Origin of the sequence: Streptomyces sp. BE303 (assembly GCF_036290945.1) — a bacterium.
Classification (GTDB): Bacteria; Actinomycetota; Actinomycetes; order Streptomycetales; family Streptomycetaceae; genus Kitasatospora.
Window position 1 is genome coordinate 1 of record NZ_JAQYWZ010000327.1, and the last position, 54,772, is coordinate 54,772.

The following is a 54,772-nucleotide window of genomic DNA, read 5'->3' on the forward strand; positions in this document are numbered from 1 at the left end:
CCGTCCTTCAACCGTGACCGTGACGACCGCGGTGGCCGCTCCGGTGGCTTCAACCGTGACCGTGACGACCGTGGCGGCTTCAACCGCGACCGTGGGGACCGTCCGTCCTTCAACCGTGACCGTGACGACCGCGGTGGCCGCCCCGGCGGTTTCAACCGTGACCGTGACGACCGCGGCGGCTTCAACCGCGACCGTGGGGACCGTCCGTCCTTCAACCGTGACCGTGACGACCGCGGTGGCCGCCCCGGCGGTTTCAACCGTGACCGTGACGACCGCGGCGGCTTCAACCGCGACCGTGACGACCGCGGCGCCCGCTCCTTCGGCGACCGCCCGGCCCGCTCCTTCGGTGACCGTCCGGCCTTCGGCCGTGACGAGCGCGGTGGCAGCGCCGGCGGCGGCAGCAGCCGTCCGTTCTCCCGCCGTGACGACCACCGCTCCGGTGGCCGCCCGCAGGCCGGTGGCGGTTTCAACCGTGACCGTGACGACCGCGGTGGCCGCCCCGGTGGCCCCAGCTCGGGCGGTTTCAACCGCGACGACCGCAAGCCGCGCTGGAAGAACTGACGCCGCAGGCGTCCCGGCCCTCCGGCGAGGCCGCGGGGCGCGGTGACTGAGCGTTGACGACGGGCCCGTTCCACCTCGGTGGAGCGGGCCCGTCGGCGTTCCCGCCCGCAGGAAGGGGGCGGGCGGCGTCCGGGCGGGCCGGGTGCGTTGTTCTGGTGCTGAGAATAACCAGTGGCGCCGGCCGGCCGGCGTCCCCTACCGTCGCGGACATGAGCAGCAGAATGCGCAACGTGGCGGCGGAGAACGAGGGGATCGTCGAGCGGGGGAGCTACCGGGCGCCCGGGGGCGAGCTCGTGGACCTGGCCGGGTCGTTGGCGGCGGCCCGCGCCGGGACGGTGTCGTACGCCCCGGCGGAGCTGGACGGGCTGGTGTCGGCGGGCGGCCCGGGGCCGGTGGTGCGGCCCGAGGCCGTCGAGGTCACCGCCGAGGGCAGCATCGGGGCGGCCCGGCGGCTGGTCGAGGCGGGCGCGGGCCCCGTCGGGGTGCTCAACTTCGCCTCCGCGCGGAACCCGGGTGGCGGTTACCTGCGGGGCGCCCGCGCCCAGGAGGAGGACCTCTGCCGCAGCGCCCTGCTGTACACCTGCCTGTTGGAGGCGCCGGACTACTACGAGGCGCACCGGGCCTCCCGCGACCTCAGGTACAGCCACCGGGTGATCGTCTCGCCCGAGGTGCCGGTGATCCGCGGCGGGGGCGGCGAGCTGCTGGCCCGGCCGTACCCGGTCACCTTCCTCACCTCGCCGGCACCGAACGCCGGTCAGCTGGCGCTGCGTTCGGACGCCGGGGACACCGGGACGGAGACGGCCGGCCCGGCCGTGGACGCGGGTGCGACCGTGGACGTCCGGGGCGTGCTCGCCGAGCGGGCCGAGCGGGTGCTCGCCGCGGCGGCGCGGCACGGGATACGCGGGCTGGTGCTGGGGGCGTGGGGCTGCGGGGTGTTCCGCAACGACCCGGCCCAGGTGGCGGAGGCCTTCGAGGGGGCGCTGTCCCGGTACGGGGCCGCCTTCGACCGGGTGGTGTTCGCGGTCTGGGACCGGACGCCGGTCTCGCCGAACCGGGACGCCTTCGAGGCGCGGTTCGGGGGCTGACAGCCCCCGCGCGGGCTCAGCCCCTGGGGGCCGACGGCCTGGTGACGACCGCCGACGCGACGGCCGAGGCGGCGGCGACCACGCCGGTGACGGCGAGGACGGACGGCCAGGCGCCGATCCGCTTCGCCAGCGGGTGCGAGCCGCCGAACGCGACCACGTACAGCCCGGTCAGCGCGGCAGCGGTGGCCGCACCCGAACGCCGGTGCCACTGCGCGGCCGCGCCGGCGCCCGCCACCGCCAGGACGGCCCCGCCGAGTTGGCGGTTGCCGGTCCACCGGGCGACGCCGTAGCCGCCGACCAGACCGCTCGCCGCGGTCAGCGCGGCGGGCACGGTGGCCGTGAGCGCGTTCGGGATCCTCGCCATGGTCGACTCCACTCCTCAGCAGACTCCTCGGACCTCCGACCATAGCCCGCCCGCGGCGCGCGTCCTCGTGCGGGCCGCTCCGCCGCCCGTCCGGCGAAATCCCCCGCGCGGCCCGGTCGCCGTGCCCCGTACTCACCCGGGTGACCGCGGTGCCGCTCGGTACCTCCGCCTCCGCGCCGGTGCAGGTGGGCACCGTCGTCCTCGTCCTGGCCCGCCGCGTCCACCTGGGAACACCGGGCTGTCGTAGCCCGGTGAGAGACTCCCCCCGTGACTGACCACGTGATCACCGACGGCCTCTACCGGATCCGGAACGTCGCCGCCGGCCTGCTGCTGGAGATCGCCGACGGCAGCCGCCGCAGCGGCGCCAAGGCGGTGCTCGGTGCGGAGGACGGCTCGGACGCGCAGCTCTGGCGGCTGAGCGCCGTCCACCCCGGTGGTGCGCTGTTCCACGTCGAGAACGTCGCCGGCGGCAAGCGGCTCGACGTCACCGGAGCCTCTCCGGAGAACGGCGTCCCGGTCCAGCAGTGGTCCGCCAACGCCTTCGGCGCCCAGGAATGGCTGGTCGAGCACCACCTCGACGACCCCGGCACGTACACGCTCACCAGCTTCGTCAGCGGCAAGGCCCTCACCGCCCCGGACGGTCCGGTCACCGAGCCGCCCGCCCCCGTCCACCAGTGGGAGGACACCGACTCGCCGGCCCAGTGGTGGCGGCTGGAACGGCAGTAGCGGCCCGTCGCAGGTCAGCCCAGGACGAACCCCGCGTGCTTGAACACCGACCGGTCGTGCCAGCCCAGGAAGTCGTGCGCGCGCGCCGAGAGCGGTCGGTCGGGGCGCGCCACCGGGAGGTCGCCCAGGGCCAGGACGGCCCGGCCCGCGGGTGAGTCCGTCCGGTAGTGGGGGGAGACACGGACGGTGCGGTCCTCCGTCACCCCGAGCACGCCGAAGTCGAACAGCGCGTGGTGCAGGGAGCAGAGCGCGAGCGCGTTGTCGACGACGTCGGGGCCGCCCTGGCTGTGCCACTGGACGTGCGCCGCCTCGATGCCCACGGCGGCGCGGCCGAGCCGGCCGTCGTACCCGCAGATCGCACAGGCGTGGTCGAACGCCCGCAGCACGTCGGCGGCGAAGCCGGCGGCCCGGACCCGGCGCCGGGTGATCCGGTACGCCGTCCCGCCCCCCGTCCCGCCCGCCGCGGGGAGCTCCAGGTCGGCGACGTCCAGCTCGGGCAGGGCGACGTCGGCCTGTTCGCAGATCGCCGCCTCCAGGGTGGGTGTGAAGTGCCGGTCCAGCAGCAGCCGGACGGCGACCGCGAGGGCCGACGGGTCCTCGGTGAGCAGCCGTTCGACCTCCGGCCGCAGCCGGCCCACCGCGTCGACCCGGCGCAGCGCGGCACCGCTGTCCCGGACGTCCTTGGCGTCGAGCGGCCGCCCGGCGCCGTCCCGCAGGGTCCAGAGGCTCCGCTCCAGGTGGACGAACGGCATCGCCGCCCGCTGGGCTGCCGTGTTGCGGCCCACGGCGGGCCCGTAGTCGTTGATCAGCCGGCTGACCGGCTGCTCGGCCTCCGCGTACGGCACCTCGCTGGTGCCGAGACGGGCGTGGCGGCCGAGCAGCCAGAGCAGCAGCAGCGGCTTGTGCGGCGCGCGGACGCCGTTGCTCTGCGCCTGCCGGATCCCGGCCAGCCCGGCGAGCAGTTCGCCACGCCTCATGCCCCGTTCTCCCCCCGCTCCGCCGCCTCCCGCGTTCCCGTCACTCCGACAGGTTGGCCCGGAGGGCGTCGAGGTCCTCGTCCGTCGCGCCGTGGGCGTGCAGGTAGGCGGTGACGGAGCCGTGGTGGGCACGGATCCAGTCGAAGGAGGAGGTGAGGAGTTCCTCGGAGATGGGCCGGGAGATGCGCTCGGTACCGGTCTCGTCGATGTAGGGCGTGGGCCCGTCGAGGAGGCCGAGTCCGGTGTTGGAGCGCAGGAAGTCGGCGAGGATCTCGGCCTCGGAGGCGCCCAGCAGCTCCTGGACGACGGCGATGGTGAGTCCGGTGCGGTCCTTGCCGACGGCGCAGTGGACGACGGCCGCCAGGGTGCCGGGGGTGCCGAGCCGGCGGATCGCGGCGACCAGCGAGGGACCGGCGGTCGCGGCCATGAACGGGTAGAGCTCCGCCTGGCCCTCCGGCCAGGGCCGGTCGGTGTCCTCGCGGTTGGCGGGCAGGGTGGGGAGGCTGAGCGTCTCGTGGTCGAGACCGTGCCGCAGGTCCGGCCAGACGTCCAGCTCGAACGGGCTGCGCAGGTCGATCACGGTCCGCAGCCCGAGCGCCTTGAGCCGCTGGGCTCCCTCGGGCGCGAGGGTGTGGAACGAACCGGAGCGGAAGAGCACGCCGCGCCGGAGCGAGCCGACGCCTCCGGCGTCGCGGAAGTTGCGCACCCCGGGGATGTCGATGAAGGCGGACGGCAGGTCGGGTTCACGGTCCGGCAGGTCGTCGGTCATGGCCCTTACCGTACGGGCGCGGGCGCCGCCGGGGGAAGGAATCGGGACACTGCGATCACGCTTGACTTGAAGTCGGCTTCAATTCCTAGGGTCGGTGTCGAGGAACCGGCCCGGCGCGGAGTCGTCGCAGCCGGGCGGAACAGAGGACAGGGAGCCGGCCGTGGAGTACTCGCACAGCGACGCCGAGTTGATCAAGCAGCCCATCGGGTACTGGAGCTGGGCGGCCTACAAGGCCGTCGTCACCCGCACCCGTGGCGCGCTGGAGGAGATCGGCACCACCCAGCCGCAGTGGTGGGTGCTGGCCCAGGTGGCCCGCGCCGGTGCGCCCTTGACGCGGGAGGACGTCTCCCGGGTCCTGCGCGAGTACCTGGACACCGGGCCGGAGGCCCTGGCCGCGGAGATCGACACCACCGTCACGCAGGGCTGGATCGTGGAGGAGGCGGGGGGCCGCCTCACGCTCACCTCCGACGGCCGGGCGTTCTTCGACAAGGCGGCCGGCCTCCAGGACGACCTCTGGGCGGAGCGCCACGCGGACATCACCGACGAGGAGTACCTGACCACCCTCAAGGTCCTCCAGCGCTTCATCCACAACACCGGTGGCCGGGCCTGGCACCACTGAGCCGCCGGGGCCCCGCCGGGAGGGATCCCCGCCGGGGCCCCGGCCACTGCCCTCGTCACCGCCCGCCGGACACGTCCAGGAACGCCCCCGTGGTGTACGAGGAGGCCGGCGACAGCAGGAACAGGATCGCCTCGGCGACCTCCTCCACCTCCCCGCCCCGACGCATCGGCAGGCCCGGCGCGACCCGGTCGACCCGGCCGGGCTCGCCGCCCAGCGCGTGGATCCCGGTGCGGATCAGCCCCGGGCGGACGGCGTTGACCCGGATGCCCTCGGCCGCGACCTCCAGGGACAGGCCGCGGGTCATCGTGTCGACGGCGGCCTTCGCGGCCGCGTAGTCCACGTACTCGTTGGGCGAGCCGAGCCGGGCGGCGGCGGAGGAGACGTTGACGATCGCGCCGCCCCGCCCGCCGTGCCGGGTGGACATCCGGCGGACCGCCTGCGCGGCGCAGAGGAACGGACCGGTGATGTTGGCGGCCCAGATCCGGTTGAGACGCTCCTCGTCGATGTCCTCCAGCCGGCCCTGCTTCTCCAGCGTCCCGGCGTTGTTCACCAGCGCGGTGAGCGGACCGAGTTCGGCGTCGACGGTGGCGAACAGCCGCTCCACCTCGGCGCTGCGGGTGACGTCGGCCCGGACGGCGAGCGCGGTGCCGCCCCCGGCCCGGATCTCCTCCACCACGGCGGCGGCGGAGCCCTCGTCGGTCCGGTAGTTGACGCAGACGCGGTAGCCGCGGCGGCCGGCCAGCCGAGCGGTGGCGGCTCCGATGCCGCGCCCGGCACCCGTGATCAGGACCACGTCGGGGCGGTCGGTCTGCTCGGAAGCGGCAGCGGAATCGGTGGCGGTCGACATGCTCCGCACCCTACTCTTCTCCGCTTCGCCGCCGGCGTCGCCACCGCCGCCCTCGTGGTCCTCGGCGCACCGAACTCGGCTGCGGAGCAGCGGGCTTGAGCGGCAGTCCCGGGGCCCACCCGCGACCTCGCAGGAGGTCAGGTCCGCGGCGGGTCCACCGCCCGCGGCCCGTCGCGGTGGACGCCGCCGCCCGGAAATCGCTCGCCCGGCGCGGCCCCGCCGGGTGACACTGCCAACCGAGATCCGACGAAGGGAAGCCCATGCCCGCCACCGCCCCCGGCGCCGTCCTGCTGTCCGGCATCGTCGGCTCGACCGCGTACGGGCTGGCCCACGCCGGCTCCGACATCGACCGCCTCGGCCTCTTCGCCGCCCCGACCGAGGGCTTCCACGGCCTGCACCACCCCGCCGAGTCACAGGTCACCACCGCGCCCGACCGCACCCTGCACGAGGCCGCCAAGTGGTGCCGCCTCGCGCTGAGCTGCAACCCCACCGCCACCGAACTCGTCTGGCTGCCCGAGGACCTGTACGAGGTCCGCACCCCGCTCGGCGACGAGCTGATGGCGATACGCCGGTCGTTCCTGAGCGCCCGCGCCGTCCGCAACGCCTACCTCGGCTACGCCACCCAGCAGTTCAGGAAGCTCCTGACCCGTGACACCACCGAGGCGACGACCAGGGCCCGGGCCGCCAAGCACGCCCGCCACCTGGTCCGCCTGCTGGAACAGGCCGTCCACCTCCACGAGACCGGCCACAACCTGGTCCGCCTCCCCGACCCGGGCCGCGTCCGTGAGCTCGGCGAACGCATCGCCGACGAGCCCGCCGTCGCCGAACGCCTCCTCGCCGCCGCCAACGAGCGCCTCGACCGGCCCGGCGCCCTCCCCGACCGCCCCGACGAGCGCCCCGCCGAGGCCTGGCTCCACCGCGTCCGCGCCGCCCACTACACCCCGGCGGCCACCCCCGCCCCCTGAACCCGGCGCGCCCGCGCAATCCACTGGCGAAGCCCCTCCCCGTACCGGGTAGGATCGCCGTGGTTCGCTCCACCCGGCGCGGACCACGGGGCGCTAGCTCAATTGGCAGAGCTGCGGACTTTTAATCCGTAGGTTCAGGGTTCGAGCCCCTGGCGCCCCACCGCAGGAGGCCCGGGCCGGACGATGTCCGGCCCGGGCCTCCTCACGTCCGCCGCCCGTGCGCCACGGCTCCGGCCGCGCCGTCCGCGCGGGGGAGGTGGCGCCGGATCACGTGGGGAACTCGCCGTACCAGAAGCGTTCGAGGATGTACTTGGGGAGGTACCCGGACTCGACGCCGACGGGGAACTTGCCGTCGTAGGCGAGGCAGGCCATGGCGAACGGGCCGAGGGGGAGGGCGCCGTCGACGTCGGTGGCACGGTCCTCGTCCAGGGTCCAGTAGGCCTTGTGGAGGTTGAGGGCCTCGGCGAGGGCGGGGCCGAACTCCTCCTTGCGCCCGCGCACGAAGTGGTAGAAGAGGTTGAGCGGGGGATACATGATCCCCTGCAGCGCGTCGACCGGGGTGTTCGGCGAGGCCTCGGGGGTCGCGGTCGCGAACGCCGCCGTGAGCTTCTCGACCAGTTCGGGCCGGCGGAGCCAGTAGGTCTGCTGGACGTCGACCCAGTGGAAGACGAACTCGTCGTAGGCGCCCTCGGCCGCGCGCAGCCGCTCCAGCGGGATCTCGGCGAGCCGGGTCATCCGCTGCCGGTCACGGCAGATGACGGCCAGCCAGAACGCGCTGAACCAGTTCCCGGCGTTGGCGAACTTCCGCAGGCCGATCGCCTGGACGGTCCGCTGCTTGTCCTCGATGAAGCACTCGACCGTCCCCTCGTCCGTCCCGGTCACGGCGAACAGGGCGTCGCCCAGCTGCATCGCGACGACCGCGGCCTGCCAGGTCTCCAGCCGGCTGCCTTCCGGGTCGGCCGCGATGTGGGACTGGAACGCGAGGACGGCGGTGCTGAAGGCGAAGTCGATCGATTCGGCGGACCGTTCGAGCCGGTCGACCCGACCGGAGACCGCCTGGCTCTGCCGGTCGGCGAACGCCTCCGCATCGGGGCGGGGCACCAGATGGCGTTCGACGGTCACGGTCACGGAAGAGTCCCCTTGCTGATGTCGAACCTCTGGTACAGAAGGCCATTGTAGCTACCGGTGTTGTAGTCGCCCTTGACGACGACATAGTCGAGCTTGCCGGGGGTGTCGAGCGCCTTTTCGATTTTCTCGACGAGGTCCGTTTCACCGCGCTTGGTCATTTCCCGCAGGATGTCGAGGAAGTATTCCCGGCTTCCCTGGGAAACGGCCTGGCCCTTGACGCCGGGCATGCCGGAGGGCGAGGGGAGGTCGCGCTTGCCGAGCTCCGTCTTGGGGCCGCTCTTGGCCTCGATGACCAGGACGCGGCCGTCCTCGTGCACCCACACCTGGTCGAACTGGTCGCTGCCGCTCTTCGGACCGAGGAGGGTCTCGCTCTCGAACCCCTTGTAGTGCTCGGCGACGAAGTGGTACTTGGCGGCGCCTTCGCCGAAGGCCTCGGCGGCGGTCCCCATCTCGGTGTGGGACGCCCGGTAGACGCCCTGGGCGTCCGGATGACCGGTGCGGTTCATCCAGTCCGTGACGAGGTTGTCCCACTTGATGGCGTTCTGCTGCTTCAGCGCGAGGTCGTCGAGGATCTTGAGGCGGACGGGATCCGTGACCTTGTCCGCGCCCAGCGGGACCTCGTCGATGTCGAGGTAGTGCGGGTCCGGCGCCTCGGGGGAGTCCTTGGCGCGGATCCACGGACCGTCCTCCGACAGCTTGGTGAGCTGCGGCGGGGGGAATCCGCTCTCGTCGATCGGCTTCCCGCTCAGGCGGCGGCCGAGGATGTTGTAGTGGTCCTCGAAGTAGCCGGGCTCCTCGTTGGCCCGGTAGACCTGGATCTCCTCGATCTGGCCCTTGTCGAGCCGGCCGCGCTCCCCGTACGGGTTCGGGCCGTCGAGCATGGTCGCGGGACGGGGCACGGGCTGGCGCGGGGTCGCGGCGTTGTCGCCGGCGCCGGCCGCGTTGTCGGCCGTGCCGGCCGGGCCGGTGCCCGGGGTGTTGTTGCCGTGGGTGCCGCCGCCGCCCGGGGTGTCGTTGCCGTGGGTGCCGCCGCCGCCCGGACCGTCGTTGCCGTGGGAGCCGCCCGTGGTCGGGCCGTCCCCGCCGTGGGTGCCGTGGGTGCCGGGGGTGACCGGGCCGTCGCCGCTTCCGCCGCGCGGGGCGTTGAGGTCGTTGCTGGGGCCGTGGCCCGCGTGGCCGCCGGGGAGGTTGTCGCCCGCGTTGACGCGTCCCGTGGGGAAGTTGTCCGCCGGGTTGACCCGCCCCGTGGGGAAGTTGTCGGGGTTGACGCGTCCGGTGGGGACGTGGTCGGCGACGTTGACGGGGCCGGACACGTCGGAGGTGAGGCGGATGCCGTCGTTCCCGCCGCGGGCGCCGGCGCCGACCAGTTCGCGGGTGTCGACCTTGACGGGGGTCTCCGTCTTGAGGGGCGCGTGGTCCTTGGCGGGCCTGTCGACGATGTCGGGCTTGGCCTCGTCGACGTGTTGGGTGATGTTGCCGCCGGCGTCGTAGATGTTGCCCTTGGGGTCCATGAACCGCGGTGGGCCGTCGACGGGGAGTTTGACGGTGCCGGTGGGCAGGGTGGTGGTGTTCTTGGGGAATTTGACGGTGTCGTCGCCGACCTTGAACGCACCGTCGGGGACGGCGACGTTCTTGGGGATGCGGATGGTGCCGTCGGGGAGTTTGAGGGCGCCTTCGGGGAGGGCGACGGCCTTGTCGATGTTGATGGTGGGGACTTCGAATTTCCCGAGGCCCTTGAGGCTGGTCATCACGTCGCCGATTTTGGTGAAACCGGCGCCGGCGCCCTTGAAGAGGTAGGTCATCGGGTCGATGACCCTGCCGGCCTTGCCCGCGAGGGAGATGGCCTTGGCGGCGGCGCCTGCCTTGCCTGCGCCGGCGGCGGCGCCGCCCGCGCCGCCGGTGAAGACGGTGGTGAGGACGTTGAAGGTGACGGCTCCGGCGGCACGGGAGGGGTTGGAGCCCCATTGGTCCCAGGCGAGGAGGGCCTTGCCGGTCTCCTTCATGGCGGTGCGGGAGTCGCGGAGCCAGGAGGGGAGCTTGTCGTCGGGGACGGCGAGGAAGAGCGGTCCGACGCCGGGGATCGCGGTGATGGCGAGGCCGGTGGCGAGTTTGGCGAGGCCGGTCCAGGCCTGGCCGGCGGCGTCCCAGCCCTGGAATCCGACGAGGGTGCCGAGGCCGACGAGGGTGCCCCAGACGCCGTCGACGATGACGCCCTTGCCGAACTCCCAGGCGTGTTCCCAGACCTGCCACCAGGGGATGGACTCCTCGACGGCCTCGCCCCAGGGGAGGGTCTTGGACTGCTTCAACGCCTCGGCGTCGTAGCCGTACATGTCCTTGCCGTTGGAGCCGTCGTTGACCTTGAGCGGGGAGCCGCCGACGAGCGCGACGATCTTGGCGTGGGCGGCGCGTTCGACGGCCTGGAACTGGGTCCAGACCTCGGCGATCTCGTTGCGGCGGTCGTTGTTCTCGTCGACGAGGTCGCCGTCCTCGCGCCACTTGTCGTCGCTGTTGGCCTTGTTGCGGAAGGTCTCGGCCTCGTGCTTGAGGTCCTGCAGCTTCTTGACGATGGGGGCGGCGTCGCGGCTGTAGGTGCCGAGTGCGCCGGCGATGGTGCACAGGTCGGTGCTGAGTTTGAGGCCGAGGTCCTGGACGGGTTTGGTGGTCGCGAAGAGTTGCTCGGCCTCGGGCGCCTGGTAGAAGGCGCGCAGGCCGCCGAAGCTGGTGTGGACGTTGCCGGTGGCGGTGGAGATGGCGGGGCCACTGGTGGAGATGGCCTTGACGTTGGCGTCGAGGAGCGCGAGGTTCCCGGTGAACACCGGGACCTCGGACGGGTTGACCGGCTTGTTGTCGGTCACTTCTTGCCCCCCGGCTGGTCGCGCAGGGCTTCCAGGTTGATGGCCCGCGCCGCGTCCTGGGCCTGCTTCGCCGCCGTCAGGTCACCTTCGAGGTACTCGTTGGTGGCCTTCACCGCGCCGCGCAGGCACGCCTCGATCCGCTCCGACATCGACTTCAGCTCGGCCTTCCGGCCCTCCAGGTACTGGCTCAGCGCGGCCGCGACCGGGCCCATCGCCTTCTGCGACAACGGGGGCGCGCCGACCGGCACCGGCCCCTGCAGGCGGGTCTCCGACTGCGAACCGGGCACGGCGGTGCCCGCGTTCTGGGCCGCCTGGGACAGGTTCGTCATCAGGGTGTTCAGAGCTGTCTCCAGATCACCCGCATGCCCGCCGACAGTCTTCAACTGCCCCTGTACGCCCTGTGGCTTGATGTCCCAAGCAACCATCAACAACCCCCGTTGTCAGACCGTCCGGCAAAACCCGTTCGGCCGTGTTCAGCCGATGTTGGCGACGGCGGCCTTCGCCCGTGCCAGCGTCTGCTGGGCCGTGCCGTCGTTCTGCTCCAGCGTCGTCTTCAGCAGCTGGACGATGTTCCGCACCTCCTGCGAGGCGTTCTTCCAGCGCAGTTCCTTGGCGTGGTAGTCGTCCGCCACACCGTCGGCGGTGAAGTCCGCGATGGCGGCCTTCACCTGCGCGTCACGCGCCGCGATCACCTGCTCCAGCTGGCCGATGACCAGCTGGAGGTTGCGCTGCGCCTCGGTCGAGGCGCCCGAGTCGTACGAACGGCGGTCCGTTCCACCGGCCATCACACATCACTCCCCGTTGTGGTTCCAAGGTTCTGACGAAGGCTCCGGGGCCGTTCGTCAGCGGCTGCCCGAGAACCGGGCCGCGTCGAAGTTCGCCGACGCCATCTGCTGCTTCGCGTTCTGGCCCTGCTCCTGGTCGCCGGAGCCGAAGGCCTGCTCCATGCCCGACTGGCCGCCCAGGATGGCCGACAGCGAGGAGTTCAGCGCCTGGGTGATCTCGTCCGACCGCGACTTGAACGAGTCGAAGGCGACCTTGCCCTGGCCGTTGAACTTGCCCTCCAGCGGCTGGGCGGCCTGCACCAGCTGCTTGATCAGCGTGCCCAGGTCCGCACTCGACGTCCGGGACCCGGACATCAGCTTGGTCAGCGCCTGCGTCCCCATGTCGAACTTCATACCGCTCCCCCGTCCGCTCGACCGAATGAATGTCTATCCAACTTGCTACCAACGTTCTATCAACTCACCCCGACAACGCAAGCTGTCGGGGGGGACCGTGACGAACATATGACAAGGTGAAGGTGACTTCACGCGCCCTTCAAATGCCGCACCAGCCGCTCGAAGTCGGCCCACCCGGAGAGGTCGGACGGGTCCCCGGGCAGCGGGTAGTAGTAGGCGGGCCGGGTCTTCGGACCGAGCGCCACCGGCTGCTGCGACAGCGGCGTGCGCCGGGCGCGGTCGTCCGGCAGCGCCCGGACCTCCTCCGCGCCGAGGACGAAGGCCAGCGGCACGCCCGGGCCCTCGAAGTGGGGCGGCACCGCCAGGTCGCGGCGGGCCCTGCGCAGCTGGAGGAGCATCGACTGGAGCCGGTGCCGGGTGACCAGCGTCTCCGCGACCCCCGGCAGCGCGTCCAACGGCGGCTCCTCGTCGGCCCCGTAGCCGAACGCCAGGGTCACGTCCTCCTCGACCCCCGCCTTGGTCCGGGTGACCTTCAGCGTGGCCAGACCCGGCCGCTCCGGGCTGCCGACCACCACGAACCAGGTCGGCTCGGGCGCCCGCGAGTGCGCGAGGTCGGTCAGCCGCCCGAGGGACCAGGGCAGGTTGGCGGGTTCGGCGGTGCCCCAGCCGGCCGGGGGCTCCCCGGTGAGCTCGCGCCAGACCGTCTCCAGGGCGCCGCCGAGGACCAGCCGGTCGTCCGCCGGGTGGACCGTCCGGAACGTGATCGCCAACTGCCGTTCGGCGCAGGCCCGGACCTCCTGGTACGCGGCCGCCACCGGGGTGCGCGGATCGTCGGCGGTGGCGTCCGCCGGTACCACGGTGGCGAACATGCCCTCCTGCCAGCGCAGCACCGCGCCCGTGTGCCCGTCGTAGTAGCCGTCGCGATCGTCCTGGACGACCCAGCGCGACGGCCAGCCCGGCAGGTTCGCGAGGACGGCGGGGGAGAGCGTCGTCCCGGCGGGGGTGACGATCTGCAGGCCCCGGCTGCTGGCGGCGGCGGCCCGGAAGGCGTCGGAGAGCCAGGCGGTCATGGCGACCACCGGGCGGTCCATGATGACCACGGCGACCTTGTCGGTCAGTACGTCGACGGCGGGCTGGGCGGCGGCGGGCGCCGGCGCCGCGGTCAGGCCCGCCGTCTCCACCACGGCCGTCGACCGCGCGGCCTGCGGCGGCCACGCGCTGCCCCCGGACAGGGAGGCCAGCCGGGCCGCGAAGGCGCCCGCGAGCCGCTCCGCGTCCGGGACGCCGGTGGTGGCCCGGGCCTCCGTCCACCAGAACGGGACCCGCGGCGGGTTCGCGCCGAGCAGTCGCTCGGCCTCGCCCCGGACCTGCACCAGCAGCGGCGCCTCGACGGAGAGCAGCGGCCGGCCCTGCTCGTCGCAGAGCTGGATGACCGCGTCCTCGCCCGCCGTGTTCACCAGCTTGTCGGGCCCGCCGGCGAGCAGGCCGGCGAGCACGCTCCAGGGGTCGGGCATCCGCGGGGTGAGGGTGATGACGTCCTTGGTCATGGGGTCGTGAGGTCCTTCGGGGTGGCGGGGGTGGCGGTCGTACGGGTGGCGGGCGCGCGAGCGGTCGGGCGGGCACGCGTTCGGCTGTGCGGGGCGTCCGGGGTGTCCGGGACGCGGGGGAACGCGCGGGAGGGACGGGCGGTGCGGTCAGTCGGCCGTGTAGACGGTCTGGATCAGGCGGTTCTCCTGCCCCCGGCGGACCAGGACCCCCCGCCCCGCGGGCTGCTGGGAGGCGTAGACCCCGGGGAACAGCTGGCCCTCGCCGCGGTCGCCCGCCATCACCACCGCGGTCGCCCCCGACTCGCGCAGGGCCTGCACCAGCGGCTCGTACATGCCGCGCGAGGCGCCCGCCACCCGGCGGGTCAGCACGAAGTGCAGACCGATGTCCGCGGCCGAGGGGAGGTAGGGCAGGAACGGTTCGAGCGGGCTCTGGCCGGCGGTGGTGAGCACGTCGTAGTCGTCGACGAGCACCACGATCCGCGGGCCGCCGCCCCAGCTGCCGGCTTCCAGCGCGTCCAGCGGCGCGTTCTCGTCGGGCAGCCGGCGTTCCAGCTCGGTGGAGACGCCGGCCGCCAGGCCCGCGCACATCCGGGCGTTGTACGCGTAGCCGCCGCTGTACTCCTCCGGGATCACGCCGCGCAGGCTGCGCCGCGGGTCCATCACGGCGAAGACCAGTTCGTCCGCACCGTGCCGCTCGATCAGGCCGGCGGCGAGGGTCTTCAGCAGGTTGGTCTTGCCGCACTCGCTGTCGCCCATCACCAACAGGTGCTGGTCGTGCCGGAAGAGGTCCAGCAGGACGGGTTCCAGCGCCGCCTGGTCCAGGCCGAGCGGGACCCGCTTCGGCTCGGCGACCGGCCCCGGGAGCAGGTGCGGCTCCAGGACGTGCGGCAGGACCCGGACGGGTTGGGCGACCTCGCCGCTCCAGGTGGCGCGCACGGTGCGGGCCGTCTGCTCCAGGACGGTGCCCAGCTCCGCGGTGTCGGCGAGCCCGTCGGTCCGGGGCAGGGCGACCTGGGCGAAGAGCCGGCCGTCGGTCAGGACGCGGCCGGGCTCGTCGGCGGCGAGGGTCGCGGCGAGCTTGCGCTCGATGCTGGTCTCGGTGGGGTCGTTGAGCCGCAGCTCCACGCGGGTGCCGAAGTTCGACTGGGTGGCGATGCGGACGTCGTTCCAGCGGAGCATGCCGGCCACCACGTGGATGCCGTAGCCGCCACCGCGCTTGAGGATGTCGACGACGGCGTCGTCGAGGTCCTCGAAGTCGTCGCGCAGCGCGCCGAAGCCGTCGATGACGAGGACGATCTCGGCGGACGCCAGCCGGGGCAGCCGGCCCGCCGCGTGCAGGGTGCGCAGCTGCTCGACGGAGTCGATGTTGTGGTCGCGGAAGACGTTCTCGCGGGTGGTGAGCATGGTCCGCACCTCCTCGACCGTGCGGGCCGCCCGTTCGCGGTCGGCGCGCCCGGCGATGCCGCCGACGTGCGGCAGCCCCGACAGGGCCTGGAGGCCGCCGCCGACCAGGTCGAGGCCGTAGACGCCGACCTCCTGCGGGGTGTGGGTCAGCGCGAGCGAGAGGACGAGGGTGCGCAGCAGCGTGGTCTTGCCGGACTGCGGGCCGCCGATGACGGCGGCGTGGCCGCCCGCGACCGTGAGGTCCAGGAACCACTCGCCCTGCCACTGCTTCGCCGGGTCGTCGAGGAGACCGAGCGGCACCTGGAGCCGTCCGCGCCGCCGGGCGAGCTGCAGCCCGCGCGGACCGACGTCCAGCGGGCCCGCGATCGCGTCGAGCGGGACGGCGCCGGGCAGCGGCGGCAGCCAGATCTGGCGGGCGGGGTCGGCGGCGTGCTCCAGCTGTCCGACGATGACACCGAGTTCGGTCGGGCCGGTCTCGCGGCGCCGGGTGGCCGGCTCCCGCTGCTCCCGGCCCTCGGGCCGGGACATGCTGTTGAACGCCGGGTACTCCAGGGCGAGCGGTCCGCTCTGTTCCTGTTCGCTGCGCTGGACGGGGCCCCGGTAGCCGCCGGAGACGTAGCTGGCCTTGAAGCGCTCGTAGTGGCTGGTGTCGACCTTGAGGTAGCCGAAGCCGGGCAGCGGCGGGAGGTGGAAGGCGTCGGTGGTGTCCAGGACGGTGCGGGACTCGTCGGCGGAGAAGGTCCGCAGGCCCAGCCGGTAGGACAGGTAGGTGTCCAGGCCCTTCAGGTTGCCGCCCTCGATGCGCTGGCTGGACAGCAGCAGGTGCACGCCGATGGAGCGGCCGATCCGGCCGATCGACAGGAAGAGGTCGATGAAGTCGGGCTTGGCGGTGAGGAGTTCGCCGAACTCGTCGATGACGACGAACAGGTGCGGCAGTGGGTCCAGGTCGGGCCGTCGTTCGGCGCGCAGGGCGGCGTAGGCGCCGATGTCGGCGACGTTGCCCGCGTCCTTGAGGACCTGCTGGCGGCGCTTGACCTCGCCCGCGAGCGAGGCGTGCACGCGCTCGACCAGGCCCGCCTGGTTCTCCAGGTTGGTGATGACGCCGGCGACGTGCGGCAGTTCCGCGAAGGGGGCGAAGGTCGCCCCGCCCTTGTAGTCGACCAGGACCAGCGCGAGGTCCTCCGGCGGGTGCGTGGCGACGAGGGCGAGCACCAGGGTGCGCAGCAGTTCGGACTTGCCGGAGCCGGTGGCGCCGACGCAGAGGCCGTGCGGCCCCATGCCCAGTTCGGAGGACTCCTTCAGGTCGAGCAGCACAGGCTCGCGGGAGTCGCTGATGCCGATGGGGACGCGGAGGAAGGCGCGTTCGCCGCGGGGCGCCCAGAGCCGGCCGAGGTCGAGGCGGGCGACGTCGTCGATGCCGAGCAGGTCGGCGAAGTCGACCGGGCCGGACAGCGGGGCGTCGACGAGCGACTCGGCGGACAGCCGCAGCGGGGCGAGCATCCGGGCCAGGCCCTCGGCGAAGGGGACGCCGACCTCGTCCACGGTGCCGTGGGCGCTGATCGGCTGCTCCTCGCGCAGGTCCTCGATGACCACCCGGTCGCCGTCGACGGTGATCCGCAGACCGATCTGTCCGGGTTCCTGGATCCGCTGTTCGAGCAGGTGCAGCACGGTGACGCCCATCTCCCGCAGCCCGACGGCCTCGTCGGGGAGCGGCAGGTCGACGGCGTCGTCGCCGTGCCCGTCGGCGATCACCAGCAGTCGGGAGGTCATGGAGAGGGCGTCCTGGCCGGACAGGCCCCGGCGCACCTCGGCCGCGTAGGAGGCGCGGCGGCGCAGTTCGGGGCCGAGCTGCTGGGCGAGCTGGGCCACGGAGGGGGCGATGCGGCGGGCGGCGACGGGACCGTCGAGCTGCTCGGTGTCGAGCAGGTGCGGCATCCACTTGGCCCACTCCCAGTCGGCGAGCCGGTCGCCGGGCACGGCGAGCGCGACGGTCACGTCGTCGGGTGCGTGCAGGGCGGCGGTCTGGACGAGCAGGGCGCGGGCGACGCGCAGGCAGTCCTCGCGGGGGCCGACGACGCTGATGTCGCCGACGCGGTCGAGCGGGACGGTGAGCGGGAGTTCGGTGCCGGTGCGGAAGCGGGTGGTGAGCGCCGAGGCCTCGTTGAGCATGAAGCGGTCCGGCGGGGTGAGGACGGACGAGCTCTGCTGACCGATCCGCAGGTCCCGGACGGGCATCTCGCCGGTGCCGACGCGGACCCGCAGGAAGTCGCCGTCGACGCGGCGGCGCTCCCACAGCCGGGCCGGGTCGCGGACGATGTCGTACAGGGCGGGCGGCGGCGGGTTGAGGACGCCGGCGTGCTCGCCCCGTTCGCGCTCCTCGCCGGCGAGTTCCTCGCGGAGGTCCTCCAGGTAGGAGAGGTAGGCCTCGCGCTGGGTGCGGCGGGTGCGCTGGGCCTTGCCGCGCTGGGAGAAGACCAGGCCGAGGGAGCCGATGACGGTGACGACCAGGACCAGCGCGCCGAGGGCGGCGAACTGGCTGTTGCGGACGACCGTCATCATCACGACCGAGGACATCACGCCGGCCACCGGCAGCAGCGACATCGCGATGTTGCCGGCCTTCCCCTCGGGGAGGTTGGGCGGTGCCTCGATGGTGCGGGCCTCGGGGGCGGCCGGGGGCCTGACGGTCCTGGCCGGGCGGTGGATCAGTCGGGTGCTCATCGTCAGTGGCGCTTCTGGGAGAGCTCGAAGACGTCCGCGGCGAGCCGGGTGGCGGTCGTCCGGGTGGCCCGGGTGAGCAGGTCGGTGCGGATGGTGCCGCCGGCCGCGAGGTGGCGGTCGTACCGCAGGAGGTGGACGCTCGTGCCGGTGGAGCGGAGGGTGCGCACCGCGGCGTCGAGGTCGACGCCGGAGTGCGGGGTCTGCTCGGTGACGACGACGACCGTGCCGGCGATCACGTGCGGCGGCAGGCCGCGCATCCACTGGAGGACCTCGTGGGTGCTGGCGACGCCGTCGAGGGTCGCGGGGGTGGTCAGCACGCGGGCCTGGGAGGCGGAGAGCGCGACGCGGGCGACCTCGGCGGGCAGGGTCTGGCAGTCGACGACGGTGATGCCGAAGTAGCGGCGCAGGGCGACCATGACGCGCTGGTAGCCGCGGGCGTCCAGCATCGTGCCGATCTGGCCCTGGCTTCCCGGCAGCAGCCAGGAGTTGTTGCGGAGCTGGACGAGGTAGCCGGTGACGTCGAGCAGCGACATCTGCGGCTTGACGATGTCGGCGACGTCGCTGGTGGTCCACCGCACGGTCTCGGCGCCGAGCTTGACGGGCAGCGAGCCGAGTGCCGGATCGGCCTCGACGAAGAGGACCGGGTCCTTGCGGTAGTGCGCGTAGGTGGTGCCGAGCAGCGCCGCGACGGTGGACTTGCCGGCGCCGCCGCGGATGGAGGTGACGGCGATCTGGCGGCCGGTCGTGACCGGCTGCTGGAGGATCTCGGCGGTGCGGGTGGCCTCGGCGACCTCGCGGGCGGCGGACTTGGAGACGTTCTTCCAGACGGCGCGGGCGACGCGGGTCGCGAGGGCCTCGCCGCTGCGGGGCTTGCGGGCGACGGCGGCGAGGTTCCGGTCGACGGTGGGCCGGGAGTCGGGGGACCGGGGCGCGACGGCCTGCCGGCCGGGGGCGGCGCCCTGCGGCTGTCCGGCGGGGGCCTGCTCGTACCCCTGCCCGTACGCCTGTCCGTATCCCTGCTCGTATCCCGGTGCCGACCCCTGGTCGGGAGCGGTGAGGGCCTGGGCGAAGGTCTGCGCGGCGGTGGCCTGGGCCTGGTCCAGGGCCTGCAGCTGGGTCTGCAGCTGGGTCTGCGCCTGGGCCTGGGCCTGCGCCTGGTCCGGCGTCGGGCCGGGCGCCGGGGCCCTCAGATCGCGCAGGACGTCGCCCTGCCAGTTCTCTCCGTTCGGCATGCCTGCAACCGCCCCTTCCACTCCACGTACCGCCCCGCCCGGAGCTCCTGTGCGTTGACTCGGAAACCGACTTCGACGTCGGTTCAGAACTTGTCGAGCAGTTGCCCGTACACCCCGAACACCCCGACGGCCAGCGGGAACAGCCCCACCATCCCGACGGACTCGACGAGGTCGGCCAGCCGCCGCAGCCGGACCTGGGTGTGCTCGGGCGGCTGGACCGCCAGGACGAGCAGCGGCAGCAGCGCGGCGGCGCACAGGACGGCCAGCGCCCCGGCACCCCCGCCGTGCCGCATCCACAGCAGCGCCAGGCGCACCACGAGGACCCCCGAGGCGGTGAACAGCGCCACGACCTCGGCGACCAGGGGGAAGGCCCGGGCCCGGGAGAGCAGCACCACGGCGACCAGTGACGGCAGCGCCACGGTCCAGACGTCCGGCTCGGCGGTCAGGGTGAGCAGCCAGCCCGCGCCGGCGGCCGAGACCGCGGTCGCGATGGTCGCGAGCGCCAGCCCGCGGTGGGTGGCGGCCAGGGCGGTGCCCACCTCGTGGCGGCTGACGGACGCTCCGCCGGAGCGGCGGTCGTCGAGCGCGGTGAGCCCCGATCCCATCAGCGCGAGGCGTGGCAGCAGTCCGAGCAGCACCACGGAGAACACCGCCATCACGGCGCCGATCCGGGCCGGGTCGGCCCCGGTGGCGGCGACGGCCTCCCACACGGCGGTGATCGCGGCGACGGAGACGGCGCCGATCAGACCGCCGCGGCCGAGCGGGGAGAGGACGCCGAGGAGTGCGACCGTCACGGTCAGCGCGCCCGCGACGGCGGCCAGCCGTACGCTCGCGGACCAGTCGAAGGCGTCGGCGGCGCTCCACGCGCCGAGGACGCCGAGTCCGCCCGAGGCGAGCAGGAGCGCGGTGGCCAGGCCCCGGTTGCCCTTCCCGATCCGGGCGACGAGTGCCCCGACGACCGCCAGCGCGGCGGCGAGGCCGAGCAGGACGCCGGCCAGCGCGTCGAGCGCGAACTCGCGCCGGGCGAGGAGGGCGGCGGTCACCGCGAAGGCGACGGTCGCCACGCCGGCGCTGCCCCGTCGGGCGGCCGGGCGCCAGCGCCAGGCCTGGAGGTTGAGGTCGTCGGCCACCAGGTCGATGACGTCGTGCACGACCGGGGCGGGCGGCGCGGAGTGGGTCCGCACGAGGCGCAGGACGGCGCCGTCGGCCACCCCCGCCGATTCCAGGGTGCTGTCGTGCGGCAGCGCGGAGCCGTCCGGCGTCATCAGCTGACGCGCCATGGGCCGGGAGGCGGTCCGGTCGTCGAGCAGCTGCAGGATGTCCGGGAGCAGCACCCCGATCGGGGTGTCGGCGGGCAGGACCACGTCGGCCTGGCGTCGCTCCCCGATCAGGGTCACCCTGCTCTGCCGTGCCGGGGAAGTCGTTGCTGTGCTCACCACTTGTGGGAACCTATCATCGCGCCCTTTTCGACCTCTCGGACCAGTGCTTCCACGTCGCTGCCACGTCCGGGGTGCTACGGCCCGGTCGGGCCGGACGACGGCGAGGGGCTCGCCGTCGGCGCCGGACCCGGCGATCCGGTCGGCCCGCCGTACGGCTGCACCTGGCGTTGCTGCTGCTTCTGCTGCTCCGCCTTCTGCTTCGCGAGCGTGGCCTGGAGGAACGACCAGCCGACGCAGCCCGCGCAGAGGACGGCCGCGATGGCGATCCCCGCGAACACCTTCCCGAGCCGTTCGTCCGCCGCCCGGCGCACCCGCTCCGCGCCGAAGAGCAGCGAGTCCCGCATCCTGCGGCGGCGTACCGCCACCGACTCCAGGAGCTGACTGTCGTAGTCCCGTGCCATTCGCCGCCTGCCGTCTCCCCCGTGTGCTGCCTGTGCAACATAAAGCATGCACCCGTCACTGGACACCCCCGGCGGCGTGCGGGGCGGGGCCTGTGACGAGGCCAGGTTGTTCGTATGGGCGATTTGTACGCTCCGGGTGAATCTCCCGGGGAGCCGGCGGACCGGTGGGGCGGAACGGGCGCCCGGGGGTGGTGCCGGGGAGCCCGTCCGTTATTGCGACCGTCGTATGTGCAACCCGGAGGCGGTCTCGACCGTCTTCTCTGTGTGCAGTGCGTCCGGTCGCAGGGGGGCGCGGCGTCCGGCAGTGAAAGGTGCACGCATGTCAGGTCAGTGGGGCGAGAGCCCGGCTCGTGGCGACGACGCGCCCGGTGCGCTGACGGACGGCGGCGCGGCCGGCGGTGCGGTGCCGCCGCCGCGGACCGGTGGACGGGCCGAGGCCCGGCGGGCCGCGCAGGGCAGGGGCGGGCCGGGCAACGGCGGGCCCGCCAAGGCCGGGCCGCACAGGGGTGGCACCGCGGCACCGGCCACGTCTCCGGCGGGTGCGTCCCCGGCGGGCGGACGCGCGGCGGCCCGGGCGAGCCGGAAGCCGAAGCGGAACGTCAAGAAGATCGCGGCCTGGTCGGCCGCCGGCGCGCTGGTGCTGATCGCCGGGACCGGTGGCGCGATCTACTGGAAGCTCAACGGCAACATCAAGTCCTTCGGCAAGGACGGCGTCGCCGCCGAGCGCCCGCCGGAGGCGGCGGCGGACGCCAACGGCAACAAGCCGGTCAACATCCTGCTGATCGGCTCGGACAGCCGCGGCAAGGGCAACGCGGACCTCGGCGGCGGCGAGGACGGCGGCGCCCGCTCGGACACCACGATCCTGCTGCACGTCTACGCCGACCACAAACACGCGGTCGGGATCTCGTTCCCGCGCGACACCCTGGTCACCCTGCCCAAGTGCAAGCAGGCGAACGGGCAGTGGACGAAGGAGCACGTCGGGAAGTTCAACGAGGCCTTCTCGACCGGAGGGTCGGAGACGGGGAACCCGGCCTGCACCCAGAACGCGGTGGAGAAGATCACCGGCATCTTCGTCAACCACACCATCGTGGTGGACTTCCAGGGCTTCGCCGCGATGACCAAGGCGGTGGACGGCGTCGACATATGCCTGCCGGAGGACATCTACGAGAAGGACCTCAACCAGAAGCTGCCCAAGAAGGGCGACGTGGTCCTGAAGAGGGGTCCGCAGAAGGTGCAGGGCCAGCAGGCGCTCGACTACGTGCGACTGCGTCACGGCATCGGCGACGGCTCCGACATCGGCCGGATGAAACGCCAGCAGGCCTTCCTCAGCTCGCTCGCCTCGAAGATCAAGAAACAGGGACTCACCCCCACCAACCTGTTGCCGCTCGCCGACGCGGCCACCAAGTCGCTGACGGTCGACGAGGGCCTCGGCTCGGTCGACAAACTGATGTCCTTCGGTCTCTCGCTGAAGGACATCGACATGCACGACCTCAAGTTCGTCACCGCACCGTGGCGCATCCGCACCGACGAGGCCCTCGAACTCGTGAAGGCCGACGCGGACAAGCTCTGGGCGACCATCAAGGCCGACCGCACCATCGACGGCCAGAACGCCACCGGCGAGCAGCCCGCGGAGGCCACGACCCCGGCGGTGGCGCCCGCCGCGCCGACCACCCCCGCCGCCGCCACCACGGCCGCGGACACCGCCAACCAGAGCATCAAGGTGGGCGTCTACAACGGCACCGTCTCCCGCGGGATGGACGGCAAGGCGGCCGAGCTGCTGAAGACGGCCAAGTTCGCCGCCACCAGGATGGGCGCGGCGATGAACACCAAGTACGCGACCACGATGATCGAGTACGGCACGGGGCAGCGGGCGAACGCGGAGAAGGTCGCCGAGCTGTTCCCGGGGGCCTCCGTCGCGGCCGGGAAGACGGCCGGGATCACGGTGATCGTCGGCAAGGACTTCGCGGCGGCCAACGGCGGGACGGCTGACGCCACCGCCACCGTCCCCGGTGCCTCGGCCGCGCCGGCCACCCCGGCCGAGCCGGCCCCGCTGCCCACCAGCGTCATCAACGACACCCGCTCGGCGGACGACAACCTCTGCGAGGGCACGACCTACGGTTCCGGCGGCTGACCGGCCGACCGGCGTGCGTTGCCCCGGACCGGCGCGCGTTGCCCCGTGCCGGCGTGCGTTGGCCCGAGTCGGTGCGCGTTGCCCGCGGCCGGCGCGCGGCCGACCCGCCCGCGCCGCCGCGGCCCGAAGGGCCCGCCACGAGGAGTGACCGCCCCGGCCGCCCCGGCGAGCGGTCGCCCGCCGGGGCGCCGTCCGGTGGCGGGATCGCGGGCGCGAGGCGATCGTGGGCGGTGTACGGCCGTTCGGTCGCGCGGCCGGTCGGCCGCGGCGTCCCGGACCGGCCGCGGCGGAGGACCATCGCTTGGGAGGCCCAGGAATGCCCGTAGTCACCGCACCGTACAAGCCCGGCACCCCGTGTTGGGTGGACCTGATGGCGAGCGACCAGCAGGCCGCACTCGACTTCTACCGTGACCTGTTCGGCTGGCAGGGCGAGGTCGGGCCGCCCGAGTTCGGCGGCTACTCCGTGTGCTCGCTGAACGGCAGGCCGGTCGCCGGGATCATGGGCCGGTCGGCCCCCGAGGGCCAGCCGCTGCCGCCGGTCGGCTGGACCACCTACCTGGCCTCGGACGACGTGGAGGCGACCGGCCGGGCGATCACCGAGGCGGGCGGCACCATCGTGTACCCGACGATGGAGGTCGGCGACACCGGCCGGATGCTGGTCGCCGGCGACCCGACCGGCGCGGTCTTCGGGGTCTGGCAGAAGCTGGAGTTCATCGGCGCGGGCGTCGTCAACGAGCCCGGCGCACTGGTCTGGAACGAGCTCAACACCACCGACACCGAGGCGTCCGGCCGGTTCTACCAGCAGGCGCTCGGCCTGCGCCCGGGCACCATCCAGGGCATGGAGGGGTTCTACTCCCTCAACGTCGGCGACCACACCGTGGGCGGGATGCAGCCGGTCGCCGGGTACCTGCCGCCGGGCACGCCCCCGCACTGGATGACGTACTTCTCCGTCGACGACACCGACTCCACGGTGGACGCCCTGGTCAAGGCGGGCGGCGCGGTGATCCAGCCGCCGTTCGACATGCAGGCCGGGCGGATGGCGGTGGTCCAAGACCCGCAGGGCGCCGTCTTCGCCGTGACCGCCACCCCCGACTCGCCCTGACCGACCCCGGCGCGGCCCCCGGCCGCCCGTTCCCGCGACGCGCCGCCGGGAATGGGCGGCTAGGTTCGCGTTCGCGGGTAAGACTGCACCCATGCTGGGGCTACCGGACGACATCCGCGCTTTCCTTTTCGACCTCGACGGGGTGCTCACCCAGACCGCCACGGTGCACGCCGCGGCCTGGAAGGACACCTTCGACGCCCTCCTGCGCGCCGAAGCGGCCCGCACCGGCGGGCCGTTCGTTCCCTTCGACGCCGTCGCCGACTACGACGCCCACGTGGACGGCCGGCCGAGACTCGACGGCACCCGCGCGTTCCTGCACAGCCGGGGCATCGACCTGCCCGAGGGCACCGACGCCGACCCGCCCGGGGCCCGCACGGTGCACGGCGTCAGCCGCGCCAAGAACGACACCGTGCTGCGGATGATCCGCGAGCAGGGCGTCCGCCCGTACGACGGCTCGGTCGCGTACGTGCGCCGGCTGCGCGCCCTCGGCCTGCCCACCGCGGTCGTCTCGTCGAGCGCCAACTGCCGGGACGTGCTGCGCGCCGCCGGCATCGAGGCGTTCTTCGACGTCGTCGTGGACGGCGTCGTCGCCAAGCGGGAGGGACTGCCGGGCAAGCCCGCGCCGGACACCTACCTGGCCGCCGCCCGGTCGTTGGGCGTGGAGCCCGCGCACGCCGCCGTCTTCGAGGACGCGCTGGCCGGGGTCGCCTCCGGCCGGGCCGGCGGCTTCGGCGCGGTCGTCGGGGTGGACCGCGCCGGCCAGGCCGACGAACTGCGCCGCGACGGCGCCACCGTGGTGGTCCGGGACCTCGCCGAACTGATCCCCGAGGAGACGGCATGACCGGCCAGGAGCAGCCCTTCGTCGTCGACCCGTGGCAGATCGCCGAGCAGGGCCTCGACCTGGCCGCCATGGCCCGCGCCGAGTCCGTCTTCGCCCTCTCCAACGGCCACATCGGCCTGCGGGCGAACCTGGACGAGGGCGAGCCGCACGGCCTGCCCGGCACCTACCTGAACGGCGTCTTCGAGCTGCGCCCGCTGCCGTACGGGGAGGGCGGCTACGGCTACCCGGAGTCCAGCCAGAGCGTCATCAACGTGACCAACGGCAAGATCATCCGCCTGCTGGTGGACGACGAGCCGTTCGACCTCAGGTACGGCGAACTGCTCAACCACCGGCGGTGGCTGGACTTCCGGGAGGGGCTGCTGCGGCGCTCCGCCGAGTGGACCTCCCCGGCCGGGCGGACCATCAGGGTCGAGTCCACCCGGCTGGTCTCGCTCACCCAGCGGGCCATCGCCGCCGTCGAGTACACCGTCGAGGCGGTGGACGGCCCGGTGCGGATCGTGCTCCAGTCCGAGCTGGTCGCCAACGAGCAGCTGCCCGGCGGTGCCGACGGCGACCCGCGGGCCGCCGCCGTCCTGGAGGCTCCGCTGCTCGCCGAGGTGAGCCACGCGGGCGGCACGAAGGCCGTGCTGGTGCACCGCACCCGGTACAGCGGCATCCGGGTCGCGGCCGGGATGGACCACGTCATCGAGGGCCCGGACCGGCTGGACACGGTGGCCGAGTCCGAGGACGACCACTGCCGGATCAGCGTCACCACCGTGCTCCGGCCCGGGGAGCGGCTGCGACTGGTGAAGTTCATGTCCTACGGCTGGTCGGCGACCCGTTCGCAGCCGGCCGTCCGGGACCAGGTGGAGGCCGCGCTGACCGCCGCCCGGTACACCGGCTGGGACGGCCTGGTCGCCGAACAGGCCCGGTTCCTGGAGGAGTTCTGGGACACCAGCGACATCGAGATCGAGGGTGACGTCGAACTCCAGCAGGCCGTGCGGTTCGCCGTCTTCCACGTCCTCCAGGCCGGCGCCCGGAGCGAGGAACGGGCCATCCCCGCCAAGGGGCTGACCGGACCGGGCTACGACGGGCACAGCTTCTGGGACACCGAGACCTTCGTCCTCCCGGTCCTCACCTACTGCCTGCCCTCCGCCGTCAACCAGGCGCTGCGCTGGCGGCACACCACGCTGCCGCTGGCCCGCGAGCGGGCGGCGCAACTCGGCCTGGCCGGCGCGGTGTTCCCGTGGCGGACGATCCGCGGTGAGGAGTGCTCGGGCTACTGGCCGGCCGGCACCGCCGCCTTCCACATCGGCGCGGACATCGCGGCCGCCGTCGCCCGGTACGCCCGGGCCACCGGGGACGTCGAGTTCGAGCGCGAGTACGGGCTGGAGCTGCTGGTCGAGACGGCCCGGATGTGGCGCTCGCTCGGCCACCACGACGCGGCCGGCAACTTCCGCATCGAGGGCGTCACCGGGCCGGACGAGTACAGCGCCGTCGCCGACAACAACGTCTTCACCAACCTGATGGCGCAGACCAACCTGCGCGCCGCCGCCGAGGCCGCCGCCCGGCACCCGCGCGAGGCCTCCGCGCTCGGCGTCGACACCGAGGAGACCGCCGCCTGGCGGGACGCCGCCGCCGCGATGTTCGTCCCGTACGACGAGAACCTCGGCGTCCACCCGCAGGCCGACGGCTTCACCGACCACCAGCTCTGGGACTTCGAGAACACCCCGGCCGAGAACTACCCGCTGCTGCTGCACTACCCGTACTTCGACCTGTACCGGAAGCAGGTGGTCAAGCAGGCCGACCTGGTGCTCGCCATGCAGGTCCGCGGCGACGCCTTCACCGACGAGCAGAAGGCCCGCAACTTCGCCTACTACGAGCGGCTGACCGTCCGCGACTCCTCGCTCTCCGCCTGCACCCAGGCGGTGATCGCCTCCGAGGTCGGCCAGCTCGACCTCGCGTACGACTACACCGCCGAAGCCGCCCTGATGGACCTGCACGACCTCGGCGGCAACACCCGGGACGGCCTGCACATGGCCTCGCTGGCCGGGGCGTGCGTCGCCCTGGTGGCGGGCTTCGGCGGTCTGCGCGACCACGGCGAGACGCTCTCCTTCCGGCCGCGGCTGCCCAGCGGGCTGATGCGGCTCAGCTTCTCCCTGCTGGTCCGCGGCCAGCTGCTGGGCGTCCGGATCGGCCACGACGAGACCACCTACACGCTGCGCCGCGGCGAGGTGATCCACCTGCGGCACGACGGCGAGGCCGTCCAGGTGAAGGCCGGTGAGCCGGTCTCGCTGCCGACCACCGCCCCGCCCGCCCAGGAGCGGTGCAGCCAGCCGCCCGGCCGGGAACCGGCCCGCCGCCAGCCGCAGGCGGGCGTGGCGGGCGGGCGGGTCGGCGCGGCGGCGGACCACCTCGCGGCGGAGTAGGAGGACGCGAAGGGCCCGCCCCGGCCCTCCGTTCACCCGTACGGGCCCGCTCCGGCTGCGGGGCGGGCCCGTAGGCCGGACGGTGGCGGTGTCGTGCGGCAACCGTCGGCCGGTGGAGGAGAGCCCCGTGGTGAGTGTGGCCGAGCAGATGGTGGAGGTGCTCCGGCAGGCCGGGGTGGAGCGGGTCTACGGGGTGGTCGGCGACAGCCTCAACCCGGTGGTGGACGCGATCCGCCGAGCCGAGGGCATCAGCTGGGTGCACGTGCGCAACGAGGAGGCCGGCGCCTTCGCGGCCGCCGCCGAGGCCGAGCTGAGCGGGCGCCTGGCGGTCTGCGCGGGCTCCTGCGGGCCCGGCAACACCCACCTCATCCAGGGCCTCTACGACGCCCAGCGCAGCGGCCTGCCGGTGCTCGCGCTGGCCTCGCACATCCCGTCCGCGCAGATCGGCACCGGCTTCTTCCAGGAGACCCACCCCGATCGCGTGTTCACCGACTGCAGCAGCTGGTGCGAGACGGTCTCCACGCCCGCGCAGCTGCCCCGGCTGCTGCGGATCGCGATCCAGCACGCGCTGGGCGCGCGCGGTGTCTCCGTCCTGGCCTTCCCCGGCGACGTGGCAGCGCTGCCCGCCGCCGGACCGACCGGCACCGGCAGCTTCCTGACCGAGCAGGCCGTCGCCGCCCCGCCCTGGTCCCAGGTGCAGGCCCTCGCCCAGGCGCTCAACGCCGCCCGCCGGGTGGCCCTCTTCTGCGGCGCGGGCGTACGCGGCGCGCACGCCGAGGTGATGGCGGTCGCGGACGCCCTGCACGCGCCGGTCGGACACTCCCTGCGCGGCAAGGAGTGGATCCAGTACGACAATCCGTACGACGTCGGTATGAGCGGTCTGCTCGGCTACGGTGCCTGCCACGAGGCGCTCCACTCGGCCGACCTCGTCGTCCTCCTCGGCACCGACTTCCCGTACGACTCCTTCCTGCCGCAGGCCCACACCGTCCAGGTGGACCACGACGCCACCCGGCTCGGCCGCCGCACCCCGCTGGAACTGGCCGTGCACGGCGACGTCCCGTCCACCCTGCGGGCCGTGCTGCCGCTGCTGGAGCAGAAGACCGACCGGGCGTTCCTGGACGCCATGCTGGACAAGCACTGCCGCGCCCTGGAGGGCGTGATCGGCGCCTACACCCGGGACATCGGGAAGCACCTGCCGATCCACCCCGAGTACGTGGCCTCGGTCCTGGACGAGGTGGCCGCCGACGACGCGGTGTTCACCGTCGACACGGGCATGAACAACGTCTGGGCCGCCCGCTACCTGCAGCCCAACGGGCGCCGCCGGGTGATCGGCTCCTTCCTGCACGGCTCGATGGCCAACGCGCTGCCGCACGCGATCGGCGCCCAACTGGCCTGTCCCGGGCGGCAGGTGGTGGCGATGGCCGGTGACGGCGGGATCGGGATGCTGCTGGGCGAGCTGCTCACGGTCGCCAAGCACCGGCTGCCGGTGAAGACGGTGGTGTTCAACAACGGCGCGCTCGGCATGATCAAGCTGGAGATGCTGGTCTCCGGCTACCCCGAGTCGGAGATCGACAACGGCGACGTCGACTACGCCGGCATCGCCCGGGCGATGGGCATCCCGGCCAAGCGGGTCACCGAACCGGCCCGGGTCCGCGAGGTGCTGGAGGAGGCGCTGGAGCGGCCCGGTCCGGCACTGGTGGACGTGGTGACCGATCCGAACGCGCTCTCCATCCCGCCGCACATCACCGCCGCCCAGCTGAAGGGCTTCGCGCTGGCGGCCGGCCGGACGGTGCTCTCGGGCGGGGTGGGGCGGATGATCGACCTGGCCCGGTCCAACCTGCGGAACATCCCCAGGCCGTAGGGCGCGCCGCGGCCCCCGGGGGAGTCGGGGGAGGCCGGAGGTGCCGGGGCCGCCGCCGGGAGGGTCGGCCGTCCGGGCGCGGGCACGCGGAGCCGTCTTGCCTCTGAGGCAAGTTTCTTGCCCCTGCGGCATGTGAGGTGTCCACTGGACACATGAGCACCAGCCCAGCCGGTCCGCCCGCCGACCCCGGCGACCAGTTCGACGACCACGACGTGGCCGGCCTCGCCGCGAGGCTGCGCGAGCACCGGCTCGGCAGCCGCCTCACGCTGGAGGTCGCCGCCGCCCGGGTCGGGCTCTCCCAAGCGTACTTGTCCCGACTGGAGACCGGGCGCCGGCAGCCCTCGCTGCCCGTCCTGCTCGGCCTCGCCCGCGCCTACGGCACCTCCGTCTCCGGCCTGCTCGGCGAGAGCCTCGTCGAACCGGACCCGGTGGTGCGCGGCGGCGCCATCGAACCCGGACGGGCCGGCGGCTGGGGCTACCGACGGGCCGGCGCCCCCGGCCGCGCGATGCAGGCGCTGCGCGTGCACGTCCCCCCGGGGGTCCAGGACACGGTGGTCCGCGTCCACCCCGGCGAGGAATGGCTCTACGTCCTCCAGGGCCGGCTCAGGCTGACCCTCGGCGACCGCGTCCACCTGCTGGCCGAGGGCGACTCCGCCCACTTCGACTCGCTCACCCCGCACTGCATCGCCGCCGACTCGGCGGCCGGGGTCGAGCTGCTCTTCATGCACACCCTGCTGCAGAGCCCCGGCGGCGAACTCTGCCTCGGCGGCGGCCCTGCCCCGCACCACTGACCCGACGTCGGAACATCGGAACACTCGGAGGAGATCTCCCATGGCTGATCCCGCCACCCCCGCCCCGGCCGCCGCGCCCGCCCCGGCCTCGGCCCCGAAGACCATCGACGCGGGCAAGTGGGCCAACCGCCGCGTCGGCATCCGGCTGGTGATCTACACGGTCGCCACCCACGCCTTCGCCGGTTTCATCCTGCTCCTCTTCGAGCTCGGCAACCGGAACAAGTAGCACCGGCGCCGGTCACTCGGTGATCACCCGCCACCCCAGGTGGCGCCTGCCGCTCACCGCGGTGAGCCGGACCAGCAGGCGCAGCGCGGCGTCGAGGTCGGCGTACGACTCCGGCCCCAGGTAGGCCGGGCGCAGGCCGGCCGCGCCGATCAGCCGCTCGACCGCGGCCCGGTCCGCCTCGTCGGCGGAGAACAGCAGGTCGGCGGCGGCCCCGTCGGGGTCCGGCCGGCCGAACAGCTCCACCCCGGCGCTGTTGAACGCCCGGGCGTACCGGGCCCCCGGCGCGTGCCGGGCCACGGCCCCGGCGTTGTGCAGGACGCCGTCCGGCCGCCCGGCCCGGTTGGTGGCGTCGACGACCAGCAGGCCGTCCAGGGCCGCGCCGTGCTCGGCGAGCAGCCCGTCCACGGCCGTGCCGGTGACGGCCAGGACGACGGTGTCGGCGCCCGCCAGCGCGTCGCCGATCCCCACCGCCTCCACCGGCCCGTCCGGGGCGGCGGCCGGGTCCCGGGTGCCGAGGGCGACGTCGAGCCCGGCGGTGTGGAAGGCCAGGGCCAGGCCGCGGCCGACCTTGCCGGCTCCGATGACGGCGATGCGCATGGCGGTTCCCCCTCGGGACGTGGACGGCTTCCGGAGTGAACTCCCTTGGGCGGCAAGGGTATTCCTGATCCGGGGCCCCGTGCTGTCGCCCCTGTCCGTGCTGCCGCCCCCCGCTCGCACTGCGGCACCGCCGCCTCGGTGCCGCTAGCCGCCCGCTTCGGCCAGCAGCGCGCAGAGAGCGTCCAGGGCGGCCGGGAAGGCGTGCTCGGGCGGGGTGCCGTAGCCGACCACCAGGGCGGGCGGGGCGTCCGGGGCGAGCGACGGGTCGAGGAGGTGCGGGCCGAGACCGGAGACGACCAGGCCCGCCGCCCGCGCACGGGCGACCAGTTCCGCCTCCGGGCCCGCGCCGGGCGGCAGTTGCAGGACGGCGTGCAGCCCGGCGGCGATCCCGGTGACCCGGACGTGCGGGGCCCGCTCGGCGAGCGCCGCGACCAGACGGTCCCGGCGGCGCCGGTAGTGAAGCCGGGAGCGGCGGACGTGCCGGTCGTACCGGCCGGAGGTGATCAGCTCGGCGAGGGTCAGCTGGTCGATCACCGGGGACATGGTGTCCGCCAGCCGCTTGAACCGGGCGACCGGTTCGACCAGCGCGTCGGGCAGCGCCAGCCAGGCCAGCCGCAGGCCCGGGGCCAGGCTCTTGGCGGCCGTCCCCCCGTAGACCACGCGGTCCGGGTCGAGCGCCTGCATGGCGCCGAGCGGCTGCCGGTCGTACCGGAACTCGCCGTCGTAGTCGTCCTCGATCACGTAGCCGTCGTGCTCGCGCGCCCAGCGGACCGCCGCCGACCGGCGGTCGGCGGCCAGGGCCACGCCGGTCGGGAACTGGTGCGCGGGGGCGAGCAGCACGGCGCCGGCCGCCGGGGCGCCCGGCCCGGTCAGCAGGTCGGTGCGCGCGCCGTACCCGTCCATCGGCAGCGGTACGAGGGCGAGCCCGGCCGCCCGCAGGACGTCCCGCTGCGGCGGCAGTCCGTACGCCTCGACGGCCACGGCGCGGGCGCCGCGGGCGGCGCGGGAACCGCCGTCCTCGCCACGACGGAGCCGCTCGCGCAGGGCTGCGGCGAGCAGACCGAGGCCCTGGCTGAACCCGGCGCAGATCAGCAGGCGTTCCGGGTCGGTGCGCACCCCGCGGACCCGGGCCAGGTAGTCGGTGAGCGCCCGCCGCAGCTCGATCCGGCCCAGCGGGGAGCCGTAGTCGAACACGTCGTGCGGTGCGGTGGCCAGCGCCCGCCGGGCGGCGGCCAGCCAGGCGGTGCGCGGGAACAGCGAGAGGTCCGGCCGGCCGGGCAGCAGGTCGTGCCGCCCGGTGGGCCGGATCCCCGGCGGCAGGGTCGCGGGGCGCTCGGCGGGGCGCGGCGTGGCGCGTTCGGCCACCGTGGTGCCGGACCCCTGCCGCGAACTGAGCCACCCCTCGGCGGTGAGCTGCCCGTACGCCTCCACGACGGTGTTCCGGGCGATCCCGAGGTCCTCGCCGAGCGCCCGGGAGGACGGCAGCCGGGTACCGGGCGCCAGCCGTCCGTCCTGCACGGCCTCGCGCAGCGCGTCCTCCAGGGCCGCCCGCAGCCCGGTCCCGGCGGCCCGCCGCCCGGTGAGGTCGAGGTGCAGATCGCCGCCGAAGGCGGTCCAGGAAGCGGCCCGGGGAGAGGGGCGGCGGGCGGTCCGGGAGGGCGGTCGGCGGGCGGTCATGTCCGGATTATCGCGGCACTCCCGTCACCCCGGGATCTCCGATACATTGCGCCCGACCGGGACGACCACGGTGGGGGTGGCGAACATGGCGCGGCGGTACGGCAGTTCGGGCGACGGCCCGAGAGGCGGCGGGCGGCGGTCCGGTGGCGGGGGCTGCCTGAACGCCTTCTTCATGCTGATCTTCTTCACGGTGCTGGGCTACCTGCTCGCCCTGCCCGTCCTGATACCCGCCGTCATGAAGGGCCAGACGCCGCCGCTGCACGCCACCCCGGCCCAGGTGGCGATCCTGGCCGGCATCTCCTACGCGGTCGCCCTGCTGCTGGACTGGCAGGCCGGTCGCCGCCGCCGGGTCGAACCCTGGGTGGTCCCGGTCCGGGCGGCCGCCCTCACCGGACTCGCCGCGCTGGTCGCCCACCTGGTCGGCGCGTACCTCGCCCCGCAGGTCTTCGGGGTGCGGGACCAGGCCGGGGCCAACGCCTCGGCCCTCCAGTGCGTCGTGGTCGGCGCGATCGCCTGGGCCTGGCGGCTCCGCGTCCGGTCCTGGGCCGGCGGCCCGCCGGAGCGGTCCTGGACCCCGCCGCGCCGCACCGACTCCCGGACCAGGACCGTCGCCCGCCCGGCCGCCGGGGAGGTGTGGGTGGCGATGGTGCCGTTCCGCGACCGGGCGGAGGCGGCCCGGCACTACTGCGTGATCCTCCAGGCCCAGCAGGGGTACGCGGAGGTCCTGCAGATCACCAGCAAGGACAAGGACCACCGCGACGACTACATCCGGATGGAGAACGAGGGCTGGGACCGCACCGGCAAGCCGTCCTGGGTCGAGGTCGGGATGGTGCCGCGCCGGGTGCCCTACGAGAGCTTCCTCTCCGACCACCCGCAGGGGCCCTGCCCGCCGCGGATCTGGCGTGAGATCCAGCGCCGTCAGTCCGCCCTCGGCCCCGGCCGTCCGCCCCGGCAGCGCCCGGTCGGCGGTTCCTCCGGCGGCCCGTCGGGCGGTCCGGCCGGTGGCTCCTCGGGCCCCGGCCGGCGCCGCCCGCCGAACGCGGGGCGCGGGCGCCAGTCCTGAGCCGGGCCGCCGCCCGCTCAGTTCCAGGTCGCACCGGCCGGCTCCTGGATCGTCGCGTTGATCCGGTTGAAGAAGTTGGTCAGCCCGATCATCAGGATGATCGCGGAGAGCTGCTCCTCGCCGAAGTGGTCCGCCGCCGCGTCCCAGACGTCGTCCGGCACGGCCTGCCCGGAGCGGTCGGCGATCCGGGTCGCGGCCTCGGTCAGCGCCAGGGCCGCGCGCTCCTCGTCGGTGAAGTACGGCGCCTCCCGCCAGGCGGCGACGGCGTGCAGCCGCTCGTCCGTCTCGCCGGCCTTCTTGGCCCCGGTGACGCCCGCGACGACGCAGGCGCTGCACCCGTTGATCTGGCTGGCCCGCAGGTGGACCAGCTCCATGGTCCGGTGGGGCACGCCGCCCTGGTACATCGCCTTGTAGATGTTCTGGATGCCCTTCATGGCGTCCGGCAGGACCATGGCGGGGTTCTTCATCCGGGCGGTGTGGGTGGTCATCTGATGGTCCTCCGGCTCAGGGGGCCCGGCGCGGGCGTCGCGCGGACCGGTTAACGTCCGTCGAAGCACTGACGGATCCCGACGCGAGGATGTGACAGGTGAACGGGGAAGATTTTCCGGCCGCGCGGTTCGAGGAGCACCGACCCCATCTGCGGGCCGTGGCCTACCGGATGCTCGGCTCGCTCAGCGAGGCCGAGGACGCGGTGCAGGAGGCCTGGTTCAAGCTGGAGCGGGCCGACACGAGCGCGGTCACCAACCTGGGCGGCTGGCTGACCACGGTGGTCGGCCGGGTCTGCCTGGACCTGCTGCGCTCGCGGGCCGCCCGGCGCGAGGACCCGATGCAGGACCGGGACGGCCGGGAGGTCCGGCTGCCCGACCCGGTCATCGGCGGGGCGCAGGCCGTCGACCCGGAGCACGAGATCCTGATGGCCGACTCGGTCGGCATCGCGCTGATGATCGTGCTGGAGACGCTCTCCCCCGCGGAGCGGCTCGCGTTCGTGCTGCACGACCTGTTCTCGGTGCCCTTCGACGAGATCGCGCCCGTCCTCGGCCGCACCGCCGCCTCCACCCGCCAGCTCGCCAGCCGTGCCCGCCGCCGCGTCCAGGGCGCCGCGCCCGCGCCGGACGCCGACCTGGCCCTGCGGCGCGAGGTCGTGGCGGCCTTCCTGGCCGCGGCTCGCGGCGGGGACTTCGACGCGCTGCTCGCGATCCTCGACCCCGAGGTGGTCGCCCGCAACGACGGCGGTGTCCTGCGGCCCGGCCTGGTCCGGCGCGGCGCGACCGAGGTGGCGTCCGGGGCGAGCGTGTTCGCGGCCCGGTTCGCGGGGGAGACCCGGCTGGTGCTGGTCAACGGCGAGCCCGCCGTCGCCGTGTTCGCCGACGGACGCCCTGTCTCGCTCGCGGCGTTCACCGTCCGCGGCGGCAAGGTCGTCGCGATGGACATCTTCACCGACCCGGAGCGCCTGGAGCGGCTCGGCCTGTCGGCCTGACGGGTGCCGCCCGGCGGGAGCCCTCCCGCCGGGCGGCCGGCCGCTCCGGAACGCCGCCACCACCGCACCGAGCGCGCCCGCCGCCCGGAGGCACCCCGGACGGCCGGCCCGACCGGTCAGACGTCGCCGAACTCCCCGCCCCGGGCGGCGGTGACGAAGGCCTGCCAGGCGGCCGGGCTGAAGGTGAGGTCGGGCCCGTCGGGGTCCTTGGAGTCCCGGACCCGCCCCGGAGCAGCGTCGTCCACCTCGACGCAGGAACCACCCTCGCCATTGCTGTAACTGCTCTTCCGCCACTGGGCGGAGCGGTCATTGCTCTTGCGCATTCTCGTGGACCTCCGCCGCCGACAGGATCAGGGCCAGGGACGCCTCCGGCGACAACGCGGCGGCCCGTACGAGATCGTAGGACCGCTGGCATCTGGCGACCAACCCCGTGTCATCGATGAGCTGTCCGGCATGCTGTCCTTCGAGATAGACCAGCGGAGGTGCGTCGGAGAAGGTCATCAGCGAGAGCATGCCACCGAGAAGCGCGTGGGCTCCGGCCTCGTAGGCGACGATCTGGACGATCAGACGCCTTCTTATGATCAGAGCGGCGATGTGCCTGAGTTGGTCCACGATGATCCGGCGGCTTCCCACGACCCGGCGGAGTACGGCCTCGTCCAGGATGAACCACAACTCCGGTCCGGTTGTGGCGCTTACCAGCCTTTGTCGATCCATCCTCGCGGCGACCAGCTCCGCCAGCTCGTCATCACTGAGCAGGGGTTGGGCACCTAGTGATACGGCCGTCGCATAGTCCGAGGTCTGCAACAGCCCCGGCACCACGCTCCCGGCGTACTCGCAGATCGAAACCGCGCGTGACTCGTGCTCGACGGCTTCCTTGAAGTAATCGGCGAAACGCGAGTACTCCAACAATTCATGAATGCGCACAAGCACCCCGCCAGAGTCGAGGATGTCGTCGATGCGCAGGGAGAGATCGATCTGCGGTGACCGGACAGAATTCTCCAGTTGCCCGATGTATGTACCGGACACGAACGTCAGTGCCCCCAGTTTCTCCTGGGACATCTTCGGTAGTGCGGCCTCTCGAAGACGCCGCAGCTCGGAGCCGTAGTACTCCCTGGGCGTCTTTCCTGGCGGCAGGCTGTTGGGGGTGGTCATCGGGGCTCTGCCTCCGAACAATCAACTTGTGGTGACCAATTGGCTTCTCAGCGTAGGCGGGGTGCTTGATTCTGGTGGGGGAATCGCAGAACTCCACCGCGACAGAGGAGCAGTGTCATGGCCTCCATGCTCAGAAGGATCACCGCCGAGGACCGCTCGGAGGCGGCCGAAGCCCTCGGTGACCTCACGGCGACCCTCGCCGCCGCCGGGACGGCCCTGCCCTCCACCGGCATCGACTGGAACTGCGCCTCCGTCACCGGCGTGGTCCTCATCGACCTCGGGGCCGCGCCGACGTCCGTCGTGCTCAAGCTCGTCGACGTGATCCGCGACGGTGTCCGGGCCCGCCGCGAGCAGGGCGAGCGGCACCCCTGGCGGCCCTCGGCCGGCCGGCCCGTCACCCTCGGTGCGGTCGGCGGCACCCCGCTCGCCGCCGAAGTCGTCGTCTCCACCGGCCGGTTGGTGACCGTCCGCCTCGCCGCCCAGTGATCCCGGAAGCGACCCGCACCCCATGAACACCGAACCCTCCCCCGTGCCCGGCCAACTCGTCCTCGACCGCCGCACCCGCCGTACCGGCGTCTACATGGACACCATCGGCGGCCGTCTCTACCTCCGCCCGGTCGGCGGGGGCGTCGAGTGGACCGCCCGGCCCGAGCACGTCGGCCTCCCCGCGCCCACCGACCCGGCACCGTCGGCCGCGAGGCCGCTTCCCGGATGAGCCGCCCGCCCCGCATGCTGCTGATCGCCGCCTCGGCCGCCTCCGTGGCGGCCGGCACGGTGCTCGCCGTACTCGCCAGCCACCCCGTCCGCCGTCACGGTCCCGGCGCGGCCAACCTGTTCTTCCTCCTCGTCCTCTGCGCAGGCACCCTCCTCGTCAACTCCACCCTCGGCCGTGCGATCGAGCGCCACTGGGCCACCCGCCGACGCTGACCCTCCCCGCACGGGACTTCGGCCCCTCCGACTTCCTGTGCAGGGCGCCTTCCGGCCCGGCTCGTTCGCCCGCTGCGTCACCGCGTCGGACAGCAGGGCCTTCGGTCACTCCACGCGTGCGGCGATGGTCCGTGCGCACTCCATCGACTCGGCCCGGGTGGTGTCCACCTCCAGGTCGTAGGTCACGCCCTGGTGGACCACCTCCGCCTGGGACACGGCCATGCCGATGGTCCGATCGCCCCGTGCGACCTCCCGCCCCGCGGCGACCGCGCCGTCACACCGGACGCCGACCCACAGCACCCGCAACCCGCTCAGGGCCGTCCGCCACCGCTGCTGCGAGTCCGCTCCGCCGAGGAAGACCTCGTCGACGACGACCCGGGCACCCGCGCGGGCCATGGCGGCGATCCCCTCGATCCAGGCCGCTTCCAGCGTCCGGAACCCCGGCCCGACGATCACGGCCCCGTCCGCAGCGAACTCGATCCCGCCGTCCGCCGTCTGCATCGACATCGGCATCGCCTCGACCAGCGTGTCCGTCCCGAGGGCCAGCCACGGGTCCGGCAGGACTGCCTGGAGACACCTGATGATCCCGGACTTCCCCGAGCTGGAACCACCGTTGAGAACGATCACCTGAGTCATCACCGCGCCACCGTAGAGGCGCCGGCGCCGTGCCCGAAACGGATTTCCGCGCCCCCTGGGGCCGTGTCGCCGCCCCTGGGTCCGCCCGGCGGCAGGCGGCACGGCGGGATGCCGCAACGGGCGGACCTGGACGCGAGGTTGAGCCCGCCGCTCCGCCGCCGGGGGGGATCCGTGGCTGCGGGCCGGACGAGTCGGGTCGCGGCGGGCTCCGTCGCTGCTCAACCCCCTTGTGGCGACGGGGCGGGAGGCTCGACAGTGGGTGCGAGGGGGCGTGGCAGACTGTTCGCCTGCCGACGCGTTCGGTCGCGTCCGACGGAGGGGCTGGGGATGAGTGGTCGGGGGACCGTGCTCGGGGGGCGCTACACGCTGACCGCGCGGATAGGCGGCGGCGGGATGGGGTCCGTCTGGCAGGCCGACGACGCGGTGCTGGGGCGGCAGGTCGCGGTGAAGATCCTCCACGCGGCGCTGCTGGAGGACGGCACCTTCGCCCGGCGCTTCCGCCGTGAGGCCCAGCTGCTCGCCGCCCTGAGCCACCCCGGCGTCGTGGACGTGCACGACTACGGCGAGGAAGGCCCCGACGAGGACGGCGAGCGCGCCGCCTACATCGTCATGGAGCTGATCGACGGCCGTCCGCTGGACAAGGTGCTCGCCGAGGACGGGGTGCTCCCGCCGGACCGCGCGCTCGGTCTGCTGGCCGCCGCGCTGGACGCCCTGCACGCCGCGCACCGGCGGGACATCGTGCACCGCGACGTGAAGCCGTCCAACCTGATGGTCCGGGACGACGACCGGGTGACGGTCACCGACTTCGGCATCGCCCGCGCCACCGCCGGGACCAGGCTCACGGCCTCGCACGCGGTGATCGGCACCGCCCTCTACATGGCTCCCGAGCAGGCCGAGGGCAAGGAGATCACACCCGCTGCGGACCTCTACGCGGTCGGCGTGGTCTGCTACGAACTGCTCACCGGCAGGCCGCCGTTCACGGGCGAGAGCGTGCTGGAGGTGGCGCTCAAGCACCTGCGCGAGCCGGTGCCGGCGCTGCCGGAGTCGATACCGGCGGCGGTGCGGGCGATCGTCACGACGGCGCTGGCCAAGCAACCGGGGGACCGTTTCGCCGACGCGGCGGCCATGGCGGAGGCCGCCCGCGCGGCGGTGGCTCCGGGGGCGGTCGCGTCGCCGGTCACGCCCCCGGCCGTACCCGCCGTGCCCCCCGCCGCGGCCCCCGCCGCGGCCCCCGCCGTGCCCCCCGCCGTGGTCGGCGAGGTCGTGTCCCGCGCGGCCACCGAACCCGTTCCCCGCAGCCGGCGGCGCGGCTTCCTGGTGCCGATCGTGCTCCCGCTGGTGATCTCGGTGGGGACGGCCACCGTGTTGCTCATCGACAAGGCGCCGTTCACCTCGGAGGCGCAGACGCCGGGCTCCGCCCCGCCGGTGGCGGTGACCGTCACCGCGACCGTCCCGGCCGCGCCGCTCCCCGCCACCGTGCAGCCCACCGCGGCGCCGTCCGGCACCCCGTCGGGGACGGAGACGGCGCTGCCGCCCGCCACCGGCCCGTCGAAGTCCGCCACCGGGCCCGCCCGGACCACCGCGCCGCAGCAGCCGCCCGCCGCCACCGCGCCGGGCGGCACGGGGCCCGCCGCACCGCCCCTGCCGTCGGCCGTCACCGCTCCGCCCGTGCCCTCGGGCGCCACCGCCGCGCCCCCGGCTCTTCCGCGGCCGTCGGCCCCCGCCGCCTCCCCGTCGGCCCAGCCTCCGGCCGCCGTCCCCGCCGGATGCGGCGGCACCAACTGGGGCTACCTCACCAATGTCGGGGACGGCCTGCGCGTCGGTCTCTCCCAGGACAGCCTGGCGGGCGGCCAGGCCGTGGTGATGGGAGGCGCGAGCGCCTACGGCTGGGTGCACACCGTGCCGAGCAGCTGGCACCAGTTCAACCCGTGCAAGCTGAGCGCCCCGCCGCTCGTGCAGGACATGGACGGCAAGGTGGTCCTCTCCAACGGCTTCAGCTTCATGACCAACTGGACGGTCACCCCCGCGACCACCTCCGGCGCCTTCTACCTGAAGGACTACATGGGCCAGAACTGCCTGACCGACAACGGCGCCGGTGCGCAGCTCACCATGACGGTCTGCACCCCGGGCAACAAGTCCCAGGAGTTCCGCGTCCCCTGATACCTCTCCAAGCCCCTTGAAGGGTGCTCATGCTTATTAATGGGCGTTAGTGGCTGGACACCGGTGCTGACGGCATGCCATGATCAGACATGTCGCCGCACGGAGCGGCAGTAGCAAGGGGAGGAACGTCATGACCCAGGAGAACCCGGCGTACGTGTCGGTGCCGGTGCCGGCCCATCTCGTGCCGGCCGTCTACGCCTTCATCGCCGAGCGCAGCGGGGCGACCGCGGCCCCGGCCGCAGCCCCGGCCGGCGGGACGGGGCCCACGTCGAGGGACCCCCAGGGCGAGCACCAGCGGCGCCGCGACGAGTGGGCCGTGGAAGACCTCCGCGCCCTGATCAGCGACCGTCGCGACTCCGTTCAGGTGGTCGTCGCGATCCTCGACATCCTCGCGGAGCAGCCGGGCGTGAAGGTGAGCTACGGGGCGCTGGTCGCCGCGCTCGGCCTCGACCGCACCCGGCTCCGCGGGTCGCTGTCGGGCTTCAGCCGGGTCCTGAAGGCCCACTACGAGCGGGAGTTCTGGCCGATGTGGTGGTCGGAGATCGCGAGCGAGGACGAGGACCGCGCGACGGAGTACTGGTACTACGTCAGCGAGACCGTCGCGAAGCGCTGGCTCCAGGCCCGCGCCGAGGGGTGAGCGCCCGGTACAGCACGTGAACGCCGCTCGGCGCCGGTCGCCGGCTTTCCCGGCGGGGTGGAGGCAGGCCGTCAGGCCGCCTCCACCCGGCGCCAGTCGCCGTCGCCCTCCACCGGTGCCGGGCCGAAGTCGTAGCGGACGCCCGCCGGGCCGAAGGCCAGCAGGGATATCGACGACGAGCCCCAGATCCGGCCGTCGCCGAACTCGCGGCGCTGGACCAGCGCAGCCGGGTCGTCCAGCGGCAGTCCGTCCCCGGCGACGATCGGCAGCCACGCGCCCCACGCCTCGCCGGTCGACACGGCGTCGGGGAGCGGCTCCGGGCGGGCGGCCGTCTCGAAGCGGGCGCGGAAGCGGGCGGCCCGGGCACCCATCAGCGAGCGGATCCGCTCGGAGGCGGTCCGGTTCTCCGCCATCCCCTCGGGGCCGTCGTTGAGCACGACGCTCAGGCCGGTGGGCAGGTCCAGTTCCGCGAGCCGGCTGCCGCTGCCGCCCCAGCTCAGGACGCGCACGCCGCCGGCCCGTGCCACCACCAGGTGGAAGGGGTCGTACCGGTCGAGGTCCAGCCGGTCGATCCGGCCGCCCCGGACGGCGAGCAGCGGCAGTTCGCCGCGCGACTGCCGGGCCTGCGCGGGGGCCAGGGTGCCGAAGCCGTTCAGCAGGCAGGCCGCGACGGTTTCCCCGCCCGCCCCGGCGGAGCCGACCGCCAGCCAGGTGCCGCCCGCGACGAGGTCGAGACCGCCGACCGCGGAGGGCTGTGCGGGCCAGTGGCGGCCGGGCGGCGCCCACCGCCGGCCGGCGTACTCGTCCCGCACCGCCAGCACCAGCACCGGTACCGCCGACGACGGCTCGATGCTCACGAACGCCGTACACACGTCCTGTCCCCCTGACCTCGTCCGCACCGGGCGGCGCCGGGATCCCACCGGTACCGCCCCACCCTGCGATCCTCGCACGCCCGTTCGCGCCCGGAGAGGCGACCGGAGCCACACCGGAGGCGAGCGGAGACGCACCGACGAGGCACCGGAGGGGCGCCCGGGCGCACGGCCACGGCCACCGACCGGGCGTCCGGGGACTTCCGCCGGAAGCCCGGTCGTGCCAGACTCCGCGCACCACGGCCGCGGCGGGCCGGCCGGGGCCCGGCGCACCCCCGAAGTGGCCCACGATTCCCGGGCCCGAACGCACCAGTAGGGCAGGCCACCCGGCCTCTAGGCTGGCAGGCATGACGACGAACGAGACCTCGGCCGACACCCCCGTCCCCGCCCCCGAGCAGCGGATCTCCCTTCCCGACCTGGCGCCCGACTTCTACAGGGCGATGTTCGCGGTGGAGCGTGCCGCCCGGCAGGGCGTGGACCCGGTCCTCGCCGAGTTGGTCAAGGTGCACGCCTCGATGATCAACGGGTGTGCGTTCTGCATCGACATGCACTCCACCGACGCCCTGAAGAACGGCGAGCGGGACCACCGCCTGCTCTCCCTCCCCGCCTGGCGCGAGACGCCGTGGTTCACCGCCCGGGAGCGGGCCGCGCTCGCGCTGACCGAGTCGGTCACGCTGCTCACCCAGGGCCACGTGCCGGACGCCGTGTACCAGGAGGCCGCCGCGCAGTTCGAGCCGGCCGAGCTGGCGCAGCTGATCGCACTGATCATCACCATCAACTCCTGGAACCGGATCGGTGTCACCTCCCGGCTCAGCCCGGCCGCGAAGTAGGGTTCCCGACCATGACGGCACAGCAGCAGGCCAAGGCCCGGATCCTCCGCGAACTCCACCGCCCCGGTGACCCGTTGGTGCTCGCCAACGTCTGGGACGCGGCGAGCGCCCGACTGGTGGCCGCCGCCGGGGCGCGCGCCGTGGCGACGGCCAGTGCGAGCGTCAGCTGGACGCTCGGCAGCGCGGACGGCGACGCCGCCGACCGGGACGAGGTGCTGGCCCAGACGGCGCTGATCGTCCGCGCGGTCGGCCTGCCGGTCACCGCCGACCTGGAGAGCGGGTTCGCGGAGACGGCCGCCGGGGTGGGCGGGACGGTCGCGGGGCTCCTCGCCACCGGGGCGGTGGGGGTGAACCTGGAGGACGGCCGGCGGCCCGTGGCCGAGGCGGCCGAGCGGATCGCGGCGGCCCGCGAGGCGGCGGTCGCGGCCGGCGTGGACCTCTTCGTCAACGGCCGGACCGACGTCTTCCTGCTCGGCCTCGGAGACCCGGAGGGGCGGTTCGACGAGGCGGTCGCCCGGCTGCGCGCGTACGTCGAGGCGGGCGCCGACGGGGTGTTCGTGCCCGGCGTGGCCGACCCGGAGGTGATCGCCGCGCTGGTGAAGGCCGTCCCGGCGCCGCTCAACGTGCTGGCCGGGCCGGGCTCGCCGTCCGTGCCGGAGCTGGCGCGGCTGGGGGTGGCCCGGGTCAGCCTGGGGCCGGGTCTGGCCCGGGCGGCGTACGCGGCGGTGCGCCGCGCCGCCGAGGAGGTGTACGCGGAGGGCACGTACACCGCGCTCGACGGCGGGCTGGGCTACCAGGAGTTGCAGGAGCTGAGCGCCCCCGCCGAGTGAGCCGGCTCAGGACCGGCCGGTGCGACCGTGCGGAACCGGTCTGTCGCACCGGCCGGCCGGTTCCGCGGACGGCCCGAGGGCCGTCCGCCGGCCGGTCTCACAGACCGTGGCCGATCTGGCCGCTGAGGCCGGGGTGGGTCATCTGGTTGGTGCCGATGGCCTCGACCTCGCCGGCGGCGTGGCCGACCAGCGGCAGGTCCTTCGCCTCGTGGAGGAGGAGGTCGGCGGGGGAGAGGGTGAGCCCGTTGGAGAGCCCGCCGAGGGCGTCCGGGGAGGCCGCGGTGGAGGTGGCGGCGGAGGCCGCCGGGACGGCGGCGGCGAGACCGGCCATGGTGAGGGCGGCCAGGGTGGCGAGTTTCTTCATGGAACCCCCAACGACCCGGCCGCCCCGCGGTCACTTCCGCAAGGTCAGACGGTCACCCGCAGCGTCCGCACGCTGTTGCTGACGAAGGACCCGATCGGCTCCGGCGCCGGGCCCTGCGCGAGCGCCAGCCCGGGGTACCGCGCGAACAGGGACCGCAGCGCCGTCTCCGCCTCCATCCGGGCGAGCCCGGAGCCGAGGCAGAAGTGCGGGCCGTGGCCGAACGACAGGTGCCGGTTCGGCTTGCGGGTGAGGTCGAAGCGGTCGGCCTCCTCGTAGTGCCCGGAGTCCCGTCCGGCGGCGGCGTACGAGGCGAGCAGAGCGTCCCCGCGCCGGATCACGGCGTCCCCGACCGGGATGTCCTCGACCGCGTACCGGAGCGGGAACTGGCCGACCGGCGAGTCGTAGCGCAGCGTCTCCTCCACCACCGCGGACCAGGACGCGGTGCCGTTCAGCACCAGCTCCAGCTGGTCGGGGTGGGCGAGCAGCGCCCGGACGGCGTTGGTGATCAGGTTGAGCGTCGTCTCGTGGCCGGCCACCAGCATCAGCAGCAGGGTGCCGACCAGCTCCTGTTCGCTGAGCCGGTCGGTGTCCTCGCGCGCGGCGATCAGGTCGGTGGTGAGGTCGTCGCCCGGTTCGGCCCGCTTGGCGGCGACCACGGAGGCGAGCAGGGCGAACAGCGCCCGCTGGGCGGCGACCGCGGCCTCGGGGGTGGCCGAGCTGGAGACCAGGGTGTCGGAGAGCTCGTGCAGCTCGTCCTGCTGCTTGGGCGGCAGGCCGAGCAGCTCGCCGATCACCTGCATGGGCAGCGGGTAGGCGAAGTGCTCGCGCAGGTCGAACTCGCCCTCCAGGCCGGCTATCCGGTCGAGCAGGGCGACGGTCCGGGCCTCGATGGCGGGTTGCAGCGCGGCGACCCGGCGCGGGGTGAACGCCTGGGTGACCAGGCCGCGCAGCCGCCGGTGGTCGTCGCCGTCCGTGGTGATCATGCCGGGGACGGTGACGAAGTTGATCAGCGGCCACCCCTCGGGCAGCCGGCCCTCCCGGAACACCGTCCACAGCTGCGGGTTCTTGCCGACGCGGGGGTCGGCGAGCAGCTCCTGGAGGGTGTCGTGATGGGTCACTGCCCAGACCACCACCCCGCCAGGGAGCTCCACCAGGACCGCCGGGCCGGCTTCCCGGAGCCGGAGGTTCTCCCCGTGCTGGTCCCGTCCGAAGGGGTCGAGCCGGACGGGGTCGGGCCGGACGGGCGCGCCTGCCCCGGCGTCGGACCCCCCTCGGAGGGGGACGGCTCCGTGGCCGGGTCGGTCGTGCTCGGCGGCTGCGGCGGTGTCCATGCGGCGGGCCTCTCGGGGGCTTGCGGTCGGGGCGGGGTGAAGGCGCTGTAGAGCACCGGCAGGCTGACCAGGGCACGCGACCAGGGCGACGGACGCCAGGCCAGCTCGCCCGGCGGTACGGCCAGTTGGAGGTCCGGAAGGCGGTGGAGCAGGGTCTCGACGGCGGTCTCGACGATGATCCGGGCCGGCTGCTGGGCCGGGCAGACGTGCTTGCCGGCGCCCCAGGCCAGGTGGGCCCGGTTGCCGCCCAGCGCGCCGTGCCCGGGCGTGCCGGTGCCCTGGGCGGCCGGGTCGGCGTTGGCGGCGGCCAGCCCCAGGACGAGCATGTCGCCGCGGCTGATGTACTGGCCGCCGAGGACGGTGTCGCCGGTGGCCCACCGGCCGGGGAAGTTCTGCGTCGGCGGGTCGCGCCAGAGCACCTCCTCCAGCGCGTCGGCGACGGTCAGCCGCCCGCCGGTGAGGGTGGCCCGGAACCGGCGGTCGGTCAGCAGCAGCCGCAGCGTGTTGCCGGTCCAGCAGATGGTGGTCTCGTTGCCGGCGACCATCATCACGACCAGGTGGTGCACCGCCTCCTCGTCGGTCAGCCCGGCCGGGTGGGCCAGCAGCCAGGAGGTGAGGTCGGCACTGGGCGTGGTCCGGCGGAGGCGGACCAGGTCGACCAGGATCGCCTGGAACTCGGCGTTGGCGCGCACCGACTCGGCGCCGCTGTCGGCGATGTGGCTGATCAGCTGGATCAGGTGCTGGCCGGTCTCGGCGGCCAGCCCGAGCAGTTGGGTGAAGACGAGCAGCGGCAGCCGGCGCGCGTACTGGGCGACCAGGTCGGCGGTGCCGTCCGGGCCCCAGCTGTCGATCAGCGCGTCGGCGGCGGTCTCGGTGGTCTCGCGCAGCTGCCGGTGGTCGATCTGGGCGAGCGTGTCGGCGACGGCGGCGCGCAGCCGCTGGTGCTCGGCGCCGTCCAGGTTGAGCAGGGTGGGGCGCCAGGCGGTCATCGGCTGGAGCCGGGAGTCGGGGGCCAGCCGGCCCTCGGCGGGGACCCGCCAGCGGCGCGAGTCCTTGGAGAACAGCGCCTCGTTGCGGGTGAGTTCGAGCAGCTCGGGGTAGCCGACGACCAGCCAGGCCTCGACGCCGGGCTCCAGCTCGATCGGCGCGACCGGGCCGTACTGGGCGCGCAGCCGGGCGTACAGACCGTGCGGGTCGTCGGCGACGGCCGTGCCGTACAGCGGGGTGAGCGGCACTCCGACCGGCAGCCCGCCGGGGAGCCCGCCGGACGGTGGGCCGCCCGCGTGCGCGGGGCAGCCGGGCGGCGGAAGCGCGGTACCGGGCTCGGGGGTCGTCATCGCTGGAGCTCCAGTACGGCCGTGGAGTGCAGGTGGTCGACGAAGTCGATCAGCAGGTCGTACGAGGCCCGTCGGTCCCGTGCGTCGCAGTACAGGATCGGCGCCTCGGGCAGCAGGTCCAGTGCCGACCGCAGCTCCTCCTCCGGGTAGCTCGGGGTGTCCGGGAAGGTGTTGACGGCCACCGCGAACGGGATCCGTTGTTCCTCCAGCCGGCCGAGCACTTCGAAGCTCTCGTCCGGCCGGCGCAGGTCCACCATGGCGATGGCGCCGAGCGCGCCGCGCGACAGGTCGTCCCAGAGCGGCCAGAACCGCTGCTGGCCCGGCGTGCCGAAGAGGTAGAGGGCGAGCCGGGCGTTGAGCGTGATCCGGCCGAAGTCCAGCGCGACCGTGGTGGTGGTCTTCTCGCTGCGCCCGGTGAGGTCGTCGACCCCGCTGCTGGCGGCGGTCATGGTCTCCTCGGTGCGCAGCGGGGTGATCTCGCTGAGCGAGCCGACCAGGGTGGTCTTGCCCACCCCGAACGGGCCGGTGACGAGGATCTTGACGGCGCCCTGGACGGACGGCGGCAGGTACCGGGGTTCGGCGGGGCGGTCGGCGGACGCGCCGGCGGGAGCGCCGGCGAGGGCGTCAGCGGAGTTGGCGGAGGCCAACGAGTACCTCTTCCAGGAGGGTTGTGGGCAGGCGTTCGGCCTGCGGGACGGGCGGGAGCACCTGGACGGCGCCGAGGTCCCAGAGGTCGCCGACCAGGACCTTGACGACACCGAGCGGCAGGCCCAGGTAGGCGGCCACCTCGGCGATCGAGAGCAGGCTGCGGCAGAGGTCCAGGATCCGCTGGTGCTCGCGGTTGAGCAGCGCGTCCTCGGGCAGTGCGGGCCGGTCGGGTAAGGCGGTGACCAGGCTCTCGACGGCCAGCGCGGTCCTGGTGGGACGGCTGCGGCCGCCGGTGATGACGTAGGGCCGGACCGGCCCGTTCACCGCAGCCCCTCCGCCGCGAGGTCGGCGCGCGGCGGACTCGTGAGGTGGGAGCCGATCCGCTCGACCAGGACCTGCATCTGGTAGGCGACCAGCCCGGCGTCCACCGCCTCGGCGGTCACCACGGCCAGGTGGGCACCGGCGCCGGCGGCGACGATGAAGAGGTAGCCGCCGCCGTACTCGATGATGATCTGGCGGGTCGCGCTGCCGTGGCCGCCGAACCCCTGGGCGACGCCGCGGGCCAGTGACTGGAGGCCGGAGCAGGCGGCGGCGAGTCGTTCGGCGTCCTCGCGCACGATGCCCTCGCTGCGTCCGATCTCCAGGCCGTCGTTGGACACCACGACGGCGTGCTGGACCTCGGGGACGGAGACGATGTCGGCGAGGAGCCAGCCGAGGTCAGGGGTGGTGGTCATGGAACTCTCCGGAGCGCTGGGGAAGCTGGGGGGAAGCGGGAAGGGAAGGGTCGTGCGGGGCGTGCGACCGGCCGGGGTTCTGGCCGTGGCCCGGGGAGTGGGCCCGATCGTCGCCCTGGGGGTGGCCCTGGGGGTGGCCCGGGGAGTGGGCCTGGGCCTGGACGGCCGAGCGGCCGCTGGCCGTGCCGGCCTGGAACATCGCCATGAACGTCTGCGCCTGCTGGGCCGAGCGGTACGGCGGAGCGGCCGGCGGGGTCGGAGCGGCGGACGCGGCGTGCCGGTTGGCCCGGTCGCGCCGGTGGCTCCGGCGGGGCAGCGGCGGCGGCGTGGCGCCGGCCTCGGCGGGCCGGTCGGCCGACGGGGTGTCGGCCGAGGGGATGCCGGGTGCTCCCGGCGTGCCGGTCACCGGCGGGTAGCCGGTCGCCGGGGGGTACAGCGGCGGGTACTCGGAGGGTGCCGGGTACCCGTACGGGTCCTGCGCGGACTGCGGCCCGGTCGGGCCCTGCTGCCCGTAGGCGCCCGGTGCTCCGAACGCGCCCTGCTGCCCGTACCCGTCCGGCTGCCCGTACGCGCCGGGTGATCCGTGAACGCCCGGGGACCCGTGCGCGCCGTGCGCGTCGGGCGATCCGTACGGACCCTGCGGCCCGTGCGTGCCCTGGGGGCCGTGTGCCGGGGACCGGCCGGGCGCGGGGGAGCCCGACCGGGGAGCGGCGGACCGGCGCGGACCGTGGCCGAACACGGCGTCGTCCGTGCCGAGGCCGGGCACGGTCGACGGCAGCGGTTCGGTGAGCAGCGCGTTCGGCAGCAGCACGACGACCCGCACTCCGCCGTACGGCGAGGGCGCGGAGCTGAGGGTGACCCGGAACCCGTACTGCTCGGAGAGCCGGCCGACCGCCGCCAGCCCGAGCTGCGGGACCTCGCCGAGGCGGGAGACCTCGATCGCGGGCCCGCCGCCCAGCGCGGCGGCCGCCTTGGAGACGGCCTGCTCGGGCATGCCGACGCCGCCGTCGTCGATCTCGATCACGGCGCCGTTGTGCACGGGCATCAGGGTGACGAACACCTGGGTGCTGGGCGGGGAGTAGCGGGTGGCGTTGTCCAGCAGCTCGGCGACGGCGTGGATCAGCGCCTCGGCGGCGGCCCCGACCACGGCGGTCTCGATCCGGCTGCGGACCACCACCCGCTGGAAGGGCAGGATCCGCGACTGCGCACCGCGCACCACGTCCTCCAGCGTGACCGGCTCGGGCCAGTGCCGACCGGCCCGGGCGCCGCAGAGCACGGCCAGGGTCTGGGCCAGTCGTGCCTGTTGGGCGGCGGCGTGGTCCGCCTTGAGCAGGCCCTCCAGCAGGGCCGGATCGTCGTGGGTGCGCTCCATCTCGTCCAGCAGGGCCTGCTGGTCGTGCGCCATCACGAGGATCCGGCGGGCCACGCTGAGGAACGCCCGCTGGGTGGAGGCGTTGAGCTCCTGTTCCTGCTGGACGGCGGCCAGTTCGGCGCCGCGGCGGCTCAGTTCGCCGGTGAGCTGTTCCTTGAGGCGGTCGATCTCGCGCTGCTGCTGGGTGACCCGACGGCGCTGGGTGGCGGAGACCGCGCGGTAGCGGGCGGCGGCCACGAGGGCGAGGGCGGCGAGTACGCCGGTTGCCGTTGCGCACCACTGAGTCATCGTCACGCCGCGAATTCTAGGGTGATGATCCTACGAAGGTGTGAACGGATCTCGCCAAGTGACCAGAACTCGTCGATATCCCGTCAATAGCACGCCGATCGGCCGTTCTTCGGGCCCGACCGGACGGTCGCCGAACACTTCGTCCGCGCCCGTGCAAGGGCCTTATTGCCCTGATGACAAGCGGTGCAGCAACAGGAGGGCGACGTCGTCCGGACGGGAGCGGCGTTCGGTCACGTTCAACGTGAGCAGATCGGCCAGCCGCTCCAGCGCCGGCCCCGGCCCGACCCGGACCGGACCGGTGTTGCGCGCCCACAGCTCCAGCCCGCCGAGCATCCGGTGCACCGACTCGTCGTAGTCCTCCTCCCGGTCCTCCACCAGGCCGTCGGTGTAGGCGAGCAGCGTCTCGCCGGGCGCCAGGTGCTCCACCACCAGCGGGTAGGGCGCGTCCGGGTCGACGCCCAGGGGCGGCCCGCCGGGCAGTTCCAGCTCCACCGCCCGGGCGTTCTCGGCGATCCGGACCGGGGCCGGGTGCCCGGCGCGGGCCGCCCGCAGCGTGCCGTCGGCCGGATCGAGCGTGAGGTAGAGGCAGGTGGCGAACAGGTCGGTGTCCAGCTCGGTGAGCAGCCGGCTGGTCCGGGACAGCGTGGCGGCCGGGTCGTGCCCGTCCGTGGCGTACGCGCGGAGACCGCTGCGCAGCTGCCCCATCACGGCCGTCGCCTCGGCGTTGTGGCCCTGGACGTCACCGATCACCAGGCCGATCCGGCCCTCCGGCAGCCGCAGCAGGTCGTACCAGTCGCCGCCGATCTGCATGCCCTCGGTGCTCGGCAGGTAGCGGGCGGCGCTGGCGATCCCGGGCAGCCGGGGCAGCGAACGCGGCAGCATCGCGCGTTGCAGCTCGGTGGCCCGGTGGTGGTGGGTGTCGTAGAGCCGGGCGCGTTCCAGCGACTGGGCGAGGATGCCGGCGAACGCCGAGTAGAGGGTGCGGTCCTCGCGGCCGAAGGCGCGTTCGGTGGCGAAGGTGATCAGGCAGGAGCCGACCTGCCGGCCGGAGGCGATCAGCGGCAGCACCGCCCAGGCCGCCGGGGCGAGCGGCCCGTTCCCGGGGCTGCCGCCCCCACCCTGCCCGTCCGCGCCCTGCCCGTCCGCGCCCTGTTCGTCCCCGTTCCCCGCCTCCGCCGACGCCCCTCGCCCGGGCCCGCCCGGGCCCCGCGCGGTCCGGCCGGGCTCGCTGAACAGGGGGGCGGAGCGGGCCAGGGCGCGCTGCATCACCCCCTCCGAGAGGTCGGCCAGCCGGGTCAGCTCGGTACGCCGCGCACCGCCGTAGACGGTGTGCGAGACGGGCAGCAGCCGGCCTTCGTCGACCAGGTCGAGCACGATGCCGGCGGCGCCGAAGGCCGGCCGGGCGACATCGGTGACCGTCGTGGTCACGTCCCGGACGGTGACCGCCCGGGAGAGGGCCCGGGTCAGGGCCAGCAGCAGGGCGGAGCGGGCTCCGACGGCCGGGGTGCCGCTCTCCGGGGCGGCCGGGCGCTCCTCGGGCGCGCGGCCGTGGTCGCGGTCGGCGAGCAGTCCGGCGATCCGGACCGGCCGGCGGTGCACGTCCAGCATCACCTCCCCGGTCTCCTCGATCCGGATCACTCCGCTGCCGCCCCGGCGCGGCACCCGGTAGCGGATCCGGTACGGACCGCCGGTGGCGAGCGCCTCGGCGAGCGCGGCCTGGACGTCGGGCAGGTCCTCGGGGTGGACGAGCAGGTCGAGGTCCGGCGCGGGGGCCGGCCCGCTCCCGTCCGGTGCGGGTCGGCCGACCAGCCGGTGGGCGTGGGCGTCCCAGTAGGTCTCGCCGGTGACCAGGTCGCGCTCGAAGGCGCCGTGTCCGGCGGCCCGGAGGGCGAGCGAGAGCATCGGGTGGCCCGGTGCGGAGGCCGGACCGGTGCCGTCGGGATCCGGCCCGGGGCGCACACCGCCCGGCCCGCGCCGTCCGGCCGACCCGCCCGGCGCGGCCGACCCGCCCGGCGCGGCCGACCCGCCCGGCGCGGCCGACCCGCCCGGCGCGGCGGGTGCGCCCCGGTCGGTCCGGGCCCGGCGTTCGGGGTGTGCGTGGTCGAGCAGGTGGGCGAGCCGGTGGGCGCAGGCGTCGCCGAGGGTCTCCAGCACGTCCAGGTCGCGTCGGGGGACGGTGCCCCGGTGGGCGAGGGCGAGGGCGAGCACGCCCACCGGTTGTTCGTCGACGACCATCGGCAGGGCGATGACGGCGACCATTCCGGTGCCCATCCCGGCGTTCCGATTGGGGTAGTCGACGCTGGTGCGCTCGGGGCTGAGGAGGTACGGCCGGCGCAGCCGGAGCGCCGTCGCGGCGGGGAGGTCACCGGCCGGATCGACGACGCCGTAGCGCTCGTGGGCCCAGTCGGGGAGGCCGTGGGAGGCGGTGAGCCGGAGCATTCCGGTGGAGTCCAGCAGGTAGAGCGCGGAACCCTCGCCGGTGATCCAGGCCGGCCCCTCGGCGAGGACGGTTCCGAGCAGTTCGGCGGCGCTGGTGCAGCCGAGCAATAAGCGCACACAGCGCATGGCACTGCGCGCGGTGGGGCTGCTGCGCGGGTCCACGGGATTTCCGGCCTTTCCGGTTCCTTATGAGCCAGTCAATTCTTAATACCTTATTTCCAGTGCTGGCGAGCTGTAGCCCGGACGGCGTACCGGAGTCGGGGTCCGGCCGTCGGTGGTGCCCGCCCTGCGTCGCCGGTGGACGGCCCTTCCGGACGGCCGTCCGCCGGCCGGGCCAATCTAACCCCTGATGGTCGATTGATCCCGTTTGTCCGTTCGGAACCGCCCGCGGGGCGGCCGGTGGCGTGGCACCCCCTTCCGGTCCGGTACCCTTCTCCGTGCAGCACGGGGCTATAGCTCAGACGGTTAGAGCGCTTCCCTGATAAGGAAGAGGCCACAGGTTCAAGTCCTGTTAGCCCCACAGCACCGAAGGGCCCGGAGCGTCCCCCGCTCCGGGCCCTTCGTCGTTCTCCGTCCGCGGACCGCGGCCCCCGCCCCTTCTCGCCGCCGCAGGTCGTCCCTCCCGCACGGCGCCGGGCGCGGGGCTCGTGGGCCGGGGCCCGGGCGCCGGGACGCCCGCGGGCCCGGGGGGCCCTCAGGGCCGGGGCCAGCCGTGCAGTCCGGCCGTCAGCACGGTGATCATCCGGTCCTGGGTGTCCTCCAGGTCCTCGGCGAGCCGGAAGCCGCCGCCGATCGAGAGCGCCGCGAAGCCGTGGGCCAGCGAGCGGAAGGTCCGGGCCGCGTGGATCGCCTCGGAGCCCTCCAGCCCGTACGCGCGCAGCACCGCGACGATCACTCCGACCAGCCGGGCCGCCGCCGCAGCGAGGTCCTCGTCCGGCTGCGGCGCCTGCGGCAGGGCGCCGTACCGGTGCGGGTGCTCGGTGGCGTACGCGTGGTAGGCGCGCAGGACGGCGGCGACGGCGTCGTCCCCGCCGCGTCCGACGGCGGCCTCGGCCAGCCGGTCGGCCAGTTCTCCGGTCACCCGGACCGCGACCAGCCGGCGCAGCTCGGCGAGGCCGCCGCTGACGTGCTTGTACAGCGAGGGGGTGGCGACGCCGGCGCGCCCGGCGACGGCGGCCAGGGTGAGGGCTTCGGGGCCCTGCTCGTCGACGAGGGCGAGGGCGTGGTCGACGACCTGCTCGGGGGTCAGACCGACTCGGGGCACGGCGGTTCTCCAGGGTGCTTCGGTGGTGGCTGGGGCTGCGAGGGGCGCGTACGGCCGCTCAGGGCCGCGCGGAGCCGCTCAGGGCCGGACTGCGCGGTTTCGGGCCCGGGGGGAGCCGGGCCCCGTGGGCGGCTCAGGCCAGGGCGGCGAGGAAGGGCAGCAGGGCGTCGGCGGTGGCCTGCGGGTGGTCGGCCATCGGGTAGTGCCCGGCGCCCTCGATCATCACCTTCCGCGCGTCGAGCGCGGCGGCCTGCCGGTCGGCGACCAGTTCCGGCTTCGAGAAGTCGGGGTCCTTGGAGCCCATCACGACCAGGGCCGGGCACCGCACGGCGGAGGTCCAGCCGGGGGGCGCGGAGTTCCCGCGGACGTAGCCGCGGGTGGCGGTCTTCCGGCCGGGGGTGCGCATCGCGGCGACCAGCCCGTCGACGTAGGCGTCGTGGTCGGCCGGCTTGGCGGTCGGGTAGGCGAACCTCCGCTGGTACAGGCCCCAGAAGGCCGGCGAGTGGACGAGGAGGGCGCCCATCGCGCCGACCACCGCGCGCTGCAGGGCGTTCGGCGGCGGGTTCTCGACGAAGGCGTCCAGCAGGACGATCCCGGCGACCCGCTCCGGCGCGTCCCCGGCGGCCCGGACCACGGTGGCGCCGGTGTACGAGCTGCCCGCCAGGGCGGCGCGCTCGATGCCGAGGTGGTCGAGCAGGGCGAGGACGTCGCGGGCGATCGCGGCGGGCGAGTAGTCGTCCCAGGTGATCGAGGACTCGCCGAAGCCCCGCAGGTCCATGGTGATCACCCGGCGGCCGGCGGCGGCCAGCAGCGGGCGCAGGTGCCGGTAGGCGGCCCGGCTGTCGAGCATGCCGGGGAGCAGGACGACGGGGACGCCGTCGCCGTGGCCGGAGTCGTCGAAGGCGAGTCGGCCGCCGGGGAGGTCGAGGTAGCGGGTGACGGGGGCGGTGCCGGTCATGGTGGGCCTCCTCGGTCCGCCGCGGGCGGGCTTGCCGCGCGGGTTCGGGTCGTCGGCGACTGCGCCGATAGCCATAAAGCTAAGGCTAATAGCCTTAGCCGTCAAGCTATGACCCGCTTCCGAGGGGGGTGGGCGCGGCGGCCGGGCGTGACGACCGGTCCGGCGGCCGGCCCGGTGACCGCTCCCGGCGGAGGCGCCGGGGCGCCCTCCGCCTCAGACCCCCTCCACCTTGAACGGGTCGTGCTCGGCCAGCAGCTTGTCCAGCCGGGCCTGGTCGACCCGGGTGACCAGCTCGGTGGACTCCTGCCGGTCCCGGACCACCTTGGCCAGCGTGAACGCGGAGGTGATGGTGTAGAGCAGGCCGAGGCCGAGGAAGGCCCGGGTCCAGGCCCCGACCGGGAGGTAGGCGATGCCGATCGCGAGGGCGACGGCGGACAGGAAGAAGGACAGGACGGCCTGGACGTAGTACGCGGCCGTGGTGCGTGACTGCATCGGTGTGCTCATGGCGCCAGGATGGCCGCGCGGACTCCGGTCGCACATGAGTAGAGGTACTCAGATGGGGGGCCGTTCGTTGACGTCCTATCACGTTCGGTAGTGTCAGTTGTCGTCAATCGTCCCAAAACGCCCATCGGACCGCGCGTGTCCGGCCCGTATCCCGTCCTCCTCAACAGATGGCTTGGAATCGGGGGCCTCTCGGATTAACGTTTGATAACGCAGCGCGGTCCCTAACGCCGTAACCAGACGGCACCGTGCGCCGTCGCCTAATCCCGCCGGCCGGCCTTCGGGCAGGCCAGGGAGCCGGGGAACCATGTTCCTTGGGGTGAATCGGCCGGGCCCAGGCCCAGCCGTAGGAGACCTTCCTGCTCCGAACCCGTCAGCTAACCCGGTAGGCGCGAAGGAAGGAAAGGAGCGCGCCTCCGTGGCGTCGACGCACACCCCGGCACACCCGTCCGGCTTCTCCGCCGGTACCCAGCTGCTCGACCACCCCCGCCCTGCGGCCCACCCGG

The 54,772-nt window shown here is 74.1% G+C and carries 53 protein-coding genes, 2 tRNA genes, 1 pseudogene and 1 riboswitch (1 of these 57 cut by a window edge); of the genes and pseudogenes, 24 read left to right on the forward strand and 32 right to left on the reverse strand.

Annotation, left to right across the window (positions count from 1 at the left end; genetic code table 11):
• Both PUR56_RS43270 and PUR56_RS03970 read left to right on the forward strand, forming a co-directional pair.
• Positions 1-561: pseudogene (locus PUR56_RS43270) on the forward strand (DEAD/DEAH box helicase); the annotation flags it as partial.
• Positions 562-770: 209 nt separating this feature from the next.
• Complete coding sequence (locus tag PUR56_RS03970) at positions 771-1,646, forward strand: TIGR02452 family protein (RefSeq protein ID WP_329947859.1); 876 nt, start codon at positions 771-773, stop codon at positions 1,644-1,646.
• A 16-nt stretch (positions 1,647-1,662) separates the two neighbouring features.
• On the opposite strand, the gene PUR56_RS03975 is transcribed toward PUR56_RS03970, so the two are convergent.
• On the reverse strand, positions 1,663-2,010 hold the full coding sequence (locus tag PUR56_RS03975) for a hypothetical protein (RefSeq protein WP_329878637.1): 348 nt from the start codon (positions 2,008-2,010) through the stop codon (positions 1,663-1,665).
• 267 nt (positions 2,011-2,277) lie between these two features.
• Here PUR56_RS03975 and PUR56_RS03980 point away from each other — a divergent pair, with 267 nt between their 5' ends.
• A complete protein-coding gene (locus tag PUR56_RS03980; RefSeq protein WP_329947860.1) occupies positions 2,278-2,736 on the forward strand; it encodes an RICIN domain-containing protein in 459 nt (152 codons plus the stop codon).
• A 14-nt stretch (positions 2,737-2,750) separates the two neighbouring features.
• On the opposite strand, the gene PUR56_RS03985 is transcribed toward PUR56_RS03980, so the two are convergent.
• Together PUR56_RS03985 and PUR56_RS03990 are read right to left on the reverse strand one after the other, a co-directional pair.
• A complete protein-coding gene (locus PUR56_RS03985) occupies positions 2,751-3,713 on the reverse strand; it encodes a phosphorothioated DNA-binding restriction endonuclease (protein ID WP_329947861.1) in 963 nt (320 codons plus the stop codon).
• A 40-nt stretch (positions 3,714-3,753) separates the two neighbouring features.
• The gene (locus tag PUR56_RS03990; RefSeq protein WP_329947862.1) at positions 3,754-4,482 is read right to left on the reverse strand and encodes a tyrosine-protein phosphatase; all 729 of its coding nucleotides are present in this window, start codon (positions 4,480-4,482) and stop codon (positions 3,754-3,756) included.
• A 160-nt stretch (positions 4,483-4,642) separates the two neighbouring features.
• Here PUR56_RS03990 and PUR56_RS03995 point away from each other — a divergent pair, with 160 nt between their 5' ends.
• Positions 4,643-5,101 (forward strand): MarR family winged helix-turn-helix transcriptional regulator, encoded by a 459-nt coding sequence (locus PUR56_RS03995; RefSeq protein ID WP_329878629.1) that lies wholly within the window; start codon positions 4,643-4,645, stop codon positions 5,099-5,101.
• A gap of 55 nt (positions 5,102-5,156) precedes the next feature.
• Here the strand turns inward: PUR56_RS03995 and PUR56_RS04000 are convergent, their stop codons facing one another.
• Positions 5,157-5,948, reverse strand: coding sequence for an SDR family oxidoreductase (locus tag PUR56_RS04000; protein ID WP_329947863.1), 792 nt, complete (start codon positions 5,946-5,948; stop codon positions 5,157-5,159).
• Between the two features lie 260 nt (positions 5,949-6,208).
• On the opposite strand from PUR56_RS04000, the gene PUR56_RS04005 reads away from it, so the two are divergent.
• Both PUR56_RS04005 and PUR56_RS04010 read left to right on the forward strand, forming a co-directional pair.
• Positions 6,209-6,913: a nucleotidyltransferase domain-containing protein gene (locus tag PUR56_RS04005; protein WP_329947864.1), complete on the forward strand. Its 705-nt coding sequence runs from the start codon at positions 6,209-6,211 to the stop codon at positions 6,911-6,913.
• Positions 6,914-7,000: 87 nt separating this feature from the next.
• Positions 7,001-7,073, forward strand: a tRNA-Lys gene (locus PUR56_RS04010).
• A gap of 107 nt (positions 7,074-7,180) precedes the next feature.
• Here PUR56_RS04010 and PUR56_RS04015 read toward each other — a convergent pair.
• From PUR56_RS04015 to PUR56_RS04060, 10 genes are all read right to left on the reverse strand, one after another.
• A complete protein-coding gene (locus PUR56_RS04015; protein WP_329878623.1) occupies positions 7,181-8,041 on the reverse strand; it encodes an immunity 49 family protein in 861 nt (286 codons plus the stop codon).
• Complete coding sequence (locus tag PUR56_RS04020; RefSeq protein WP_329947865.1) at positions 8,038-10,896, reverse strand: hypothetical protein; 2,859 nt, start codon at positions 10,894-10,896, stop codon at positions 8,038-8,040. The genes PUR56_RS04015 and PUR56_RS04020 overlap by 4 nt, the downstream gene beginning before the upstream one ends.
• Complete coding sequence (locus PUR56_RS04025; protein WP_329878619.1) at positions 10,893-11,321, reverse strand: DUF6507 family protein; 429 nt, start codon at positions 11,319-11,321, stop codon at positions 10,893-10,895. The genes PUR56_RS04020 and PUR56_RS04025 overlap by 4 nt, the downstream gene beginning before the upstream one ends.
• A gap of 48 nt (positions 11,322-11,369) precedes the next feature.
• Positions 11,370-11,681, reverse strand: a complete 312-nt coding sequence (locus PUR56_RS04030; RefSeq protein ID WP_329878617.1) for a pore-forming ESAT-6 family protein — start codon at positions 11,679-11,681, stop codon at positions 11,370-11,372.
• Positions 11,682-11,738: 57 nt separating this feature from the next.
• Positions 11,739-12,074, reverse strand: a complete 336-nt coding sequence (locus PUR56_RS04035) for a hypothetical protein (protein WP_329878615.1) — start codon at positions 12,072-12,074, stop codon at positions 11,739-11,741.
• A gap of 128 nt (positions 12,075-12,202) precedes the next feature.
• Positions 12,203-13,621, reverse strand: coding sequence for a DUF6177 family protein (locus tag PUR56_RS04040; RefSeq protein ID WP_329947866.1), 1,419 nt, complete (start codon positions 13,619-13,621; stop codon positions 12,203-12,205).
• Positions 13,622-13,768: 147 nt separating this feature from the next.
• Complete coding sequence (gene eccCa / locus PUR56_RS04045; protein ID WP_329947867.1) at positions 13,769-17,743, reverse strand: type VII secretion protein EccCa; 3,975 nt, start codon at positions 17,741-17,743, stop codon at positions 13,769-13,771.
• A gap of 2 nt (positions 17,744-17,745) precedes the next feature.
• Positions 17,746-18,975 (reverse strand): MinD/ParA family protein, encoded by a 1,230-nt coding sequence (locus PUR56_RS04050; protein ID WP_329947868.1) that lies wholly within the window; start codon positions 18,973-18,975, stop codon positions 17,746-17,748.
• An 83-nt stretch (positions 18,976-19,058) separates the two neighbouring features.
• On the reverse strand, positions 19,059-20,414 hold the full coding sequence (gene eccD, locus PUR56_RS04055; RefSeq protein WP_329878610.1) for a type VII secretion integral membrane protein EccD: 1,356 nt from the start codon (positions 20,412-20,414) through the stop codon (positions 19,059-19,061).
• A gap of 74 nt (positions 20,415-20,488) precedes the next feature.
• The gene (locus PUR56_RS04060; protein ID WP_329878608.1) at positions 20,489-20,815 is read right to left on the reverse strand and encodes a hypothetical protein; all 327 of its coding nucleotides are present in this window, start codon (positions 20,813-20,815) and stop codon (positions 20,489-20,491) included.
• A 319-nt stretch (positions 20,816-21,134) separates the two neighbouring features.
• Here PUR56_RS04060 and PUR56_RS04065 point away from each other — a divergent pair, with 319 nt between their 5' ends.
• The 7 genes from PUR56_RS04065 to PUR56_RS04095 all read left to right on the forward strand — a co-directional run bounded on the left by PUR56_RS04065 (position 21,135) and on the right by PUR56_RS04095 (position 30,175).
• Positions 21,135-22,946, forward strand: coding sequence for an LCP family protein (locus tag PUR56_RS04065; protein ID WP_329947869.1), 1,812 nt, complete (start codon positions 21,135-21,137; stop codon positions 22,944-22,946).
• A 316-nt stretch (positions 22,947-23,262) separates the two neighbouring features.
• Complete coding sequence (locus PUR56_RS04070; protein WP_329878604.1) at positions 23,263-24,048, forward strand: VOC family protein; 786 nt, start codon at positions 23,263-23,265, stop codon at positions 24,046-24,048.
• A gap of 91 nt (positions 24,049-24,139) precedes the next feature.
• Positions 24,140-24,889: an HAD family hydrolase gene (locus PUR56_RS04075; RefSeq protein WP_329878602.1), complete on the forward strand. Its 750-nt coding sequence runs from the start codon at positions 24,140-24,142 to the stop codon at positions 24,887-24,889.
• The gene (locus PUR56_RS04080) at positions 24,886-27,297 is read left to right on the forward strand and encodes a glycoside hydrolase family 65 protein (protein ID WP_329878600.1); all 2,412 of its coding nucleotides are present in this window, start codon (positions 24,886-24,888) and stop codon (positions 27,295-27,297) included. Before PUR56_RS04075 ends, PUR56_RS04080 begins: the two co-directional genes overlap by 4 nt.
• Before the next feature lie 148 nt (positions 27,298-27,445).
• The gene (locus PUR56_RS04085) at positions 27,446-29,158 is read left to right on the forward strand and encodes a pyruvate dehydrogenase (protein WP_380356545.1); all 1,713 of its coding nucleotides are present in this window, start codon (positions 27,446-27,448) and stop codon (positions 29,156-29,158) included.
• 152 nt (positions 29,159-29,310) lie between these two features.
• Positions 29,311-29,949: a helix-turn-helix domain-containing protein gene (locus tag PUR56_RS04090; RefSeq protein WP_329878596.1), complete on the forward strand. Its 639-nt coding sequence runs from the start codon at positions 29,311-29,313 to the stop codon at positions 29,947-29,949.
• A gap of 40 nt (positions 29,950-29,989) precedes the next feature.
• Positions 29,990-30,175, forward strand: a complete 186-nt coding sequence (locus PUR56_RS04095; protein ID WP_329947870.1) for a DUF6126 family protein — start codon at positions 29,990-29,992, stop codon at positions 30,173-30,175.
• Between the two features lie 12 nt (positions 30,176-30,187).
• Here the strand turns inward: PUR56_RS04095 and PUR56_RS04100 are convergent, their stop codons facing one another.
• Together PUR56_RS04100 and pdxR are read right to left on the reverse strand one after the other, a co-directional pair.
• Positions 30,188-30,772, reverse strand: coding sequence for an NADPH-dependent F420 reductase (locus tag PUR56_RS04100; protein WP_329947871.1), 585 nt, complete (start codon positions 30,770-30,772; stop codon positions 30,188-30,190).
• A gap of 144 nt (positions 30,773-30,916) precedes the next feature.
• Entirely contained in the window at positions 30,917-32,449 is a 1,533-nt protein-coding gene (gene pdxR, locus PUR56_RS04105; RefSeq protein ID WP_329947872.1) for a MocR-like pyridoxine biosynthesis transcription factor PdxR, read from the reverse strand.
• A gap of 76 nt (positions 32,450-32,525) precedes the next feature.
• Between pdxR and PUR56_RS04110 the strand changes: the two genes are divergently transcribed.
• On the forward strand, positions 32,526-33,512 hold the full coding sequence (locus PUR56_RS04110; RefSeq protein ID WP_329947873.1) for a hypothetical protein: 987 nt from the start codon (positions 32,526-32,528) through the stop codon (positions 33,510-33,512).
• A 17-nt stretch (positions 33,513-33,529) separates the two neighbouring features.
• On the opposite strand, the gene PUR56_RS04115 is transcribed toward PUR56_RS04110, so the two are convergent.
• On the reverse strand, positions 33,530-34,000 hold the full coding sequence (locus PUR56_RS04115) for a carboxymuconolactone decarboxylase family protein (RefSeq protein ID WP_329947874.1): 471 nt from the start codon (positions 33,998-34,000) through the stop codon (positions 33,530-33,532).
• A 98-nt stretch (positions 34,001-34,098) separates the two neighbouring features.
• On the opposite strand from PUR56_RS04115, the gene PUR56_RS04120 reads away from it, so the two are divergent.
• A complete protein-coding gene (locus PUR56_RS04120) occupies positions 34,099-34,989 on the forward strand; it encodes a sigma-70 family RNA polymerase sigma factor (protein ID WP_329947875.1) in 891 nt (296 codons plus the stop codon).
• Between the two features lie 116 nt (positions 34,990-35,105).
• On the opposite strand, the gene PUR56_RS04125 is transcribed toward PUR56_RS04120, so the two are convergent.
• Positions 35,106-35,312: a DUF397 domain-containing protein gene (locus PUR56_RS04125; RefSeq protein ID WP_329947876.1), complete on the reverse strand. Its 207-nt coding sequence runs from the start codon at positions 35,310-35,312 to the stop codon at positions 35,106-35,108.
• Positions 35,296-36,141, reverse strand: a complete 846-nt coding sequence (locus PUR56_RS04130) for a helix-turn-helix domain-containing protein (protein WP_329947877.1) — start codon at positions 36,139-36,141, stop codon at positions 35,296-35,298. Before PUR56_RS04130 ends, PUR56_RS04125 begins: the two co-directional genes overlap by 17 nt.
• Positions 36,142-36,258: 117 nt before the next feature.
• Between PUR56_RS04130 and PUR56_RS04135 the strand changes: the two genes are divergently transcribed.
• The 3 genes from PUR56_RS04135 to PUR56_RS04145 are packed head-to-tail and all read left to right on the forward strand — an operon-like array spanning position 36,259 to position 37,068.
• On the forward strand, positions 36,259-36,627 hold the full coding sequence (locus PUR56_RS04135; protein WP_329947878.1) for a hypothetical protein: 369 nt from the start codon (positions 36,259-36,261) through the stop codon (positions 36,625-36,627).
• Positions 36,628-36,649: 22 nt separating this feature from the next.
• Positions 36,650-36,856 carry a hypothetical protein gene (locus PUR56_RS04140; protein WP_329878577.1) on the forward strand — a complete coding sequence of 69 codons (207 nt, stop codon included), beginning with the start codon at positions 36,650-36,652 and terminating at the stop codon, positions 36,854-36,856.
• Positions 36,853-37,068, forward strand: a complete 216-nt coding sequence (locus tag PUR56_RS04145) for a hypothetical protein (RefSeq protein ID WP_329878575.1) — start codon at positions 36,853-36,855, stop codon at positions 37,066-37,068. The genes PUR56_RS04140 and PUR56_RS04145 overlap by 4 nt, the downstream gene beginning before the upstream one ends.
• A gap of 105 nt (positions 37,069-37,173) precedes the next feature.
• Here PUR56_RS04145 and cpt read toward each other — a convergent pair whose 3' ends face one another.
• Positions 37,174-37,704, reverse strand: a complete 531-nt coding sequence (gene cpt, locus PUR56_RS04150) for a chloramphenicol phosphotransferase CPT (protein ID WP_329947907.1) — start codon at positions 37,702-37,704, stop codon at positions 37,174-37,176.
• Between the two features lie 327 nt (positions 37,705-38,031).
• Here cpt and PUR56_RS04155 point away from each other — a divergent pair, with 327 nt between their 5' ends.
• Both PUR56_RS04155 and PUR56_RS04160 read left to right on the forward strand, forming a co-directional pair.
• Positions 38,032-39,864, forward strand: a complete 1,833-nt coding sequence (locus PUR56_RS04155; RefSeq protein ID WP_329947879.1) for a serine/threonine-protein kinase — start codon at positions 38,032-38,034, stop codon at positions 39,862-39,864.
• A 130-nt stretch (positions 39,865-39,994) separates the two neighbouring features.
• Complete coding sequence (locus PUR56_RS04160) at positions 39,995-40,501, forward strand: hypothetical protein (RefSeq protein ID WP_329947880.1); 507 nt, start codon at positions 39,995-39,997, stop codon at positions 40,499-40,501.
• A gap of 71 nt (positions 40,502-40,572) precedes the next feature.
• Here the strand turns inward: PUR56_RS04160 and PUR56_RS04165 are convergent, their stop codons facing one another.
• Positions 40,573-41,358, reverse strand: coding sequence for an NRDE family protein (locus PUR56_RS04165; RefSeq protein ID WP_329947881.1), 786 nt, complete (start codon positions 41,356-41,358; stop codon positions 40,573-40,575).
• Between the two features lie 359 nt (positions 41,359-41,717).
• Here PUR56_RS04165 and PUR56_RS04170 point away from each other — a divergent pair, with 359 nt between their 5' ends.
• Positions 41,718-42,200, forward strand: a complete 483-nt coding sequence (locus tag PUR56_RS04170; protein ID WP_329947882.1) for a carboxymuconolactone decarboxylase family protein — start codon at positions 41,718-41,720, stop codon at positions 42,198-42,200.
• Between the two features lie 11 nt (positions 42,201-42,211).
• Entirely contained in the window at positions 42,212-43,030 is an 819-nt protein-coding gene (locus tag PUR56_RS04175) for an isocitrate lyase/PEP mutase family protein (RefSeq protein ID WP_329947883.1), read from the forward strand.
• A 97-nt stretch (positions 43,031-43,127) separates the two neighbouring features.
• On the opposite strand, the gene PUR56_RS04180 is transcribed toward PUR56_RS04175, so the two are convergent.
• The 8 genes from PUR56_RS04180 to PUR56_RS04215 all read right to left on the reverse strand — a co-directional run bounded on the left by PUR56_RS04180 (position 43,128) and on the right by PUR56_RS04215 (position 51,660).
• Positions 43,128-43,394 (reverse strand): hypothetical protein, encoded by a 267-nt coding sequence (locus PUR56_RS04180; protein WP_329878564.1) that lies wholly within the window; start codon positions 43,392-43,394, stop codon positions 43,128-43,130.
• Positions 43,395-43,438: 44 nt separating this feature from the next.
• Positions 43,439-44,512, reverse strand: coding sequence for a cytochrome P450 family protein (locus PUR56_RS04185; RefSeq protein WP_329947884.1), 1,074 nt, complete (start codon positions 44,510-44,512; stop codon positions 43,439-43,441).
• Complete coding sequence (locus PUR56_RS04190; protein WP_329947885.1) at positions 44,509-46,062, reverse strand: cytochrome P450; 1,554 nt, start codon at positions 46,060-46,062, stop codon at positions 44,509-44,511. The genes PUR56_RS04185 and PUR56_RS04190 overlap by 4 nt, the downstream gene beginning before the upstream one ends.
• Complete coding sequence (locus PUR56_RS04195) at positions 46,059-46,628, reverse strand: GTP-binding protein (RefSeq protein ID WP_329878645.1); 570 nt, start codon at positions 46,626-46,628, stop codon at positions 46,059-46,061. Before PUR56_RS04195 ends, PUR56_RS04190 begins: the two co-directional genes overlap by 4 nt.
• 58 nt (positions 46,629-46,686) lie before the next feature.
• A complete protein-coding gene (locus PUR56_RS04200) occupies positions 46,687-47,034 on the reverse strand; it encodes a DUF742 domain-containing protein (RefSeq protein ID WP_329878558.1) in 348 nt (115 codons plus the stop codon).
• Positions 47,031-47,444, reverse strand: a complete 414-nt coding sequence (locus PUR56_RS04205) for a roadblock/LC7 domain-containing protein (protein WP_329878555.1) — start codon at positions 47,442-47,444, stop codon at positions 47,031-47,033. Before PUR56_RS04205 ends, PUR56_RS04200 begins: the two co-directional genes overlap by 4 nt.
• Positions 47,428-49,104 (reverse strand): ATP-binding protein, encoded by a 1,677-nt coding sequence (locus tag PUR56_RS04210; protein WP_329947908.1) that lies wholly within the window; start codon positions 49,102-49,104, stop codon positions 47,428-47,430. The genes PUR56_RS04205 and PUR56_RS04210 overlap by 17 nt, the downstream gene beginning before the upstream one ends.
• A gap of 162 nt (positions 49,105-49,266) precedes the next feature.
• Positions 49,267-51,660 carry a SpoIIE family protein phosphatase gene (locus PUR56_RS04215; protein ID WP_329947886.1) on the reverse strand — a complete coding sequence of 798 codons (2,394 nt, stop codon included), beginning with the start codon at positions 51,658-51,660 and terminating at the stop codon, positions 49,267-49,269.
• A 329-nt stretch (positions 51,661-51,989) separates the two neighbouring features.
• Between PUR56_RS04215 and PUR56_RS04220 the strand changes: the two genes are divergently transcribed.
• Positions 51,990-52,063, forward strand: a tRNA-Ile gene (locus PUR56_RS04220).
• A gap of 174 nt (positions 52,064-52,237) precedes the next feature.
• On the opposite strand, the gene PUR56_RS04225 is transcribed toward PUR56_RS04220, so the two are convergent.
• The 3 genes from PUR56_RS04225 to PUR56_RS04235 form a co-directional block, all read right to left on the reverse strand.
• Complete coding sequence (locus PUR56_RS04225; RefSeq protein ID WP_329947887.1) at positions 52,238-52,807, reverse strand: TetR/AcrR family transcriptional regulator; 570 nt, start codon at positions 52,805-52,807, stop codon at positions 52,238-52,240.
• Positions 52,808-52,940: 133 nt separating this feature from the next.
• Positions 52,941-53,840, reverse strand: a complete 900-nt coding sequence (locus tag PUR56_RS04230) for an alpha/beta fold hydrolase (RefSeq protein ID WP_329947888.1) — start codon at positions 53,838-53,840, stop codon at positions 52,941-52,943.
• A gap of 138 nt (positions 53,841-53,978) precedes the next feature.
• Positions 53,979-54,269, reverse strand: coding sequence for a YiaA/YiaB family inner membrane protein (locus PUR56_RS04235; RefSeq protein WP_329878547.1), 291 nt, complete (start codon positions 54,267-54,269; stop codon positions 53,979-53,981).
• Positions 54,270-54,513: 244 nt separating this feature from the next.
• A riboswitch (cyclic di-AMP (ydaO/yuaA leader) is annotated at positions 54,514-54,672 on the forward strand.
• A gap of 12 nt (positions 54,673-54,684) precedes the next feature.
• On the opposite strand from PUR56_RS04235, the gene PUR56_RS04240 reads away from it, so the two are divergent.
• Positions 54,685-54,772, forward strand: the beginning of a protein-coding gene (locus PUR56_RS04240; RefSeq protein WP_329878545.1) for a M23 family metallopeptidase. The gene runs 782 nt beyond the window's last position; only the first 88 of its 870 coding nucleotides appear in the window; the start codon lies at positions 54,685-54,687; its stop codon lies off the right edge, out of view.

Excerpts from the sequence above, each read along its gene's own strand:
- PUR56_RS04040 (WP_329947866.1), bottom strand. The coding sequence starts at position 13,621 with ATGACCAAGGACGTCATCACCCTCACCCCGCGGATGCCCGACCCCTGG.
- PUR56_RS04060 (WP_329878608.1), bottom strand. The coding sequence starts at position 20,815 with ATGGCACGGGACTACGACAGTCAGCTCCTGGAGTCGGTGGCGGTACGC.
- eccCa (WP_329947867.1), bottom strand. The coding sequence starts at position 17,743 with ATGAGCACCCGACTGATCCACCGCCCGGCCAGGACCGTCAGGCCCCCG.
- PUR56_RS04180 (WP_329878564.1), bottom strand. The coding sequence starts at position 43,394 with ATGAAGAAACTCGCCACCCTGGCCGCCCTCACCATGGCCGGTCTCGCC.
- pdxR (WP_329947872.1), bottom strand. The coding sequence starts at position 32,449 with ATGACCGCCCGCCGACCGCCCTCCCGGACCGCCCGCCGCCCCTCTCCC.
- PUR56_RS04050 (WP_329947868.1), bottom strand. The coding sequence starts at position 18,975 with ATGCCGAACGGAGAGAACTGGCAGGGCGACGTCCTGCGCGATCTGAGG.
- PUR56_RS04230 (WP_329947888.1), bottom strand. The coding sequence starts at position 53,840 with ATGGCTATCGGCGCAGTCGCCGACGACCCGAACCCGCGCGGCAAGCCC.
- PUR56_RS04155 (WP_329947879.1), top strand. The coding sequence starts at position 38,032 with ATGAGTGGTCGGGGGACCGTGCTCGGGGGGCGCTACACGCTGACCGCG.
- PUR56_RS03975 (WP_329878637.1), bottom strand. The coding sequence starts at position 2,010 with ATGGCGAGGATCCCGAACGCGCTCACGGCCACCGTGCCCGCCGCGCTG.
- PUR56_RS04115 (WP_329947874.1), bottom strand. The coding sequence starts at position 34,000 with ATGACCACCCACACCGCCCGGATGAAGAACCCCGCCATGGTCCTGCCG.
- PUR56_RS04100 (WP_329947871.1), bottom strand. The coding sequence starts at position 30,772 with ATGCGCATCGCCGTCATCGGAGCCGGCAAGGTCGGCCGCGGCCTGGCC.
- PUR56_RS04130 (WP_329947877.1), bottom strand. The coding sequence starts at position 36,141 with ATGACCACCCCCAACAGCCTGCCGCCAGGAAAGACGCCCAGGGAGTAC.
- PUR56_RS04135 (WP_329947878.1), top strand. The coding sequence starts at position 36,259 with ATGGCCTCCATGCTCAGAAGGATCACCGCCGAGGACCGCTCGGAGGCG.
- cpt (WP_329947907.1), bottom strand. The coding sequence starts at position 37,704 with ATGACTCAGGTGATCGTTCTCAACGGTGGTTCCAGCTCGGGGAAGTCC.
- PUR56_RS03990 (WP_329947862.1), bottom strand. The coding sequence starts at position 4,482 with ATGACCGACGACCTGCCGGACCGTGAACCCGACCTGCCGTCCGCCTTC.
- PUR56_RS04075 (WP_329878602.1), top strand. The coding sequence starts at position 24,140 with ATGCTGGGGCTACCGGACGACATCCGCGCTTTCCTTTTCGACCTCGAC.
- PUR56_RS03970 (WP_329947859.1), top strand. The coding sequence starts at position 771 with ATGAGCAGCAGAATGCGCAACGTGGCGGCGGAGAACGAGGGGATCGTC.
- PUR56_RS04030 (WP_329878617.1), bottom strand. The coding sequence starts at position 11,681 with ATGGCCGGTGGAACGGACCGCCGTTCGTACGACTCGGGCGCCTCGACC.
- PUR56_RS04190 (WP_329947885.1), bottom strand. The coding sequence starts at position 46,062 with ATGACGACCCCCGAGCCCGGTACCGCGCTTCCGCCGCCCGGCTGCCCC.
- PUR56_RS04160 (WP_329947880.1), top strand. The coding sequence starts at position 39,995 with ATGACCCAGGAGAACCCGGCGTACGTGTCGGTGCCGGTGCCGGCCCAT.
- PUR56_RS04035 (WP_329878615.1), bottom strand. The coding sequence starts at position 12,074 with ATGAAGTTCGACATGGGGACGCAGGCGCTGACCAAGCTGATGTCCGGG.
- PUR56_RS04085 (WP_380356545.1), top strand. The coding sequence starts at position 27,446 with ATGGTGGAGGTGCTCCGGCAGGCCGGGGTGGAGCGGGTCTACGGGGTG.
- PUR56_RS04070 (WP_329878604.1), top strand. The coding sequence starts at position 23,263 with ATGCCCGTAGTCACCGCACCGTACAAGCCCGGCACCCCGTGTTGGGTG.
- PUR56_RS04175 (WP_329947883.1), top strand. The coding sequence starts at position 42,212 with ATGACGGCACAGCAGCAGGCCAAGGCCCGGATCCTCCGCGAACTCCAC.
- PUR56_RS04025 (WP_329878619.1), bottom strand. The coding sequence starts at position 11,321 with ATGGTTGCTTGGGACATCAAGCCACAGGGCGTACAGGGGCAGTTGAAG.
- PUR56_RS04000 (WP_329947863.1), bottom strand. The coding sequence starts at position 5,948 with ATGTCGACCGCCACCGATTCCGCTGCCGCTTCCGAGCAGACCGACCGC.
- PUR56_RS04210 (WP_329947908.1), bottom strand. The coding sequence starts at position 49,104 with ATGACTCAGTGGTGCGCAACGGCAACCGGCGTACTCGCCGCCCTCGCC.
- PUR56_RS04125 (WP_329947876.1), bottom strand. The coding sequence starts at position 35,312 with ATGCGCAAGAGCAATGACCGCTCCGCCCAGTGGCGGAAGAGCAGTTAC.
- PUR56_RS04005 (WP_329947864.1), top strand. The coding sequence starts at position 6,209 with ATGCCCGCCACCGCCCCCGGCGCCGTCCTGCTGTCCGGCATCGTCGGC.
- PUR56_RS03985 (WP_329947861.1), bottom strand. The coding sequence starts at position 3,713 with ATGAGGCGTGGCGAACTGCTCGCCGGGCTGGCCGGGATCCGGCAGGCG.
- PUR56_RS04170 (WP_329947882.1), top strand. The coding sequence starts at position 41,718 with ATGACGACGAACGAGACCTCGGCCGACACCCCCGTCCCCGCCCCCGAG.
- PUR56_RS04065 (WP_329947869.1), top strand. The coding sequence starts at position 21,135 with ATGTCAGGTCAGTGGGGCGAGAGCCCGGCTCGTGGCGACGACGCGCCC.
- PUR56_RS04095 (WP_329947870.1), top strand. The coding sequence starts at position 29,990 with ATGGCTGATCCCGCCACCCCCGCCCCGGCCGCCGCGCCCGCCCCGGCC.
- PUR56_RS04205 (WP_329878555.1), bottom strand. The coding sequence starts at position 47,444 with ATGACCACCACCCCTGACCTCGGCTGGCTCCTCGCCGACATCGTCTCC.
- PUR56_RS04145 (WP_329878575.1), top strand. The coding sequence starts at position 36,853 with ATGAGCCGCCCGCCCCGCATGCTGCTGATCGCCGCCTCGGCCGCCTCC.
- PUR56_RS04090 (WP_329878596.1), top strand. The coding sequence starts at position 29,311 with ATGAGCACCAGCCCAGCCGGTCCGCCCGCCGACCCCGGCGACCAGTTC.
- PUR56_RS04080 (WP_329878600.1), top strand. The coding sequence starts at position 24,886 with ATGACCGGCCAGGAGCAGCCCTTCGTCGTCGACCCGTGGCAGATCGCC.
- PUR56_RS04235 (WP_329878547.1), bottom strand. The coding sequence starts at position 54,269 with ATGAGCACACCGATGCAGTCACGCACCACGGCCGCGTACTACGTCCAG.
- PUR56_RS04140 (WP_329878577.1), top strand. The coding sequence starts at position 36,650 with ATGAACACCGAACCCTCCCCCGTGCCCGGCCAACTCGTCCTCGACCGC.